Source organism: Dehalobacter sp. TeCB1 (genome assembly GCF_001707455.1).
In the GTDB taxonomy this organism is placed as follows: Bacteria; Bacillota; Desulfitobacteriia; order Desulfitobacteriales; family Syntrophobotulaceae; genus Dehalobacter; species Dehalobacter restrictus.
In genome coordinates, this window is sequence record NZ_MCHF01000012.1 from 56,080 (window position 1) to 113,750 (window position 57,671).

The 57,671-nt window shown below is 45.2% G+C and carries 60 protein-coding genes (2 of these 60 only partly in view); 36 read left to right on the plus strand and 24 right to left on the minus strand.

All coding sequences use genetic code 11. The features are described from left to right. The 24 genes from secY to A7D23_RS03725 form a co-directional block, all read left to right on the plus strand. Window positions 1–738: the 3' portion of a preprotein translocase subunit SecY gene (gene secY / locus A7D23_RS03615; RefSeq protein WP_015043923.1), read on the plus strand. Its footprint begins 552 nt before the window's first position; 738 of the gene's 1,290 nt are visible here — the last part of the coding sequence; its start codon lies off the left edge, out of view; its stop codon occupies window positions 736–738. Between the two features lie 12 nt (window positions 739–750). Beyond that, the gene (locus A7D23_RS03620) at window positions 751–1,392 is read left to right on the plus strand and encodes an adenylate kinase (protein ID WP_019225215.1); all 642 of its coding nucleotides are present in this window, start codon (window positions 751–753) and stop codon (window positions 1,390–1,392) included. A gap of 6 nt (window positions 1,393–1,398) precedes the next feature. Beyond that, entirely contained in the window at window positions 1,399–2,151 is a 753-nt protein-coding gene (gene map, locus A7D23_RS03625; protein WP_019225216.1) for a type I methionyl aminopeptidase, read from the plus strand. Window positions 2,152–2,189: 38 nt separating this feature from the next. Continuing rightward, window positions 2,190–2,408, plus strand: a complete 219-nt coding sequence (gene infA / locus A7D23_RS03630; protein WP_015043920.1) for a translation initiation factor IF-1 — start codon at window positions 2,190–2,192, stop codon at window positions 2,406–2,408. Window positions 2,409–2,428: 20 nt separating this feature from the next. Further along, on the plus strand, window positions 2,429–2,542 hold the full coding sequence (rpmJ, locus tag A7D23_RS15545; RefSeq protein WP_021315208.1) for a 50S ribosomal protein L36: 114 nt from the start codon (window positions 2,429–2,431) through the stop codon (window positions 2,540–2,542). A gap of 205 nt (window positions 2,543–2,747) precedes the next feature. Next, window positions 2,748–3,119, plus strand: a complete 372-nt coding sequence (rpsM, locus tag A7D23_RS03635) for a 30S ribosomal protein S13 (protein ID WP_015043919.1) — start codon at window positions 2,748–2,750, stop codon at window positions 3,117–3,119. Between the two features lie 16 nt (window positions 3,120–3,135). Then, entirely contained in the window at window positions 3,136–3,525 is a 390-nt protein-coding gene (gene rpsK, locus A7D23_RS03640; RefSeq protein WP_015043918.1) for a 30S ribosomal protein S11, read from the plus strand. 12 nt (window positions 3,526–3,537) lie between these two features. Next, a complete protein-coding gene (rpsD, locus tag A7D23_RS03645) occupies window positions 3,538–4,167 on the plus strand; it encodes a 30S ribosomal protein S4 (protein ID WP_019225217.1) in 630 nt (209 codons plus the stop codon). A 30-nt stretch (window positions 4,168–4,197) separates the two neighbouring features. Continuing rightward, the gene (locus tag A7D23_RS03650; RefSeq protein ID WP_019225218.1) at window positions 4,198–5,145 is read left to right on the plus strand and encodes a DNA-directed RNA polymerase subunit alpha; all 948 of its coding nucleotides are present in this window, start codon (window positions 4,198–4,200) and stop codon (window positions 5,143–5,145) included. Window positions 5,146–5,165: 20 nt separating this feature from the next. Beyond that, a complete protein-coding gene (gene rplQ / locus A7D23_RS03655; protein ID WP_019225219.1) occupies window positions 5,166–5,507 on the plus strand; it encodes a 50S ribosomal protein L17 in 342 nt (113 codons plus the stop codon). 245 nt (window positions 5,508–5,752) lie between these two features. Then, entirely contained in the window at window positions 5,753–6,529 is a 777-nt protein-coding gene (gene truA / locus A7D23_RS03660; RefSeq protein ID WP_242837015.1) for a tRNA pseudouridine(38-40) synthase TruA, read from the plus strand. A 164-nt stretch (window positions 6,530–6,693) separates the two neighbouring features. Beyond that, on the plus strand, window positions 6,694–7,128 hold the full coding sequence (gene rplM / locus A7D23_RS03665) for a 50S ribosomal protein L13 (protein WP_015043913.1): 435 nt from the start codon (window positions 6,694–6,696) through the stop codon (window positions 7,126–7,128). Window positions 7,129–7,146: 18 nt separating this feature from the next. Next, window positions 7,147–7,542 carry a 30S ribosomal protein S9 gene (gene rpsI / locus A7D23_RS03670; protein WP_015043912.1) on the plus strand — a complete coding sequence of 132 codons (396 nt, stop codon included), beginning with the start codon at window positions 7,147–7,149 and terminating at the stop codon, window positions 7,540–7,542. A gap of 279 nt (window positions 7,543–7,821) precedes the next feature. Continuing rightward, window positions 7,822–8,601, plus strand: coding sequence for an N-acetylmuramoyl-L-alanine amidase (locus A7D23_RS03675; protein ID WP_019225221.1), 780 nt, complete (start codon window positions 7,822–7,824; stop codon window positions 8,599–8,601). A 313-nt stretch (window positions 8,602–8,914) separates the two neighbouring features. Further along, window positions 8,915–10,168, plus strand: a complete 1,254-nt coding sequence (locus A7D23_RS03680) for a hypothetical protein (protein ID WP_068883201.1) — start codon at window positions 8,915–8,917, stop codon at window positions 10,166–10,168. A gap of 125 nt (window positions 10,169–10,293) precedes the next feature. Beyond that, complete coding sequence (locus A7D23_RS03685; RefSeq protein WP_068883203.1) at window positions 10,294–11,019, plus strand: ABC transporter ATP-binding protein; 726 nt, start codon at window positions 10,294–10,296, stop codon at window positions 11,017–11,019. After that, window positions 11,006–11,758, plus strand: a complete 753-nt coding sequence (locus A7D23_RS03690) for an ABC transporter permease (RefSeq protein WP_068883205.1) — start codon at window positions 11,006–11,008, stop codon at window positions 11,756–11,758. The genes A7D23_RS03685 and A7D23_RS03690 overlap by 14 nt, the downstream gene beginning before the upstream one ends. Window positions 11,759–11,811: 53 nt before the next feature. Beyond that, window positions 11,812–13,263 carry a HAMP domain-containing sensor histidine kinase gene (locus A7D23_RS03695; RefSeq protein ID WP_068883207.1) on the plus strand — a complete coding sequence of 484 codons (1,452 nt, stop codon included), beginning with the start codon at window positions 11,812–11,814 and terminating at the stop codon, window positions 13,261–13,263. Window positions 13,264–13,322: 59 nt separating this feature from the next. Continuing rightward, a complete protein-coding gene (locus A7D23_RS03700; protein WP_068883208.1) occupies window positions 13,323–14,021 on the plus strand; it encodes a response regulator transcription factor in 699 nt (232 codons plus the stop codon). A gap of 53 nt (window positions 14,022–14,074) precedes the next feature. After that, window positions 14,075–14,752, plus strand: a complete 678-nt coding sequence (locus A7D23_RS03705; RefSeq protein WP_068883210.1) for a L,D-transpeptidase — start codon at window positions 14,075–14,077, stop codon at window positions 14,750–14,752. A 267-nt stretch (window positions 14,753–15,019) separates the two neighbouring features. Further along, a complete protein-coding gene (argC, locus tag A7D23_RS03710) occupies window positions 15,020–16,048 on the plus strand; it encodes an N-acetyl-gamma-glutamyl-phosphate reductase (RefSeq protein WP_068883212.1) in 1,029 nt (342 codons plus the stop codon). Between the two features lie 68 nt (window positions 16,049–16,116). Continuing rightward, on the plus strand, window positions 16,117–17,364 hold the full coding sequence (gene argJ / locus A7D23_RS03715; RefSeq protein ID WP_068883214.1) for a bifunctional glutamate N-acetyltransferase/amino-acid acetyltransferase ArgJ: 1,248 nt from the start codon (window positions 16,117–16,119) through the stop codon (window positions 17,362–17,364). A gap of 120 nt (window positions 17,365–17,484) precedes the next feature. Then, window positions 17,485–18,387 carry an acetylglutamate kinase gene (gene argB / locus A7D23_RS03720; protein WP_068883216.1) on the plus strand — a complete coding sequence of 301 codons (903 nt, stop codon included), beginning with the start codon at window positions 17,485–17,487 and terminating at the stop codon, window positions 18,385–18,387. 43 nt (window positions 18,388–18,430) lie between these two features. Continuing rightward, window positions 18,431–19,654 (plus strand): aspartate aminotransferase family protein, encoded by a 1,224-nt coding sequence (locus tag A7D23_RS03725; RefSeq protein WP_068883218.1) that lies wholly within the window; start codon window positions 18,431–18,433, stop codon window positions 19,652–19,654. A gap of 290 nt (window positions 19,655–19,944) precedes the next feature. On the opposite strand, the gene amrB is transcribed toward A7D23_RS03725, so the two are convergent. From amrB to A7D23_RS16365, 3 genes are all read right to left on the minus strand, one after another. After that, window positions 19,945–20,835, minus strand: coding sequence for an AmmeMemoRadiSam system protein B (amrB, locus tag A7D23_RS03730; protein WP_068883220.1), 891 nt, complete (start codon window positions 20,833–20,835; stop codon window positions 19,945–19,947). Between the two features lie 61 nt (window positions 20,836–20,896). Beyond that, entirely contained in the window at window positions 20,897–24,457 is a 3,561-nt protein-coding gene (locus A7D23_RS03735) for an alpha-2-macroglobulin family protein (protein WP_242871491.1), read from the minus strand. A 143-nt stretch (window positions 24,458–24,600) separates the two neighbouring features. Then, on the minus strand, window positions 24,601–25,863 hold the full coding sequence (locus A7D23_RS16365) for an Ig-like domain-containing protein (RefSeq protein ID WP_242871492.1): 1,263 nt from the start codon (window positions 25,861–25,863) through the stop codon (window positions 24,601–24,603). 348 nt (window positions 25,864–26,211) lie between these two features. On the opposite strand from A7D23_RS16365, the gene A7D23_RS03740 reads away from it, so the two are divergent. Both A7D23_RS03740 and A7D23_RS03745 read left to right on the plus strand, forming a co-directional pair. After that, the gene (locus tag A7D23_RS03740) at window positions 26,212–26,592 is read left to right on the plus strand and encodes an iron-sulfur cluster assembly scaffold protein (protein WP_068883222.1); all 381 of its coding nucleotides are present in this window, start codon (window positions 26,212–26,214) and stop codon (window positions 26,590–26,592) included. 147 nt (window positions 26,593–26,739) lie between these two features. Further along, window positions 26,740–27,930 carry a pyridoxal phosphate-dependent aminotransferase gene (locus tag A7D23_RS03745; protein ID WP_068883224.1) on the plus strand — a complete coding sequence of 397 codons (1,191 nt, stop codon included), beginning with the start codon at window positions 26,740–26,742 and terminating at the stop codon, window positions 27,928–27,930. A 344-nt stretch (window positions 27,931–28,274) separates the two neighbouring features. On the opposite strand, the gene A7D23_RS03750 is transcribed toward A7D23_RS03745, so the two are convergent. The 6 genes from A7D23_RS03750 to A7D23_RS03775 all read right to left on the minus strand — a co-directional run bounded on the left by A7D23_RS03750 (window position 28,275) and on the right by A7D23_RS03775 (window position 33,306). Then, a complete protein-coding gene (locus tag A7D23_RS03750; RefSeq protein WP_068883226.1) occupies window positions 28,275–28,775 on the minus strand; it encodes a HyaD/HybD family hydrogenase maturation endopeptidase in 501 nt (166 codons plus the stop codon). A 173-nt stretch (window positions 28,776–28,948) separates the two neighbouring features. After that, window positions 28,949–29,572, minus strand: coding sequence for a Ni/Fe-hydrogenase, b-type cytochrome subunit (gene cybH / locus A7D23_RS03755; RefSeq protein WP_068883228.1), 624 nt, complete (start codon window positions 29,570–29,572; stop codon window positions 28,949–28,951). A 20-nt stretch (window positions 29,573–29,592) separates the two neighbouring features. Next, on the minus strand, window positions 29,593–31,158 hold the full coding sequence (locus tag A7D23_RS03760) for a nickel-dependent hydrogenase large subunit (RefSeq protein ID WP_068883230.1): 1,566 nt from the start codon (window positions 31,156–31,158) through the stop codon (window positions 29,593–29,595). 3 nt (window positions 31,159–31,161) lie between these two features. After that, window positions 31,162–32,241, minus strand: a complete 1,080-nt coding sequence (locus A7D23_RS03765) for a hydrogenase small subunit (RefSeq protein ID WP_068883232.1) — start codon at window positions 32,239–32,241, stop codon at window positions 31,162–31,164. 355 nt (window positions 32,242–32,596) lie between these two features. After that, complete coding sequence (locus A7D23_RS03770; RefSeq protein ID WP_068883235.1) at window positions 32,597–32,893, minus strand: DUF5668 domain-containing protein; 297 nt, start codon at window positions 32,891–32,893, stop codon at window positions 32,597–32,599. Continuing rightward, window positions 32,890–33,306 (minus strand): PspC domain-containing protein, encoded by a 417-nt coding sequence (locus A7D23_RS03775; RefSeq protein ID WP_068883237.1) that lies wholly within the window; start codon window positions 33,304–33,306, stop codon window positions 32,890–32,892. Before A7D23_RS03775 ends, A7D23_RS03770 begins: the two co-directional genes overlap by 4 nt. A 342-nt stretch (window positions 33,307–33,648) precedes the next feature. Between A7D23_RS03775 and A7D23_RS03780 the strand changes: the two genes are divergently transcribed. From A7D23_RS03780 to A7D23_RS03815, 8 genes are all read left to right on the plus strand, one after another. Next, a complete protein-coding gene (locus A7D23_RS03780) occupies window positions 33,649–37,881 on the plus strand; it encodes a 2-hydroxyacyl-CoA dehydratase (protein ID WP_242871493.1) in 4,233 nt (1,410 codons plus the stop codon). A 132-nt stretch (window positions 37,882–38,013) separates the two neighbouring features. Beyond that, window positions 38,014–38,631: a DUF47 family protein gene (locus A7D23_RS03785; RefSeq protein WP_083221866.1), complete on the plus strand. Its 618-nt coding sequence runs from the start codon at window positions 38,014–38,016 to the stop codon at window positions 38,629–38,631. Beyond that, window positions 38,624–39,634: an inorganic phosphate transporter gene (locus tag A7D23_RS03790; RefSeq protein WP_068883243.1), complete on the plus strand. Its 1,011-nt coding sequence runs from the start codon at window positions 38,624–38,626 to the stop codon at window positions 39,632–39,634. The genes A7D23_RS03785 and A7D23_RS03790 overlap by 8 nt, the downstream gene beginning before the upstream one ends. Before the next feature lie 245 nt (window positions 39,635–39,879). Continuing rightward, a complete protein-coding gene (gene argF / locus A7D23_RS03795) occupies window positions 39,880–40,824 on the plus strand; it encodes an ornithine carbamoyltransferase (protein ID WP_068883245.1) in 945 nt (314 codons plus the stop codon). Between the two features lie 81 nt (window positions 40,825–40,905). Beyond that, the gene (locus tag A7D23_RS03800) at window positions 40,906–42,111 is read left to right on the plus strand and encodes an argininosuccinate synthase (protein ID WP_068883247.1); all 1,206 of its coding nucleotides are present in this window, start codon (window positions 40,906–40,908) and stop codon (window positions 42,109–42,111) included. A 144-nt stretch (window positions 42,112–42,255) separates the two neighbouring features. Next, window positions 42,256–43,638 (plus strand): argininosuccinate lyase, encoded by a 1,383-nt coding sequence (gene argH / locus A7D23_RS03805; RefSeq protein ID WP_019226816.1) that lies wholly within the window; start codon window positions 42,256–42,258, stop codon window positions 43,636–43,638. A 353-nt stretch (window positions 43,639–43,991) separates the two neighbouring features. Next, a complete protein-coding gene (gene nadE, locus A7D23_RS03810; RefSeq protein WP_019226815.1) occupies window positions 43,992–44,765 on the plus strand; it encodes an NAD(+) synthase in 774 nt (257 codons plus the stop codon). Further along, window positions 44,766–45,344 carry a hypothetical protein gene (locus A7D23_RS03815; RefSeq protein WP_015043883.1) on the plus strand — a complete coding sequence of 193 codons (579 nt, stop codon included), beginning with the start codon at window positions 44,766–44,768 and terminating at the stop codon, window positions 45,342–45,344. Between the two features lie 59 nt (window positions 45,345–45,403). Here A7D23_RS03815 and A7D23_RS03820 read toward each other — a convergent pair whose 3' ends face one another. Both A7D23_RS03820 and murC read right to left on the minus strand, forming a co-directional pair. Next, on the minus strand, window positions 45,404–46,171 hold the full coding sequence (locus A7D23_RS03820) for a M15 family metallopeptidase (RefSeq protein ID WP_019226814.1): 768 nt from the start codon (window positions 46,169–46,171) through the stop codon (window positions 45,404–45,406). 51 nt (window positions 46,172–46,222) lie between these two features. Further along, window positions 46,223–47,578 (minus strand): UDP-N-acetylmuramate--L-alanine ligase, encoded by a 1,356-nt coding sequence (gene murC / locus A7D23_RS03825; RefSeq protein WP_025205215.1) that lies wholly within the window; start codon window positions 47,576–47,578, stop codon window positions 46,223–46,225. Between the two features lie 281 nt (window positions 47,579–47,859). Between murC and A7D23_RS03830 the strand changes: the two genes are divergently transcribed. Further along, the gene (locus tag A7D23_RS03830) at window positions 47,860–48,225 is read left to right on the plus strand and encodes an acyl-CoA synthetase (protein WP_019226812.1); all 366 of its coding nucleotides are present in this window, start codon (window positions 47,860–47,862) and stop codon (window positions 48,223–48,225) included. A 475-nt stretch (window positions 48,226–48,700) separates the two neighbouring features. Here the strand turns inward: A7D23_RS03830 and A7D23_RS03835 are convergent, their stop codons facing one another. After that, on the minus strand, window positions 48,701–50,116 hold the full coding sequence (locus A7D23_RS03835; protein WP_019226811.1) for an MFS transporter: 1,416 nt from the start codon (window positions 50,114–50,116) through the stop codon (window positions 48,701–48,703). Between the two features lie 184 nt (window positions 50,117–50,300). On the opposite strand from A7D23_RS03835, the gene A7D23_RS03840 reads away from it, so the two are divergent. Then, entirely contained in the window at window positions 50,301–50,534 is a 234-nt protein-coding gene (locus tag A7D23_RS03840) for a DUF378 domain-containing protein (RefSeq protein WP_019226810.1), read from the plus strand. A gap of 123 nt (window positions 50,535–50,657) precedes the next feature. Here the strand turns inward: A7D23_RS03840 and A7D23_RS03845 are convergent, their stop codons facing one another. The 12 genes from A7D23_RS03845 to A7D23_RS03895 all read right to left on the minus strand — a co-directional run. Next, entirely contained in the window at window positions 50,658–51,377 is a 720-nt protein-coding gene (locus tag A7D23_RS03845; protein WP_019226809.1) for a PrsW family glutamic-type intramembrane protease, read from the minus strand. Between the two features lie 297 nt (window positions 51,378–51,674). Next, a complete protein-coding gene (locus tag A7D23_RS03850; protein WP_068883249.1) occupies window positions 51,675–51,923 on the minus strand; it encodes a helix-turn-helix transcriptional regulator in 249 nt (82 codons plus the stop codon). 106 nt (window positions 51,924–52,029) lie between these two features. Next, window positions 52,030–52,785 carry a DNA adenine methylase gene (locus A7D23_RS03855; protein ID WP_068883251.1) on the minus strand — a complete coding sequence of 252 codons (756 nt, stop codon included), beginning with the start codon at window positions 52,783–52,785 and terminating at the stop codon, window positions 52,030–52,032. Window positions 52,786–52,888: 103 nt separating this feature from the next. Further along, a complete protein-coding gene (locus tag A7D23_RS03860) occupies window positions 52,889–53,368 on the minus strand; it encodes a DUF2829 domain-containing protein (protein WP_068883253.1) in 480 nt (159 codons plus the stop codon). 46 nt (window positions 53,369–53,414) lie between these two features. After that, window positions 53,415–53,564 (minus strand): hypothetical protein, encoded by a 150-nt coding sequence (locus A7D23_RS15965; protein WP_176714388.1) that lies wholly within the window; start codon window positions 53,562–53,564, stop codon window positions 53,415–53,417. A gap of 12 nt (window positions 53,565–53,576) precedes the next feature. Next, window positions 53,577–53,825, minus strand: coding sequence for a hypothetical protein (locus tag A7D23_RS03865; RefSeq protein WP_068883255.1), 249 nt, complete (start codon window positions 53,823–53,825; stop codon window positions 53,577–53,579). A 1-nt stretch (window position 53,826) separates the two neighbouring features. Next, window positions 53,827–54,849 (minus strand): hypothetical protein, encoded by a 1,023-nt coding sequence (locus tag A7D23_RS03870; protein ID WP_068883257.1) that lies wholly within the window; start codon window positions 54,847–54,849, stop codon window positions 53,827–53,829. Beyond that, window positions 54,849–55,394 carry a YmfQ family protein gene (locus A7D23_RS03875; protein ID WP_068883258.1) on the minus strand — a complete coding sequence of 182 codons (546 nt, stop codon included), beginning with the start codon at window positions 55,392–55,394 and terminating at the stop codon, window positions 54,849–54,851. Before A7D23_RS03875 ends, A7D23_RS03870 begins: the two co-directional genes overlap by 1 nt. Before the next feature lie 13 nt (window positions 55,395–55,407). Next, on the minus strand, window positions 55,408–56,451 hold the full coding sequence (locus A7D23_RS03880) for a baseplate J/gp47 family protein (protein WP_068883261.1): 1,044 nt from the start codon (window positions 56,449–56,451) through the stop codon (window positions 55,408–55,410). Continuing rightward, window positions 56,451–56,897 carry a DUF2634 domain-containing protein gene (locus tag A7D23_RS03885; RefSeq protein ID WP_068883263.1) on the minus strand — a complete coding sequence of 149 codons (447 nt, stop codon included), beginning with the start codon at window positions 56,895–56,897 and terminating at the stop codon, window positions 56,451–56,453. The genes A7D23_RS03880 and A7D23_RS03885 overlap by 1 nt, the downstream gene beginning before the upstream one ends. Next, window positions 56,887–57,219: a DUF2577 family protein gene (locus A7D23_RS03890; protein ID WP_068883264.1), complete on the minus strand. Its 333-nt coding sequence runs from the start codon at window positions 57,217–57,219 to the stop codon at window positions 56,887–56,889. Before A7D23_RS03890 ends, A7D23_RS03885 begins: the two co-directional genes overlap by 11 nt. A 15-nt stretch (window positions 57,220–57,234) precedes the next feature. Next, a protein-coding gene (locus A7D23_RS03895) for a hypothetical protein (RefSeq protein ID WP_068883266.1) crosses the window boundary here: on the minus strand, window positions 57,235–57,671 show its 3' end. It continues 553 nt past the right edge of the window; 437 of the gene's 990 nt are visible here — the last part of the coding sequence; its start codon lies beyond the right edge, outside the window; it ends in the stop codon at window positions 57,235–57,237.

Here is a 57,671-nt window from a genome sequence, read left to right on the forward strand (position 1 = left end):
GCCGGTATTGTTGCTGGGATTCCAGATGCAATCAAGTACTTGGTTGGGCTGCTGCAGGTTGGCGAAATCGGTTGGATATCAATCGTAGGCTTAGTGGTTATTGCAGCGCTGATTATTGCCGCTGTTGTATTTATCCAGGAGGGCCAAAGAAGAATTCCGGTTCAATATGCCAAAAGAGTCGTCGGCCGCAAGCAATACGGTGGACAGAGCTCTCATATTCCATTAAAAGTTAATCAGGCGGGCGTCATTCCGATTATTTTCGGTATTTCCTTAATGGCCTTTCCGGCAACCATTGCGACCTGGCTCCCACAGGACTCAGCCTTCGCTCTTTTTGCCCAGAAATGGCTGCAAATGAACGGCTCAGCCTATTCAATACCGTACTTGATCATGTATGCATTGCTCATTATTTTCTTTACCTATTTCTATACAGGAATTACCTTTAATCCTGTAGATGTCGCGGATAATCTTAAAAAGTACGGCGGTTTTATTCCCGGAATTCGTCCGGGTCGTCCGACTTCAGATTATTTGTTTAAAATCCTGAGCAGAGTGACTTTGGCAGGTGGGATATTCCTGGCACTAATTGCTGTTCTCCCCAGTCTGATCATGGGATTCACCGGAATAGATAACATCTATTTAGGTGGAACATCCCTGCTGATTGTGGTCAGCGTTGCTCTTGATACGATGAAACAGATGGAGAATCAGCTGATGCAGCGTCACTATCAAGGATTTTTAAAGTAGGAGGCTATCGAGATGAGAATGATACTCATGGGTCCTCCTGGAGCAGGAAAAGGAACACAAGCCGATTTGCTCATTGAGCATTATCATATACCCCACATTTCAACTGGGGACATGTTCAGAGCCGCAATCAAGGAACAGACTGCCCTGGGAATGAAGGCCAAAGAATACATGGATGCCGGCGGCCTTGTCCCGGATGAAGTAACGATTGGGATTGTAGCCGACAGATTGGCTCAGGCTGATTGTCAAAATGGTTTCCTTCTGGACGGGTTTCCCCGTACGGCTGCCCAGGCGGATGCATTGGCGAAAATCTTAAGCGACATGAAAATTGCCCTGGATGGAGTTATCAACATTGAACTGGGCGAAGCAGATCTCTTGGAACGGCTCACCGGAAGAAGAGTCTGCAAACAGTGCGGTGCAACCTTCCATACTGTCTTCAACGCTCCTAAACAACAGGACGTTTGTGACAAGTGCGGTGGTGCACTCTACCAGAGAAGCGATGACACACTTGAAACAGCACAAAATCGGCTGAAGGTATATAATACACAGACTGAACCCCTGATTGCATATTATAACAACCAAGGCTTGCTCAAGAGAATTCAAGGGGATAAAGAAATTAAGCAGGTTTTCAGCAATGTTCTCAGCGTGTTGGAGTAAGAAGCCATGATTGAACTGAAGAGTAAGGAACAGCTTGGCCGCATGCGGAAAGCTGGCCGGATCGTGGCAGAAACTCTGGAACTGATGCGGGAAATGGTTGCCCCGGGAGTAACTACGGAACAACTGGACAGAGCAGCGGAAGATTACATTGGCAAATGCAATGCGATTCCTGCCTTCAAAGGGTATAACGGCTTCCCCGCAACACTATGTACTTCGATTAATGAAGAAGTGGTGCATGGGATCCCGGGTTTAAGGGCCCTGAAAACTGGAGATATTATCAGTATTGATTGCGGGGCAATCATTGACGGATACGTCGGTGATTCTGCGATCACACTGCCGGTAGGAGAAATCAGCAGGGAACTTCAGAATCTGCTGGCAGTGACTGAAGAATCTCTCAGGTGTGGAATTGCCCAGGCGCTGAAAGGTAATCGGCTGTTTGATATATCCTACGCTATTCAGACGTATGTAGAAGAGAATACAATGTCGGTCGTTCGGGACTATGTAGGTCACGGAATCGGCAGAAAAATGCATGAAGAACCTCAAGTACCCAATTTTGGCAAACCCGGCAGGGGGCCGAGACTCGAGGTAGGAATGGTCCTGGCGATAGAACCAATGGTCAACTTAGGAGGCTATCAGGTTGAGACTCTTGAGAACCAGTGGACTGTAGTAACGAAAGATCGCCGAGCATCGGCGCATTTTGAACACACAGTGGCCATCACTGAAAATGGCCCGGAAATACTAACTCGAATTGAAGGCTGAAGACCGGTAAATAAATGTCAAAGGAGGGATAGGCGCAAATGTCAAAAGAAGATGTGATTGAGGTCGAAGGCAAAGTACTGGAACCATTGCCGAACGCAATGTTTACGGTAGAATTAAACAATGGTCATAAGGTACTGGCGCATGTCTCCGGCAAGATTCGGATGCATTTTATCAGAATTTTGCCTGGAGATCGGGTCACGGTGGAGCTTTCTCCCTATGACTTGACCAGAGGAAGAATTGTGTACAGATTTAAGTAAGGACAAGGGAGGAATCACAGGTGAAAGTAAGACCTTCTGTGAAACCGATTTGTGAAAAGTGTAAAATTATTAGACGGCACGGAAAAGTAATGGTTATTTGCGAAAATCCGAAACATAAGCAACGCCAGGGCTAAATCGAGGATGAAGTTCGAGGTTCGAAGGTCGATGATTAAGCATCAAAGATCTAGCAGACAATACCGGACAACGAACTTAGAATATCGATTAGCAATATGTGCGGGTTGTCGCCTTTGGACCGGATTAACACTAACAAAGTCGGACGCTAAATATGAAAATCAAGTAACTGGAACTAATTATCGAACATGGGGGTGTGAAATTTAGATGGCACGTATCGCAGGGGTGGATATACCTCGGGACAAACGTGTTGAGGTTGCACTTACCTACATCTATGGTATCGGCAATTCTCAATCCAAAAAAATCCTGACAAAAACACAGATTAACCCTGACACCAGGGTCAAAGATCTTACAGACGACGAAGTCGCCAAGATCAGGGAAACAATTGATAAAGAATACAAGGTCGAAGGCGATCTGCGTCGGGAAGTGTCCCTTAACATTAAAAGACTGATGGAAATCGGCAGTTATCGTGGCCTTCGCCATCGTCGTGGACTACCTGTGCGCGGACAGCGGACCAAAACCAATGCCCGTACACGCAAAGGTCCCGCAAGAGCAATTGGCGGAAAGAAGAAAAAGTAAAGGGGGGCATTGAAGCATGGCTCGTAAAGTTGTTCGTACCAGAAAAAGAGAACGTAAAAATGTTGAAAGCGGCATAGCACATATTAAGTCGACTTTTAATAATACGATTGTCACCATAACAGACACGACCGGAAACGCACTTTCCTGGTCCAGTTCCGGTTCTTTGGGTTTCAAAGGATCACGTAAAAGCACACCTTTTGCTGCGCAGATGGCTGCAGAGACAGCTGCCAAAGCAGCAATGGAGCATGGGCTCAAAATTGTTGAATGTTTTGTCAAAGGTCCAGGATCAGGCCGTGAAGCCGCAATCAGAGCATTGCAGGCGGCAGGTCTGGAAGTGAACCTTATTCGGGACGTAACTCCGGTACCGCATAACGGATGTCGGCCGCCCAAACGCAGAAGAGTATAGGGGGTGTAAAACATGGCTAAATATACAGAATCAGTATGTCGTCTGTGCCGGCGTGAGGGTCAGAAGTTATTCCTGAAGGGGGATCGCTGCTATACCAATAAATGTGCTGTGGACCGTCGGGCGTATGCTCCGGGCATGCACGGACAGGCTAGAGGCAAAAAACCGACTGAGTACGGCATTCAGCTCAGAGAAAAGCAGAAAGTCCGGAGGATCTACGGCGTTCTTGAGAAACAGTTCCGTGGATATTTCGACAAAGCTGCCCGTCAAAAAGGTATGACCGGGGAAAATCTTCTCCGTTTATTGGAACGCCGTTTGGATAATGTTGTTTTCAGACTTGGCTTTGCTTCATCCAGACCCGAAGCACGTCAGCTTGTGACACATGGTCATATCACAATCAATGGCAAACGCGTCGATATTGCATCTTATCTCGTCAGCACTGGCGAAGCAATTTCGATTAAAGAAAGCAGCAAAGACAACAATAGAATCAAGGAAATGGCCGAATCCTTAAAGGATCGTGCTGTTCCTGCATGGTTAAGCCTGGATATCAACAGCATCACAGGGACTGTAATCAACATGCCAACCCGTGAAGATATTCAGATTCCGATTGAAGAACATCTTATCGTAGAGAAATATTCTCGTTAAACTTTTCCGGGAAAGAAGGGGTGCATTCCGATGCTTGAAATCGAAAAGCCCAATATTGAATGTGTTGAGAGATCTGAAGATAATACCTATGCCAAATTCATTATTGAACCCTTAGAGAGAGGCTATGGCATTACCTTGGGGAATTCCCTGCGTCGTATCCTGCTTTCTTCTCTACCCGGGTCCGCGGTTACTTCAGTAAAAATAGAAGGCGTACTACACGAATTCTCAACCATTCCAGGAGTCTTGGAAGACGTAACTGAGATCATTCTCAATATTAAATCCCTCGCTCTCAAAGGCCATACGGATGAACCGCGCGTTCTGCGTTTGGAATGTGAAGGGGAACGGGTTGTTACCGCAAGAGACATTATCACCGGTCCCGATATTGAGATTCTCAATCCAGATTTGAAGATCGCCACGTTGGATAAAGACGGACGTCTCTTCATGGAAATGAACGTCGAACGTTCCCGCGGCTATGTCTCAGCTGAGAAGAATAAAAAAGCAGATCAGGTAATCGGCGTTATTCCTGTCGATTCCATTTTTACCCCAATTTATAAAGTCAACTATGCTGTAGAAGATACCCGGGTCGGTATGATGACTGACTTTGACAAGCTTACCCTGGAAGTATGGTCTAACGGCAGTATTACCCCGAAAGAGGCAACGAGTCTCGCAGCCAAGATTTTGAGCGAACATTTGAGGCTCTTTATCGGACTGAACGATAATCTGGGTAATGTTGAAATCATGGTGGAAAAAGAAGAAGAGGCCAAAGATAAGATTCTGGAAATGACCATTGAAGAACTGGATCTTTCCGTAAGATCTTATAATTGCCTGAAACGCGCCGGCATAAACAGCGTTGAAGAACTGACACAAAGAACTGAAGAAGATATGATTAAAGTACGCAATCTTGGGCGCAAATCTCTGGAAGAAGTCGAACACAAGCTCAGAGAACTTGAGCTGGGATTCCGTACTCCGGAAGATTAAACCTAAAGGGGGGATCACAGTTGGCATACCGTAAGCTTGGAGTTAACATGAGCCGCAGAAGGGTTATGTTAAGAAATATTGTAACTTCCTTGCTGAAGCATGGAAAGATTGAGACAACAGAAGCAAGAGCAAAAGAACTGAATTCCCTGGCAGAGAAAATGATTACCCTAGGCAAAAGGGGTGACCTGGCTGCCAGACGTCAGGCGATGGAATTTTTGCTGGATGAGACGGTAGTAAAAGAGCTTTTTGATACAATAGCTCCGAAATATGCCGATAGGCAGGGTGGCTACACCAGAATCATGAAAAACGGCTATCGTCGTGGAGATGCTGCCGAAATGGTTTTAGTTGAGCTTGTGGACTAAGATGAAGGCCTAATTTCGAAGTTCGAAGTTCGAGGTTCGGTGTTCGATCGCAGATAACGGAAACCGGATACCAGGAATTGATTGATACCGGGTAACGAAACCAAATAAGCTATCGATAACCATTAATCACACACATGAATCGTACCTCTGAACATTGACACATGTTCAGCTTCGAACTTCCTGTTGGCTCTTTTGAAAACAAGCATACCGTCCAGTTCAATATTATAAGATTGCTGGAGAAAAAAATGCGCAACATCCTTCTGCGATTAGCCTATGATGGTACAAACTACCACGGATTCCAGCGCCAGCCAGAGGAACATGGACAAACTATCCAGGGAGAACTGGAAAAGGTCTGGAAGAAGCTTTTTGCCGAAGAAATAAAAATCACAACAGCGGGCAGGACGGATACTGGTGTACACGCTGCCGGCCAAGTGGTTAATTTCTGCTCAGAAGCGCGTATTCCGCAGGAGAAGATTCCTAAGGCCATGAACAGTATTCTGCCGTATGATATCAGAATACGTGAGGCCAGGGATATGCCTGAAGATTTTAGTGCCAGGAAAAGCGCCAAGTGGAAGAGATACGATTACAGAATCGATAACGGACGAATTCCTGACGTATTCAGAAGACTGTATTCTCTCCATGAGCCGTTGCAGCTGAATGTCAGCGCCATGCAAATGGCTGCTTCCCAGCTTGAAGGGAAACATGACTTCAGTGCATTTGCCGCTGCTGGGTCTTCGGCTAAAAGTTTTGTCCGGACACTGTACCGCTGCAAAGTATGTTGGCTGGATGAACAAATCGTTGTTACCTGTATTGGTGACGGGTTTCTATATAACATGGTAAGAATTATTGCCGGTACCTTGATGGATGCGGGTAAAGGCCGAACACAGCCGGAAGAAATCCCTGAAGTACTAGCGTCCAGGGATCGAACCAAAGCAGGTGAAACTGCTCCGGCCAGAGGACTCACCTTGACCTATGTCAATTATGACGCATCCAGTCCCGGTGAAATCTTTCCGGAACTTTAAGAAACAGGAAACCATAGGTTGACGAAAGACGTTATTTTAGTTAAACTTTTTAAGTAGTCTTTTACCGAACGTGAATGAGCCCTTCACGTCCGGTGATGATATAACGAACTCAAAAATCGTACATGAGAACATGATGGACGCGATTAAAAATGGAGGGAACCAACATGACCACCACGCAATTTGCGAAAGCCCATGAGGTGGACCGTAAATGGTTAGTCATTGACGCAGCCGGTGTTTCTTTGGGAAGAGTGGCAGCTGAAGCCGCCCGCTTGCTCAGAGGAAAACATAAGCCGATATTTACCCCGAACGTTGACACAGGTGATTTTGTCATTATCGTCAATGCAGATAAAACATTGATTACCGGCAATAAACTGGATAAGAAAATGTATCGCTGGCACACCGGTTATCCAGGCGGACTGAAAGAAATGACCTACCGAGTGCTGATGAGCAAAGCCCCCGAAAAAGCTATGGAACATGCTGTAAAAGGAATGCTTCCTCACAACAAACTTGGTGCACAGATGTATAAGAAACTTAAAGTATACTCGGGACCGGAACATCCGCATCAGGCCCAAAAAGCAGAAGTATGGAATATGAAATAGTTGGAAGGAGGTAAAAGCATGTCAGCACAGCTTCAGTATCAAGGCACAGGCAGAAGGAAAAATGCAGTTGCCCGGGTCAGACTTCTGGCCGGTAACGGAAAATATACGATTAACGACAGAGACCTAAGTGAATACTTCGGCAAGAAAACTTTAGAGATGATTGTTCAGCAGCCCTTAGAAGTTACTGAAACTTTAGGGAAATACGATTTAATTGCCAGAGTTCACGGCGGCGGTACAACCGGCCAGGCCGGTGCCCTCAGAATGGGTATTGCCAGAGCTTTGCTTAAAGCAGATGAAAGTCTTCGTCCGGCTTTAAAACGCGCAGGTTTTCTTACCCGTGACCCGCGTATGAAAGAGCGCCGCAAATACGGACTCAAAAAGGCCCGCAAAGCGCCTCAATTCTCGAAACGTTAATATCCAAGAAACAGCGAATCCCTCAACTAAAGGTTGGGGGATTTTTCTCTTTTTCTCATTTTTTACCTTTCTATACTTTATTAATTGAATAAAAAAATTGCTGATATCATTTTGACCATAAAAATGCGGGTATTATGTTGAAAACAGGTGAAGTAATTGGCAAAACAAAATCACTGCATGCAGACAGGCAAACCTTATCCGATCAAAGGTCGCTGAAATCATTCCCTTTTGAATAATTCACTGCCCTTCACCATAGATATAGGTGAGAGGGGGAAAACCATGGCCAAACACCTGAATTATTCACGGATCAGTGGACTGATGCACGGACAGATAATGCCAAGACCAAAGATTATACTGGCATCAAGCATTCTCATTCTTCTGGCCGTAACCGGTATTTTTCTCAGCCAGAAAACAGCAGTGCATACCGCCAAGGATGTTCCCGGATGGAGCTGGATACTTGGCGGAGTAACCATTTCGATCGATGCCGGTCATGGCGGGGTTGACCCTGGGGCTGTTGGTGTCAATAAAACCCTGGAGAAGGATGTGAATCTGCAAGTTTCTAAAAGGCTGCAGGTACTTTTCACCCAGGCCGGAAGCAAAGTTGTGATGCTAAGGGAGCAGGACCGGGATTTTGGGACTTCTTTAAGCTTGCTTCAACGCAAAAGAGAGGACTTGGCCTACCGGATTCAGACCGCTATGGAATCCCAGGCTAAAATATATCTGAGTATTCATGCCAATAGTTTTTCCGATCAAAGACAGCATGGCCCGCAAGTGTTTTATCATCCGGAATCCGATGGAGGAAAACTGCTGGCTGAAAGTATCCAGCAAAGTTTGAATAAAGTCGGAACAAAAGAACGGGAAGCAAAGGCAAACCAAAGCTATTTTATCCTCAAGAATACGGATATGGTGGCCGTGACAATTGAAGTCGGGTTCCTGTCCAATCCGGAGGAAGAAAAGAAATTAAACGAAAGTGCTTATCAGCAGCAGCTGGCCATGGCTATTTTCGAAGGAGTGGGCAATTATCTGGCCAAGGAACAGCCGGTGGCGGCAGCCGATTAATTTTGAAATTACCATCCTAGTAATAAATAAAGGAAGATACGCAATTAATCCCGAATATATCAGATAATCCCGAATATATCAGATAATCGCTTTGGAAGCTGCAACGCACCTGACCTTTCAAAGACTCGTGCTTAATTCCATTTCAAATTAATTTCAAAGAGTAAAAAAGAGTAAAAAACTAAAAAGAAGAATTGTCCATTTTGCCCAGAAGCATTGTTTATAAATTGTTTAGATTCTGTTTACAGATATTCAAGATATTGGGAGTAAAATAAGATCAGGAAGCTTTCCAATATTTGAAAAGGAGTAAGTGAAGATGAGAATATCTAAAAAAGCGGCGCTGCCGTTAGTCTTTACTGTCGGGATTCTGTTGTTTGCGACGACTGCACTGGCGGACATTGTCAGCAAGAGCGGCTATGATACGCTTAAGGACGGCTTGAAGCAAAGCGCCGCGAGCTGTTCAGAGAAATTTAACAACTTTACCCTGGATTATTCATTTGCCATAAAGTATAACGGTGAAATCATCAGTTCCCAGAACGATGTCAAAAAATTTGACCGGCTGAATGGGGCGACCGAGGACAGCTCCCGCAGTCTGAGTCCGGACGGAAAGGTTTCCGATTCTTATTACTATACGGATAAGAACGCCTGGATCAATGGTACGGATATCGGCACCGGCAATGAAGCCTATTACTATACCGAATATACCCAGGAGCGCGAAACGGATGTATTTGACAATCCTTTTAAACAGGATGAAGCGGAAGATGTTGAGAAGATTGTGGATGCAGTTGTCGGCAGTTTGAAGGACCATGTGGTCGTTCAGGAGAATGCCGATGGCAGCAAAGCGCTTTCTGGTTCCCTGTCTGAAGTACAGATTCCGGCTTTGGTCAACGCGGTGGCCTCCCTTCAGGTCAAACAGGCTCTTTCGGGACAAAACAGCTATAGTGCCAGAATCCCTGTACTAACGCAGGATATCTATGTGAAACAAATTGAAGGGTCGGCCACAGTTAATTCCGACGGTCTCTTGGATTATATTCTGGCAACAGTGATATTATCCGGAAAGGACGCACAGGAACAGGTCCATGAAATTACGATGGAAACGCTTGTTAAATTAACGGATATCAATGAAACAATTGTTCAGAAGCCGGATCTTAGTGGCAAAAAAGTTCAGAGAACAACAGAAAGAACCAGCGCCGGACCTCAGATCTCCAATCCTGAAAAGTTTATCGGGACATTTAAAAACGATATTATCATTGAGCAAGACGGTAAATTTGTCAAGATTGGCGAACGCATTCTGAAAATTGCCCATGTTGAGAGTGCAAATATTGCCGGAGAATATTCCGAGAAATACAGAGAAGGCTTTGAGACGTATGCTCAGAATGCTCTGACCTTTACGTTTGACGCCACAACTTCCAATCAGACAAAACCGGATGCCATGTTTGAATTCAGAGATAATGACGGATTGAACCGGTCCGGAAGCATCTATCTGGATGAAGCAAATGCCAAGGTGTATTTCAACTTGAACATGTCCAGCGGGTCTTACGATTCCGTCTTCTCGCCTGTTCTGGAATGAACAGATGCAATGTTAGATGATAGATAACGAATAACAAGTAACAAAACGAAAATAGCAATAACTTTAAATTGGAGCTGCCGGGGAATCCCGGCAGGCTCCTTGCAGTGCACAATGGGGGCAATTATATGGAAAAAGTGATTGAAATATGCAGCGTGACCAAACTGTATAAAAACGGCCGGGGCATTGACGATATCAATCTGGAAATTGATCAGGGGGATATTTTTGGTTTTCTTGGGCCAAACGGTGCAGGAAAAACAACGGCAATGAAGATCATGACCGGATTGATCCGGCCGGACCGCGGTGACGTCAGGATTTTCGGGCATAGTATTACCGAATCATATGAGAAGGCCATGGCGGAAGTTGGCTGTATTATTGAAATTGCTGACTCTTATCCGTTCTTGACCGCTTATGAAAACTTAAGGCAGCGTGCCCGGTGTTACCCGGGAATCGATGACCACAGAATTGATGAGGTTCTGGAGCTTACCGGTATGATCAAATACAAACAGGAAAAACCCAGGAAGTTCTCCCTAGGCATGAAGCAACGCTTGGGTTTAGCTGCGGCTATTCTGGCCAAGCCCAAAGTTTTGATCCTGGATGAGCCGTTGAACGGACTCGATGTCGAGGGGATGATTGATGTCCGTAATCTCATTAAGCAGATGGCTGAACAGGAAGGAACCACCTTTTTTATTTCAAGCCATCTGATCCATGATGTTGAACTTACCTGCAGCAGGATCGGGGTCATCGTCAACGGAAAGATGCTCAATGTGGACAGCACGGAAAAGATTCTGCAAAATTACGCCACGTTGGAGAATTACTTTGTCAGTGAGGTGGAACGCAATGGCCGCGTATAAAGCTGCTTTGATCAATGAAATTGAAAAGCTGTACAAAAAGAAAAAAGCCCTGGTTGCGCTGATTATCTCACTGGTTGTGATTGTACTGGGGCAGCTGGCCGTCGTTGGTGTCAGAACCGGCTTTGGTGTAAGAGGCACCGGCAGCGTGGAATTTCCCGTACTGGTTTTGTCGGTCGTCGTCAATACGATTCTGCCGCTGTTTACGGCGCTCGTTGCCATTGACTGTTTTTCCGGGGAGTTCTCCCATAACCTGATGCGCGTCACGCTCACCAGGCCGGTCAGCAGGCTGAAAATCTATACGGCCAAAGTCACGGCCATTGCGGTCTTTATTCTGGCCAACCTGCTGATCTTAATGGTCTTTTCCATGCTGGCCGGTTTTCTGTTTAATGCCAATTCCGCTACGCTTACCGCTGTAGCGAGAACCGTGCTCGTTTATGTGATCAGCTTGTTTCCGCTGTTTACATTGGCCCTAGGGATTGTGTTTTTGGCCAATATTCTAAAGAGCGGCACTTCGGTATTTTTTGTTGCAATTATTGTTTTTCTGGCCATCAAGGCTTTTGGTATTTTCTTTTCCGAGTACTCAAGCCTGTTGGTTACCACACAGCTCGACTGGTACAATTTGTGGCTGGCCAATTCTTTGCCGCTGGCGAAGATTGGCCGGGAGTTTTGTCTGATGCTTGGCTACGCACTGATGTTTTTTGCAGCGGGGTTTTATTTGTTTGATAAAAAAGAGTTCTAGATTTCAGAATTTGCTTAAAAATGATGCTAAATGACTGAATAAGAGGACCGGCAATGAATCTTAAGAAGCGTTTAATTGCAGCAAATGCAGCTACCGTGGCGATTCCGGTGCTGGTTACAGCACTGGTCGCCATGGCTTATCTGTTTATATACAGCAAACTATATGGCAATATATATTCCTGGGAAAGCTACCAGCGGGCCTCTCAAATTGAAGCAGTACTGATGGATACAGAAAGACTGATCCAGCAGGAGAGTCCCGACGCGATTGCCGATGAAAAGTTCCAGCGGCTGTTGCGCCAGAAAATAGCCGAAATCGGAGGCGAACTGATCATCCTGAAGGATGATAGCATGATCTATACCTCGCTGGATGCACCGGGAATTGGCAAAATTGAGCTGGCTAAGGCCTTGGAAGCAGGACAAAACAAGCCTGGCAAGGAAAGCATTGTGATCAGTGGTCAGTCCTTTACGGTTCAGATTATTGGGCAGGATCCCGCAGATACTGCTGGGGGAACCGTGCTGCTGCTGCTCGTTCCGCCGGATCAGGCAGCTAACGGCCTGATTCAGTTCCTCATTGTGATCGGCCTGACGTTCCTTTGCTCTTTCATTGTTACGAACATCCTGATCTCCTATCAGTTTTCGCGGGCGGTTTTGCAGCCCCTGAATCATCTACAACATGCTGCAGATGAGATCCGGACCGGAAACCTGGACTGCCAGATTGCCGAAGAAGGTGACCGGGAGATTGAAGCATTGTGTCGGGACCTTGAGCTTATGCGCCTTAAGCTCAAGGAATCGATCCATACCCAGCTGAAATACGAAGACAACAGAAAAATGCTGATATCCAGCATATCCCATGATCTAAAGACTCCCGTTACTTCGATTAAGGGTTATGTTGAAGGCATTTTGGATGGCGTCGCAAATACACCGGAAAAAACGGAGAAATATTTGAGAACCATCTATGTAAAGGCTGAGCAGGTTGATAAGATGATTGATGATTTGCTGCTCTACGCCAAACTTGATCTAAACCAGATTCCGTTTAATTTTGAAAGGACCGATGTTCAGGAATTCATTAAAAGCTGCTTGCTGGAAAGTGAACCTGAACTCGAAAACAATAGAATTCACACGGAAATGTTCAGTGATCTGACCCAAAAGCGCTGCGTTTTTCTTGATCGGGAACGAATGAAAAGAATTGTAATGAACATTCTGGACAACTCCCGCAAGTATATGGACAAAGATGAGGCGGTAATAAGGGTTCTGCTCAGGGAGACTCCTTCCAGTATTATTATGGAGTTTCAGGACAATGGGTGTGGAGTCAGTGAAAAGGATCTGCCGTATATTTTTGACCGGTTTTACCGTTCCGATCAGGCCAGAACAGGGATTAAGGGAAGCGGCCTCGGACTTGCGATTGCCAAACAGGTCGTCGAGGGGCATCAGGGGATTATCTGGGCAATGTCCCACGGCAAGGAAGGAATGAGTATTCTGATTTCACTGGCCTATCTTAAAGACTAGTACCACGTCAACTCTAAGTCTAGTCTACATGAAGAAAACCATCCAAAACGAGGACTGTTATGAAAAAAATTCTGATTATTGAAGATGATCTGAATATTGCGGAACTGCAACAAGATTACCTGGAAGTGGAAGGTTTTGCAGCCGACATTTGTGCGGATGGTTCTGCCGGTCTGAAGCAGTTCCAGGAAAACGGCTATGATCTTCTAATCCTTGATATCATGCTTCCGGGTCTGGATGGTCTGGAGATTCTGCGCAGTCTAAGAGATGAAAAAGAGGTCCCTGTGATTCTGGTATCTGCTAAAAAAGAGGAAATCGACAAAATCAAAGGCTTTAATCTCGGAGCGGATGATTATATCACGAAACCCTTCAGCCCCGGTGAACTTGTCGCCAGGGTCAAAGCTCATCTGCAGAATTATGAAAAACTGAAGAAGAAATTCAGCGAAAAGCAGATAAGCAACAACACTGTTGTGATCCGTGGACTCAGGATCGAGAAAGAAGCCCGCAGGGTCTATATCCATAACCGGGAAGCTAATCTCGCCCAGAAAGAATTTGAGCTGCTTTTATATCTGGCCAAGCATCCCAACCGGGTATTCGGCAGAGACGAATTATTCGAAAAGGTCTGGGGACTTGAGGCGCTCGGTGATTCCGCTACGGTCACGGTTCATATCGCCCGGCTACGCGATAAAATTGAAAGCGACCCTTCCAACCCGCAATATATCGAAACGGTCTGGGGAGCGGGCTATCGGTTCAGGGTTTAATAAGAACAAACATCAGGAATAAATCCATTACGCAGCAAAGGAAGAAGATCATTTTGAACAGAAAACAATCTAAAATTGCACTTGCCACGGTAGTTATATTATTTATTGTTGCCGGGTTAATGAGCTTTCTGGGCGGATCTGAAGCAGTCAGTGTGTTTTCCCGGTATAATTCTAATCAGGACCAGACAACCCAACAGGACAACCAGACTTTCAGCCATAACCAACAGAATGGAACGACTGAAAACAGCGGTGGGAATAACCAGGGTGCAGAAAACAGTCAGAATACTGAAGCGCAACAGCAGGAATCCGCGAACGGACAGCAGGATCAAACGGCCAAATCTCAGGAAAACCAACAAAGCGACTACCGGATTGATGTTGATGTGACCGAACAAATTGTCCAGATCTATTATCAGGGTTCTGAAATTAAACAATTCACAGCGTCGACAGGCGCCAATAATTTGACTCCGCTGGGGGATTTTGAAATTCAAAACCGCGGCGAATGGTTTTTCTCCGAAAAATACCAGCAGGGTGCCAAATACTGGGTCTCTTTCAAAGACTGGGGTGTGTACCTTTTCCATTCTGTCCCGATGGATAAACAGAAAAAAATGATTGCCGAAGAAGCGGCCAAACTTGGTACACCGGCTTCTCATGGCTGTATCAGGCTAGAAGTGGAAAACGCCAAATGGATTTATAACAACATTCCGCAGGGAACGAAGGTGCATATTCATTAATGTTATGATGATGCCGAAATACTGTTGTAAGGCCTCAAATACTTTTCGCATAACGGAGAGTATTTTTTTTGGAAAAAGACGGAATGTATAGTAAGATAAACTGAGAGAATAGATAGAAAAATTGATCAGAATAATTTAAAAGAAGTATTGGAGAAAAGTAAAAATTTAAGGACTTAGGTATTGAATAATTATTCACGTAAGTGTATAATTATTAAAATAAATTATTAATAAACTAAACGCTGCATTACCATTACAGGAGGGATATGGATGATTAAAGTTGGAATTCTTGGAGCAACCGGCTATACAGGGCAGGAACTGCTTCGTTTATTAAATAACCATCCGGAGGTCACGCTGGCGTATTTGGGCTCTTCTACATCTGCGGGAAAGCGTATTTCAGATATTTGCCCTCACCTTCAGGAAAGTCTGGAGAACGTGCTGGAGACAGAGGAGCTACCTGATGTTGACGTGGTGTTTATGGCGCTGCCGCATGGCATAGCAGCGGTCAGAGCCAGGAAATTGATGGAACAAGGCATAAAAATCGTGGATCTTGGAGCCGACTTCAGACTTAAAGACGCCCAGGAGTATGAAAATTGGTATAAGGTTAAGCATGCTGATCCGGCTTTACTGCCAGAGGCTGTTTACGGACTGCCTGAACTATACAGAAATGAAATTGCGGGGAAAGCCCTTGTGGCGAATCCGGGCTGTTATCCAACAGCATCCCAGCTAGCGCTGGTGCCGCTACTTCGGGCAGGGCTGCTTGATCCGAACAGCATCATCATCGATGCCAAGTCGGGTGTCTCAGGAGCAGGCCGCGGGATTGTCCAGAACCTTCATTATTCCGAAGTGAATGAGAATTTTAAGGCTTACGGTGTTGGTGTGCATCGCCACACACCGGAAATCGAGCAGCAGCTAAGCGGTGCGGCGGATGCGAAAGTCGTAATTAGTTTTACCCCACATCTCGTGCCAATGACCCGAGGAATACTGGCTACTATCTATGCCGGTGTCAAGAGCGGAATAACGGAGCAGGAACTGCGGGATTGCTGGCAGCAAGCTTACGAGAAGGAACCGTTTATTCATCTGATGCCGGAAAGAGAGTGGCCGCAGACGAAATATACGTATGGGAGCAACCACGCATTCCTTCAGTTAAGATATGACCAGCGGACCGGCAGGGTCGTCATGGTTTCCGTTATTGACAATTTGGTCAAAGGAGCATCCGGCCAGGCCATCCAGAATATGAACATCCTGTTTGATCTGCCGGAAACGACTGGGCTTCAAACCACTGCGCTCTGGCCATAGGGAGACAAATGGACGTTTTTTTTGTCCCCAAACACACAGACACAGAAACGATCTAAGGAGGAATAGAAATGATGGATAAATTGTATCCTTGGCAAGAAATAAATGGCGGGATTTCCGCACCGCCTGGATTTTATGCCTGCGGGGTCAAAGCGGGCATAAAACATAAAGACAAATACGATCTGGCGCTGATCTTATCTGAGATCCCGGCCAGTGCGGCAGGGATGTTCACGCGCAATGTCGTGAAGGCCCATCCGCTGGTACTCACCGAGAAACATCTTGCAGACGGCAAAGCGCAGGCTGTTATTGTCAACAGCGGTAATGCCAATGCCTGTATGGGCGAGATTGGTGACAACGCTGCCACGGAGATGGTCAGGGTGACCGCAGAAGAGCTTGCTCTTGCTCCGGAAGATATCCTGGTATCGTCCACAGGGGTAATCGGACAGGAACTGCCGCTGGCTAAAGTCATCGCAGGAATCAGGACGGCCGCAAAGGAAGTTCAGGCACTTAAGGGAAAAGTCTCCGAAAGTGAAAAAACTGAGTACGCCCACCAGGCGGCGTCGGCTATAATGACCACAGACATGGTTTGCAAAGAACTTGCTTTGGAACTGCAGTGCGCCCAGGGCACTATAAAACTTGGTATCATGGCCAAAGGCTCGGGCATGATCCATCCTAATATGGGAACGATGCTTTGTTTTATCACGACGGATGCGCAGGTTGCGCAGGATAAGCTGAAAGGGCTGCTGAAGGCGGCAACGGATGAAAGCTTTAATATGGTAACCGTGGATGGCGACACCAGTACGAACGATATGGTCGTGATCTTGGCCAACGGATTATCGGGAGTTACGCCGGAAGGTCAGGAATGGGAGAACTTTTCTGCCATGGTCCGGGAAGCCTGCTGTACGATGGCCAAAGCGATTGCAAGGGACGGCGAAGGGGCCAGCAAGTTCCTGGAAGTGAAAGTTGCAGGGGCCGCATCATTGGAAGCAGCTAGAATGATTGCCCGCAGTGTCTGTTCCTCTAATTTGGTGAAATCGGCTATGTATGGCGAAGATGCCAACTGGGGAAGGATCCTGGCTGCAGCGGGATACTCCGGAGCTAGCTTTGATCCGAATAAAGCGGATATCTACCTGAACGGACTGCAGGTCGCTGCACACGGACAGGGCCTGCCATTTTCCGAGACGGAAGCTTCGGTTTTGCTGAAAAATACAGACATCAAGGTCGACGTCGTTCTGGGTGACGGAAATGAACAGGCTGTAGCCTGGGGCTGTGATCTTACACATAAGTATATTGACATCAACGCTGATTACCGGACGTAATAATGTCAGCGTAATTGAGTGACTATTAAATATAAATGTTAGTTACTGGTAATTATCTGTTTAAATCACTTGAGTTTTTTTGAGACACCTTATGAAGAGGAGTAAAGGAGGCGCATCAAAATGGAAGATTTCAGTGTGAAGATCAGCAATCTGGATAAGGCCAATATTCTGATCGAAGCCTTGCCGTATATTCAAAAATTCTCCGGGTCTACCGTTGTGATCAAATATGGCGGGCATGCCATGATTGATCAGGAGCTTAAAGAAAAGGTCATGCTCGATATCCTGCTGCTGCATACGGTTGGTATCCGTCCGGTTATTGTTCACGGAGGGGGACCGGAAATCAATACGATGCTGAAGCGTGTCGGCAAAGAAAGCACGTTTGTGCAGGGCTTAAGGGTTACGGATAAAGAGACCATGGAAATTGCAGCGATGGTCCTGGTCGGAAAGCTGAACACGGAGATTGTTTCGATGCTAAACAGCTTTGGCGGAAAGGCAGTAGGGCTGAACGGCCAGGATGCCAAACTGCTCGTCGCCGAGAAGAAACCGATGCAATTGGCCAATGAACAAGGATTGGTCGAGGAAATCGATCTTGGGTATGTTGGTGAGATCAAGAAGGTTACGCCGGGGATCATTACCAGCCTTTTGGATCAGGGATATATTCCGATTATTTCACCGCTGGCCGGTGGAGATGATGGTGAAAGCTATAATGTAAATGCCGATACGGCTGCCGGAACCATCGCCGGATCCTTAAAAGCTGACAAATTCCTGCTTTTGACCGATGTCAAGGGAATTATGAAGGATATCAATGATCCGGAGTCTCTTATCTCTGTTATCCCGAAGGAAGATGTACCGGCAATGATGACGGAAGGGATCTTTAAAGGTGGAATGATACCGAAAGTAGAATGTGCAGTAAACGCGCTGGAACAGGGAACAGGTACCGTTCATATCCTGGACGGCAGACAGCCGCATGCGATTTTGCTGGAGTTGTTTACTGACGGTGGGATCGGGACGATGATTAAATAAACGGAGAATATTCAATAAATTGTATTATAGAGAAGAAAGGTCGATGGTCGATATGAATATAGAGCTGAATACGGAACAAATGATCGCGATGGGCAAAGAAAATGTCATGAATACGTATGGCCGTTTGCCAATGGCGTTAGTCAAAGGATCCGGATCGCTGGTCTGGGACAGTGACGGCAAGCAATATCTGGACTTTGTCGCAGGTCTGGCTGTAACCTCACTCGGGCATGCCAATCCGGAGATCGTGGAAATCATCCGCGAGCAGGCCGGAGAGATCCTGCATACTTCCAATCTGTACTGGATCCCTGGTCAGGTCAAACTCGCAAAGATGCTAACGGACAATTCGTTCGCGAATAAAGTATTCTTCTGCAACAGCGGAGCGGAGGCCAATGAAGCTGCCATCAAACTGGTGAGGAAGTATGCCAAGGAACACTTTGGGGCTGAGAAAATTCAGATCGTATCCCTGAAGAATTCGTTCCATGGCAGGACGCTGGCAACGATAACAGCCACAGGCCAGGCCAAGTACCAGAAGGGATATGAGCCGCTGCCGGAAGGATTCTCCTATACCACGATGAATGATTTGAGTGAACTGGAAGGCGTCATCAATGAGGAGACTGCGGCTGTAATGATCGAACCTGTGCAAGGGGAAGGCGGTGTGCACCCTGTTTCACGTGAGTTTCTGCAAAAAGCCAGGGAATTATGCGATAAGTACGGGGCGCTGCTGATCTTTGACGAAGTCCAGTGTGGGCTGGGCAGGACCGGGAAACTATTTGCCTACGAGTGGTCCGGCGTAAAGCCGGATATCCTGACACTGGCCAAAGCACTGGGCAATGGTGTGCCGATTGGTGCGATGCTCGCAACAGACAACGCAGCTGCTTCTTTCCAGCCGGGAGACCATGCTTCGACTTTCGGAGGCAACCATCTTGTCTCGGCTGTCGGCTGCAAAGTGATGGAGATTATGACCCGGGAAGATTTTCTGACCGGGGTCGAGAACAAGGGGTATTATTTCCAGGATAAGCTGCAGAAGCTTGCTGAAAAATTTGATTTGCCCGGTAAGGTCAGGGGGCTCGGGCTGATGGTCGGGCTGCCTGTTGAAGAAAAAGGACCCGAGATTGTGAGCGACTGCTGTGCAAACGGACTGCTGATCAACTGTGTCGGAGGCAAGACCCTGCGTTTCCTGCCGCCGCTTACAGTCACGTTTGACGAAATTGACCGGGCAATGGAAATTCTGGAGCAGGCCTTTCAAAGGAGCTTTGGCGTGAAATAAGAACAGATAATAAAAACCAACAGATTAAAATGAATGAAAAGGGAGGGCGTAACCAAACTCTATCAAAGTTCCGTTACGCCCTCCTTTTTATGATTTTCAGGGATCAAGCTGTCGATACTTAAAGGGAACGTTAAACCGATTCTATTTCCCAGAGTTACGCATATCCCTATTAATTACTTCAGATATTGGAGACTCGCTCTTGGTAGCCTGAGTTCAGTTACAGCCCCTTTGTTTAGGTTTAAGACTGTTGTAATTACACTAGTTAAATAGAAGACGTTAATTCCCAAAGGTTAATCACTATCTGTATCAGCGTAGAACACTAGCGTAAAATAGCTGGTTGTCTGAGTCATATCGTTTTGCAGGAGTATACCGGAATTTGTGTTGCCCAAAACATGAAAAGCCCGGATTCCTTGTTTCTCAGCCAGTCGGAAAGATGCGGCAAGCGATGCGGGGGAATCCAGGTAATCATTGCCCAGCCTGAAGAGGGCAGGATAATCGAATTCCTGCATATATTTCAAGGTTTCGCGGTCTTTGCCCTGGGCCTCGACCCGGGTCAGATAATGCGAAAAGTCAACCGACGAGATCAGAACCGTATGTTCATTCAGACAGGGCTCTAGTCCGGCAAGCAGCGTATTGACTTCCTGAAGGGTGACATCATGATGCAGAATGAGCGGTACAATCTTTGCTTTGGGAAGATAATGCTTAATAAGCGGTGCCAGAGAGCCAATGGAATGTTCCGAAGAGAGGGTTCCCTCATCTCTGCTTGCCAGGCTGTTTTTAAGCAGAAGGTTGACCGTCGGCTGATCCGTTTCGACAAGGCCTTCAGGAGTCTCCCAGTTATCCAGACCTGTAATAATCCGGTTCCCGTTGTTAAGATGATTTGGGCCCACCAGGATGATTAGGCCTGGTTCCTGCGCGGCAAGTATTTGCATCAGATCGTTAATTAGGCGGGCAGCTGTCAGATGATGAGGCATCACGGCACTTACGATTCTCTTATCTGCTTTGGACGGTACAGCAGGCTGGTCGGCCAAGATAGCATTTAATTCCTCCCGGGTGATAAAACCGGGATGGGAGGAAACGGATATCCCGCCGTCTTCGCCGGAGGATTTTTCCGTTAGGCTTGTTCCGTCGCATCCGGACAGGAGTAAGAAAGAAAAGCATAATAATAGTAAGGCAGTCATGTTTAAGACGGTTTTAGATAAAACGAAGCAGCGAATATTCGTAATAGGTCATGCCCCCATTTTATTTGATCACAATCCTGGATTGGCTGCCGCTTGTGTAAACGATACTGTTCTTAATGTTGCTCAAAACGGGTGCTTCGCAGTTGAATTCACCAGGTGAGATGACTCGTGCCAGATACGTAATCGTGCCTTTGTCCTTGCCGACGTGGAAGACCAGCTTTTGGCCGTTGACTTCTGTCGGATAATCCCAGTAATTTTTGGCAGTTGGGTCTTCATTGTAATTTTCGGGACGTGGGATAAGAGCAAGACCGGCAGGAAGCACATCCACAATTTCATAAAGCCCCTGGGGCGCTTTATCACCGATGTTATAGCTTAACACGACCTGGACGAGGTTCTGGCGATTGAAGGTATTTGTCTCCGTACTGCCGACGCGGTAGGTACGACTGATCTCAAGATCGGTATTTTCTGATCCTTCTCCGGCCTGAATCGGAACGTTGTAGTAGCTCACCATGCCAATCTTGCCTTTGATCCTGGTGAATGATATCTCCGTCAAATCCTCAGGAAGAATGGTCAGTTTAAAGAAGTTCATATTTTTTAAGATTTTGGTCTCTTTTTTTCCGTTTAGTTCATAGGTAAAGCTTACCGGCGAAGAGGCCATATACTGAAGGTTGTAGCGGAGTATTTCCAGCTGCTCGAGCGTATTCAAAATATCTTTGCCCGGATTCTCAAGCAGGTACTGGTAAAGCTTGTTTTTCTCCGGCTGGTCCAGGCGCGCTGCCAGAAGTGCCATCCGGGTTGTAGCCAGAATCATATCATCTTGATCGCTTCCTACGTTGATTCGCAGAACGGAACCGAGGTCCTGCTGATAAGTGCTGAGCAGCTCCTGATAAACCTGCATGGCGTAGGCTCCATCTCCGGTTTCCAGCAGAGCCAGAGCCAGGTTGATTTTTTCTTCCGCAGACAGATCTTCCTTCTGCATATAGCTGTCAATTTGCAGAAGAACAGGCTCTCCCAGGGAAGCGAGCCCGAGAAGAATCATACTTTCATCGTCTGCTGCAGGTGTCTGACTTCCCTGATTTCCTTGATCTCCCTCTTTTCCTGATTCTCCTGCGTCTTCAGCTTCCAGAATTCTGTAAAAATAGCGGATTAAGGCCTGATCATCAAAGACACCTGGGGCAGCGGAAGCGACCATTGCCGACAAGGTCGGATCACTTTCTCCATAAGAAAGGATGCTGATTCCACCGTCGAACCGCTGGTAAAGGAGCAGAGAATCCCGATCCCCCCTATCTCCAACCAAAGGGATATTAGATTCGGGACTGTCGGAGAAATACTTTTCCAAAAGCCTGGCGGCTTCCTGGGCGGCAAGCTTTTGCTCGAGGCGGCTTCCATTATTCCAGATCAGCTGGTAAAGACCCCGGAGGTACTGGCTCTTCTCAGAATCACTGAAGATCACTGTCGTTGGTTCTTCAGAAGAACCCTTGAGTCCCTGGCCTTCCGTTAAAAGATTTCGGTCCGACACAATCCTCTGCTGAAACGATTTCATTGCGGTAAATTCCTTGGTCAGTGTGTCAGTAAGGCCATTCTGACTGCCGGATACGGTCAGATGGTAAGTACCTGCTTCGAGGGCTGGCAGCTTCCAATCTGCAGCAGAAAATGCTGTATCGCTTTGACGCCAGGTCTGTTCCTTCCCGCTGGGACTGGTTAGTTTCATGGTATAAGAAACATTTTGGCTGCTTTTGAGTTTTTCACCATAAGAGCGTGTAAGGACGACTGGAGAGTCTCCTGCGAGATAATGGCTGTTTAGTGTCACTTCGACAAAGAACGGCAGACGTACCGGAAGCTGCGAGGTACCGCTGCCAGCCTGAAGATTCTGAGTAAAAGCCTGGTAGGTAACCCGCCAGGATGTCAGATTGTCCGGCAGGGTGAAGTCCGTTGAGGCATTCCCGCCACTGTCGGTTTGCAGCGTGGTGAAGAGTACGGTATCCCGAAAATCACTGCGTCCCGAACCGCCCTCCCCACCAGACTCAGCAAAACCATAAAAACCAGGGTGATAATGGGACTTTCTGGTTATCAGTGTCAGATACTGATTATCGCCATAGAGGCTGTTCAAAAGATCCACACTCTGGTTTTGCAGGCTGAATAAGGCTTCATCAACAAGATTCAGATTGATCTGGGCCCTTTTAACAGGGGCATTGTTGCTGTCGGTCACCTTAAGGCTTAAGTGAACTTTATCGCCGGGCCGATATTCAGTCTTATCCGATTGTACCGCGACATTCAGTTTTTTTGTTTGGCTTGCAAACGGTATCATGACGCTGCTCGCTTCATAGTAGCTGTTCCCGTCGAAGTAGACCCCGCCTACGGTAACATTCGGAATGTATAAATCGGTAAACAAAAAGCTGTACTTAGGCGTAGTGCTTACCTGGTAGGCATCAATGACTTTTTGACCGTGGTAGAATAAAATATTTCTTCCGGCGGGATTTAAAACTTGGCTATTGACCATCATGGACACCTGAACTTGGTCCCCAGGATTATAACCGTCAATACCAGGTGTTCCCTGCAGGAAGTAATAAGCGTTATCCGGCTGAGGATCCTGTTTGCTGATAGTTAATTGTCTTGTAAAGGATCGGCCGTCACTGTCCTGTGCTGTAAGATAGAGATTGTAGGATTCCTTCGGATCAATTTGACCTGTATATTTCAGCGTTCCGTCAGAAGCTGTTGTTAGTGCAAACTCACTGACCAGTTTTGTGGCATAGTCATAATTATAAGATTTGACTACTTTTTTACTGATGAAATCATAGTACTGACCTGTTTCGGTTCTTGTAACGACTTCCTGGTAGAGCTTAGCTTTCACCGGGGCATTGGCAACCGGCCCCTGAAGATAGTTCTCTTCAGAAGCAAATTCTCCATTGTTTAGCTTGGTCAAATCAACAGATGATAATTTGGCGGAGAGGGTATAGGTATCTTTCTGGCGGATCGCTTGGCCGTTGATGTAGACTTTGCTTTTAAAGACAAGCAATTCAGCGTAATTGTAGATTTCACCTGCTTCGGGAAGGGTGGCGTTGGCCGCACATGTCTGGAAATCGTAGTCCGTATAATTCTCTGCGTGAGCCTTGCCGGTATAGGAAAGTATCGCCGTTCCTTTGGCATCGGTAGTCAGGTCACCTTCCTGATCAGACAAAAAGTAGTGCAAAGACAGACTTGGGACAGGCGTGCTTTCAAAGAAGGCGGCTGAGAACCGAAAATTCACCTTCTCTCCAGCGAAGATTGCTTTCTTATCTTGAGTCAATGTTACTTGATAGGCCGGTTTTTGGTAGTTTTCTACGGAAAAGCTTCGTGAGAGCAGCTGAACATCGCCAGATTTAACCTGCAGTTCATAGTAACCGGGTTTTAGAACGGGAAGTTTGATTTGACCCTGAAAACAATCATCTTTTACTGCGGTCTCCTGGGTCAGGACCGGAGAAATCTCACCCCCCGGGTAGTAGGCGCCGTCATAACCATACACTTCAATCGTGAGATCACGAAGCGGTTCAATCCGGCTGCCCTGCGTACTGTTCCCGGACCGCGGTGCAGCGATTCCCCAGAAGTTCAACGTATCCCCAGGCTTATAAAGGGCTCGGTCCAAATAGAGATACTTCCAGTAATCCGACGGATTGATCTGGCCGGTGTTACTTTCTTCATACCAGGCCTCTATAGGGACAAGGATTTCTTTGTCTCCCTGCCGGATCCAGGCATAACTTCTCTGCTCGCCGGACAGCTTTTGCTTGATCAGAACCGTACCCGATTTATCCGTACTGGCAGTAATCTTCTTATTTTCAAGACTGACAGTGGCTTCAGCAACGGATGTTTTGGTCTGCAGGTCATTAACCCAAAAGAGGCTTTCATCCTGTCCTGAGCAAGGTAGACGGCAAGATCGGTTACCTGGAACCAGACTTGCCTGACGGATTCGTCTGCCTGGAATTCTGCGGAATAGTACCCTGCTTCCAGCGTTTCTGGTAGCATGATGTATTGATTGTAAGGGTCTGTCTTCAGAAATTCGGTGTCATATTCAGCCAGTATGTAGGCTGACGGTAATTTTTCGAGATAATGGTTCCAGGTATAGTAGGACCAATCAGGCAGCACATCCCGTTTCGAGAGAGAGGCTTGAAAGCTTTGGTGATCCGGATAGCGGTAAAGGTTGATATGAAGCGGAGGCGTGTCTATGATTTGACCTCCCGAATACGTATTGTTGGTGAAATATACGGAAAATGCAGGCTGCTCACTGGTGCTGAATTCGGTCAGACTTGTGTTCAGATCAAACGTAAAAGGAGGATTGTTCTGTTCAACCGTCCCGGTCTCAAAGCTGAAACGATAGTCTTCGAACAGGGTTTCCGTCGTACCGGGGAGTACAAAGCCTTTTTTGAGCGTGACCGTATAGACGGTGGCTGGTTGCAGTGCTTCCGGCGTAAATACCAGCGTTTTTTTGTGCTTTTCGAAAGCCCCCTTCATCTCGGGTGAGATACTGAAATAATTCTTCAGGCTGCTAATTTCATAGTTGTCGGAAGAGAAAGTCAATTCGATTCCCGTGTCTACCGGAACAGAGGTGCTTTTATCTCCAGGAAGGGAACGAAGCACCTGAAAGGCTGCTTTGGTCTGGAAGGCCCAGCTAAGGTTTTCCTTTCCCGATGCTTCCGGATCAAAGGCCAAACGATAAATTGTATTCGGCGCTAATTCTTCCTCGGGAATAATTTTATAGCTCTTGCCGTTATTCTGTTTATCCAGGGTGTAGGAAAATTCCGGACGAAGCTTGAGCGATGCTTTCACTGTTTTTTCAGTCAGGCTTTCTTTGCTGGTCAGTAAAAAGGTTGTCGTGGTATCAATCCCGAGCTTATCCAAGTCAACCGCAGTAATAGCGATATCCGAGGCCAAAACTGCTGTGTCATTTAGACGGAAAAAGTCAAATCCGTAAAAAATGCTGATAGCCATTACAAGAACTAAGGCGATGCCGATTGACTTTTTCCAACTCATCAAGTTCTTGAAATTCTTTGCCATAAATTAACCATCCTTTCGACACAATACGATGGTATTGTCAGTTTAATATTATATTTAGAAGTATCTGATAACAGATTAGCGTGTTTAACAACATATTTGACGTAATTAATCGATAATTCTATACATCTGACAAATATCCTTTTTATAGATGCAGCACTCGTTGACAGATTTGCAGCTGCCTGTGCCGCTGCACGCCATACTATGTTTATGCAAAAACACTCTTTTTTAGACCACACTCGTTTAGATTTGAGAAAAAAGAATTTTGGTTGTAGACTATTAAAGAGAATAGGTCAAAAGGGTTGGAACGATTCTGGAAAAACAGATTGGGATTAGACCGGAGGAAGAAACGTGGATTATTCGGATAAAGTTATTGAACATTTTATGTGCCCGCAAAATGTGGGTAGCATGCCTGATGCAGATGCCGAAGGAATCTTTGGAGATGTGTCCTGCGGAGATTCGCTGACGATCTATCTGAAAGTAAAGGATGGTATCCTGACGGATATCAGTTACCTGGTGTTTGGCTGTGCCGCGGCTGTAGCAGCAAGCAGCATGTTTACGGTTTTAGTGAAAGGGAAAAGTATTGAGGAGGCTTTAAACATAGGCGGCAGAGACGTTTTCGACGCGCTGGATGGCCTGCCGGCAAGTAAAGTCCATTGTTCCGTGCTGGGTCCCCAGGCCCTGAAAAAAGCTATCGAAGACTATGAATCCAAAAGAAAAGATCAGAGCTAAAAGTGTCGAAAATCTTGCCAAAATGGCAGAAATATGATGAAATTTTTGATTGTTTACGATATGATAATAAATAGTTTCAATAATAATGCCTGCAATCATGATGTCTGCATCATATACAGAACGCCATAGGTGAAAGGATTTGAAAGTATGAAGCTGTCCCAGCGCATTCTGGGCATGAAGCCGTCTGCTACGTTGGCTGTTGATGCCAAAGCCAAAGAACTAAAGAGTCAGGGGAAGAATGTTATTTCGTTTGGATCCGGGGAGCCAGATTTCGTGTCCCCGCCGTCCGCTTTCAAGTATGCGACGGAAGCGATGCAAAAAGGGAAAACTCATTACACATCAACACCTGGGGTTCCTGAACTTCGTCAAGAAATTTGTGCTTATTACCGAAAGGAATTTGGTCTGAAGTTTGATCCGGGACAGGTAGTCGTTGGCCCGGGAGCTAAACCTTGCATATATGAAGCGCTGGCAGCGATCGTTGATCCAGGGGATGAGATTGTCCTGCTTGCGCCGGCTTGGGTAAGCTATATCGAACAGATCCATCTTGTAGATGGGAAACCGGTGATCGTGGAAACAGAAGATAGTGGTTTTGTACCAAGATTGGACCGCGTGGAAGCCGCAATTACGGACAGAACTATCGCACTTTTGCTGAACTCCCCATCCAATCCGACGGGGGTCCTATTTGACGAGAAGACCGTTAGAGGCCTTGCTGAGATCGCCCAGAAGCATGATCTCTGGCTGATTTGGGATGAGATTTATGAGAAGCTGGTTTACGGTCAGAACAAACATATTAATCCGCTGCAGCTTATGCCGGAGCTGGCTTCCCGGACAATTATCATTAACGGGGTGAGCAAAGCCTATGCGATGACAGGCTGGCGGATCGGTTATTCGATTGCCCCGCTCGAATTATCATCCAAGATTAACTCGTTTCAAAGCCATCTGACCTCGAATGCCTGCTCCATTGCTCAATGGGCTGCAGTCGGGGCGATGAGGGAAAGCGGGGAAGATGTGCTGAGAATGAAGGCTGCTTTTAGTGACAGACGGGATCTGATCTGCGGACTTTTGCGTAAAATGCCGCACATCTCGTTTCCGGAACCTGAAGGTGCCTTTTATGTTTTTGTAAATATTAAGAACTGTATCGGAATGTCCTTTGAAGGACAGAAGATCAAGGATGATATCGGATTCTGTAATAGGCTGCTTGATTCCGAACTGGTTGCCGTCGTACCCGGCAGTGCTTTCCTGGCGCCGGGGTATTTACGAATCTCCTATGCAAGTTCTTCGGAACAGATAACCGAAGGTATGAGAAGGCTGCATTGTTTTCTGGATAAGCTGAAATAATAGTGAGGTGTTTTCTTTTTTGGGTGTCTGTAGCCTCGCACAGATACTCCGTTCACACGTTTTCGCGGAGTAACAGTTCAGTGGACTGTTGCTGACAGGAATCCCAGCTTACTGCAAGCCGTCATTTCTTGCCACGGATGACACAATGTCGTCAACCTCAGCTTAGCTCAAAAACATGCTGATAACAGTCAAAAGCTATTATCAGCGTCATATCAGGTTTAGAGTGACTCTTGTCTAGGGGTTCACCTCAACATTTGACATAGAGCCACAAAAAGATACTGCCAATAGTATAAACTATCAGCAGTATCTTTTAGGTTTAGAGTTACGCTTTAAGCGCTTTATGCCTATTCGGCAGGCGGAATAGCCAGGAAGCTGGATGCGGCATTAATCTGAGCAAACTCTTTGAACATTTGTTCCTTAAGTCGCGGGAAAACCGCCTTAATCTCCTCGGACAGGTCCATGCCCCATTCAAGACTCTTCGGCTGAACACCGTAGATCAGGGTTTGGGGAGTATTACCCAGAATGTCTGCCAGTGCGAGAACTTCCAGAATGCCCACCTGATGAAACGATACTTGGTACTTCTCCGGGAAAACCCGGATATCTTCCGGACAGAACCGGAAGACACTGCCGGGCTCTGTCTGGGCATTGATCGCATCCACAATGATCAGGAAATCGGTTTCCTTGATCAGATGAACCAGTTCCAGACCGGCTGTCCCGCCTTCTAACAGCTCGACGTTGTCAGGCAGTTCCTCGGGCTTAAATTCATTCAGGAACTGAACGCCTAAGCCTTCGTCACTTAGTAAAACGTTGCCTACGCCCATCAGCATAATTTTTGGTGGAGTCATACGTGAAAGTCCTTTCCTATAAAGTTTCGTAAAATAAAGCTAGTGATAGAATGAAGATAGTACCTTATCAACCCTAATATAATAATCTGCTAACAGAATAGATAAGGTTTAGGGTTGACTTGGTACTAACTTTACTTTTAGTGGTAATAATGCTTAGTACAATTTTTAGCGTATTAGCTCTTCACAGCTGTCTGATCTGTCTTTCCAGCTTTTTGTTTTTCTCTCTTACCGGTCTTACCGAAAAACATCAAGCCAAGCTGATCCATAGCTTCGGTAAACACCAGATAAAGGTGGGCAACGATGAACAGGATTAAGACCCACATACAAACATAGTGAAGACCTCTGACAGCTGCCAGGCTTCCGAGGGCTTCGGCAGCTCCCGGGAACTTCATCGGCAGATACAGGATGATTCCGGTAATCGCCTGAAACGCGATAATAAACGGAATAGCAATATATGCTAATTTCTGCATCGGGTTGTACTTGCCGGTTTTTGGATGTTCCTTGCTGATAAACAGATAGTATTTGATCTGAGGGATAAAGGTCTTCAGATCGAGCTTGTTAAGGAAAAACTCCTTGTAATCTTTATGTTTGCCGAAAAAGGAGTAGTACAAACGTACAATCCCGTTAATCACCAAAATATACATAAAGATAAAGTGAAGATTCCTAACAACGTTCATATTGATTCCCTGAGCCGGTGAGTGGATGATAAAGCCGGTCGGGATCAAAATCGCAAAAGAAATTAAGTTGATCCAGTGGGTGATCCGTTGAAACAACGGATGATCAGACGCTTTGACCATTTTACGTTCCCTCTCTTTCCTTAGAAGCCAATATGGTATTTCTTGATTTCGTTGCTTTTCGGATCGATTAGGTGAATTGCACAAGCCAGACACGGGTCATAGGAACGGATTACACGGACTACATTAATCGGATTGTCCGGATCCGGTACCGGTACCCCGATCATGGATTTGTCAACCGGGCCTAAAACGCCGTTTCCATCTATCGGTGAAAAGTTCCAAGTCGAGGGGACGACCATTTGGTAATTTGATGTTTTATGGTCTTCAACTTTAATCCAGTGGCCAAGCGACCCGCGGGCAACCTCAATCAAGCCTGCGCCCTGACCGCTTTCGGGGATTTCCCAATGATCGGTATCATGGATCTTAAAGTTCGACTTGCCCATTTCGGCAATGAGGGAATCGACCCATTCGAGCATTTTCTTAGCCATAAGAATGGTTTCCACCGCCCGGGCGGCATGACGGGCAACAGCGCCGGGTTTGATGCTGTATTTCGTAATAACGTCCATAAGCACTTTCGGCTGCATGACGAGCATACGGGCGAGTGGTCCGACTTCCATCGGTTTGCCTTCATAGCGCGGTGCTTTGACATAGGTATAGGCGTCCTTCTTATCCAAGTCAATAACCGTGTCTTCCTCATAAGGAGTTCTGCCTTTGTCGCTCTTGTACCAGGCATGCGTGATATCTTCCGTGATTTTGTCGATGCTGAACGGATGAACGGTCGCCAGGTTATTGTCGAGAATGATACCCGGTGTAAATAACAAGTCTTTTCCTTCTGCATCTCCGGCAAAGCCGCCATAAGACATGTAATTGCCATGACTACCGCCAACGCCGGCCTGAGCCAAAGGCAGAAGCGGTCCGGTCCCGAAGGTGAGGACATCCTGGAGGTAGACATTTTCAACGAAGGCGATCTGCTCCATCAGCATGGAACGGTATTGGAAGACTTGCTCTAAAGTAGGCAGTATCGTGACGCCGCCGACTACGATCGAGGACTGGTGCGGTTGTTTGCCGGCGAATATCGCGGACATTTTCTTGGCTTTTGCCTGCATTTCCAAGGCTTTCAGGTAGTGCGCAACAGCCATCGTAACGAGTTCAGGATCGCTGACACAATATTGATCAGGATTGTAACGGGGTGTCAGAGGCGCTGTATCCTTAGCTGCAACGAGTTTCAAAATTTTGTCCTTAACGCCGTTTAAACCGGCGTCATTGCCTTTGTACTGGGCAATGGCCATGACATCCAGATAGTCCAAGGCAGACAGATGATAGAAATGGAGCGGATGATCATGCAAGAGCGTTGCGCCGTAAATCAGATTGCGAATAAGACGGCCGCCATAGGGGACTTCAGCCCCAAAAGCAGCGTCCAAAGCCAGCGCGGAGGCCAAGCCATGTACTGTTGAGCAGACGCCGCAGGCACGTTCTGTAACATAACTGGCATCTCTGGGATCCCGGCCGATAACCAAGTTTTCAAGGCCCCTGTACATGGTGCCTATGACACGGGAGTTAGAGACGACACCATTTTCGATCTCTACTTCTATTTTCAAGTGGCCTTCAATACGGGTAATTGGATCAATGACAATTTTTTGTGCAGACATTCCTTACTCCTCCTCATGTCCATGGTCTTTTTTGCCTAAACGGCCTGTTGCTGCCGTAGCTGCGAGATGAACAGCAACGCCTGCTACAGCAACGCCTCCGATAACCTTACCGGCTGTATCGACATTGATTGGCCCAGTGCCGGGAAGTTTAAAGATTTCCTGTTTGTCATAAAGAGGGCTGAAGACTTTAAAGAATCCTGCCTCTGAACAGCCGGAACACGGTGAACCGGCGTTGATGCAGAAGTTGGTATTGTCGTTGTACCAAACCTGTGCGCAGTCGGTATACGTCTTCGGGCCTTTGCAGCCTTTCAGGATTAGACAATAGTCTTTTTGGTCCGGATCGTTCCAGTCTTTTAGATAGTTTCCGGCTTCAAATTGTCCGCGGCGCGGGCAGTTGTCATGAAGCAGCTTGCCGTAGAAAACGACCGGCCGGGCCTGGTCATCAAGCGGCGGAACCGTACCATAGGTCAGGTAGTAAACAATCGTTCCGAGCATGGTGGCCGGTTTGACCGGACAGCATGGGAGATTGATGACAGGAGTTGAAATGTTGTTTTGTTTCAACAGTTCACGGACGCCGACAGCGTCAACCTCACAGGCACCGGGAATTCCGGCGCCATCGGTTGCGCAGCTACCGACAGCAATAATGGCTTTAGCTTTCTTGGAAGCTTCCAGGACGGTTTCCCGGAAAGGTTTGCCGCCCACCATGCAATACCTGTCTTCTTTTGAGGGAATAGCTCCTTCGACGACGAGCACAAAGTTTTCTTTCAGGGCCTCCAGATAAGCTTCCTCGGCCGTATAGCCGGAAGCTGCCATAATGGTCTCATGATAACGGATCGAAAGCATATCCAGGACCACTTCAGCCGCTGACGGATTCAGTGTTGCCAAAAGTGACTCGGAACAGCCTGTGCATTCCATTCCATGAAGCCAGATTACCGGCGGTTTTTCCAAGGCAGTCTCAACAGCCTGAGTGACCTTGGGAGATACTGCAGCAGGGAGACCCAAAGCTGCCGTAGTCGCAGCCATCAATTTCAAAAAGCCGCGTCGGGATACTCCTCTTGCTGCCAGAGCATCAAATGTGTTCATTCTGCAATTCCTCCTCCACATGTCCAAAAAATAAAATTCTTACTTAATATAAAATAGGATAAAAATTATAAATATTTAGATAATACATTTTCGTAAAAATATATTATTGCAGTGAGCAATATACCGAAAAAAATCATCCAAATATATATATAAAGTTTATCTATTTTCCAAATTAATAAATGCAAGAAGCGTGCCAAAATATAAAACGGCTGAAAAGTTTGCAATAAGCCAACATGAAAAAGTCATAGTTAGATAAAAATTATTAAAATAGACAAAATGTTTATCTTTCTGATACGAATTGTATCATCTGGAGAGACATAAGAGCTTGCAAAAATACAACTTAAGGTCAATGCAATCAATAAAGATGTTCCTGCAATTTAAATTCCGGGTAATTCAACGTGCCGTTATTCATTCCATAAATACCATAAAACATGATGCAGATGACGATGATGATCCAAACAATCATTTTCATCATGGAGTTCTTGTTAATCAATAAACTGACACCGGCACCAATCAATAGCAGAGGCCAGAGCTTCCTGAGTGATAGGAAAAAAGTCCCGATGATCGAAAACGAAAAAACGTCAAGATTACTAAGGAGCCAGATTACACCGACCAGAATGATCACCGCACCCAGGGCAATGTTTTTTTTCATTGATGATCTCTCCTCGCAAACAATACGTAAACGCCAACGGCAATCAAACCTATGGGTAGCAGGATGTCAATGTCGAACCAGTCGAAGAGTCTGTCTGACAAAAATACAGCACCAACAATGATCAGCGCAATGCCAAATACTTTAAGGCTTTTGTCCTTATTGATGGCCTGATTATGATCATTATTTGGAATATCTGCCGAGTCGGCATAGTTCTGAGAACTGCCGAATGAGCCAAAAGGTTTTTGCGGAATCACTACCCAGCAGACGAGATAGGCAAGAATTCCAATACCAGCAAAAAATGCGAGCAGCCAGATAATCCGTACAATCGTAGGATCTATTTCAAAATATTCCGCAATTCCAGAGCAGATCCCTGCAATCACTTTGTTTTGAGACCGATAGATTTGTTTACCCATGACCCATCCCCCTTAATCCAATTCAAAAGGAACTTCCTTGATGATTTAGCTTCTTCACGGAATCGAAAAGTCATTTCTTCATAAATCTATGGATTCTCATCGTTTATATTCCAGCGGTTCTTATTTTGAGAGCTCCATCTGTTCTGGGTAATAATATTCCATTGTGATTTCATAAGACTATATTAACACGAAGGACAGAATGTGGGTAGAAAAATTTATATTATTTTTCTAATAACTTCAGACGGTAAGGTAGACAATGAATAATAACCCCCCTCAGATGGAAAAATAATTCTGCTGAATTTGTTTGAGGGGGAATGTAATCTGGATTCGCATCATCACAGAATCACTGACAAAGATAAGAATAACCTTCATGTTGGGATAGACATAGGTTCCACCACTGTTAAAATCGCTGTCTTAAATAAGGAAGGCGTTCTGTTGTTCAGCCGGTATACCCGGCATTATTCGGATATCTGGAGCACGTTGCAAAGGCTGGTGGATGAAGCCGGTCAGAAATATGCGGCATTTTCGCTGACGGTAGCAATTACAGGTTCAGGCGGACTGGCTGTGGCTGAACATCTGGACATTTCATTTATTCAGGAGGTCATTGCCGGAAGCAAAGCAGTGGATCGTTATCTGCCAGGAACGGATGTTGTCATTGAGCTTGGCGGAGAAGATGCCAAGATAACCTTTTTTGACAAGGGGTTTGATCAACGGATGAACGGGATCTGTGCGGGAGGAACCGGTGCTTTTATTGATCAAATGGCTGTCCTGTTAAAGACGGATGCGGCTGGGCTGGATGCGCTGGCTGCCCATAGCCGGGTCATCTATCCGATTGCCGCCCGATGCGGGGTTTTTGCCAAAACGGATATTCAACCTCTCTTAAATGAAGGAGTCCGCAAGGAGGACATTGCAGCTTCGATCTTTCAGGCGGTTGTAAATCAGACCATCGGAGGGCTTGCCTGCGGACATAAAATTAAAGGGAAAGTTGGCTTCCTCGGAGGACCACTTCACTTCCTGCCGCAGCTGCGAGTTCGGTTTCAGGAAACGTTGGGGCTGAAGGATGAAGATATGATTGTGCCGGGAAATTCCGAAGTTTATGTAGCTATCGGAGCGGCCCTCGCCTCTGCTCAGGATAAAGATATTACATTTGAACAGCTTGGTCAAAAATTGAAAACAGACAAAAAAAAGCTTCAGTATGAAACAGCCAGACTTGATCCACTTTTTGCAGATGAAGAGGAATACCGCGCGTTTGTAAGGCGGCATGCCCAAAATATTGTCAGCACAAATCAGCTGGAGATGTACCAGGGCCAATGTTTTTTAGGTCTGGATGTCGGATCTACCACGACAAAAGCTGTTTTGATAGATCCGCAAGGCGCCCTTCTTTATTCCGCCTATACTAATAATGAAGGCAACCCTTTGGCTTCAGCAGTCAATATTCTGAAAGAACTATACAACAGGCTCCTGGAAAACACAAAAATTGCTTATTCTGCCGTGACTGGCTACGGAGAAAAACTGACTCAGGCAGCTCTTTTTTTTGATATGGGGGAAGTCGAGACCATTGCTCATTACACAGCTGCCAATCATTTTCTGCCTGGAGTCAACCTGATTCTGGACATCGGCGGACAGGATATGAAATGTCTAAAAGTAAAAAACGGTGTGATTGAAAATATTATGCTAAATGAAGCCTGTTCATCCGGCTGCGGTTCTTTTATTGAAACATTTGCGAGGTCACTGGAAATGAATGTGGCGGATTTTGCCCGCAAAGGACTTTTGGCTCAAAATCCTGCCGATTTAGGATCGAGATGTACCGTTTTCATGAATTCCAAAGTAAAACAGGCCCAAAAAGAAGGCATGACGGTCGCGGATATTTCGGCAGGATTATCCTACTCCGTGATCAAAAATGCGCTCTATAAAGTAATTAAGTTAAAAAGCTCTGAGGAATTTGGTGAAAAGGTTATTGTCCAGGGAGGAACTTTCTTGAATGATGCTGTGGTTCGCAGCCTGGAACGGACCATTGGCCGAGAAGTCGTCCGTCCGGACATTGCCGGCCTCATGGGTGCCTTTGGTGCGGCCCTCTTGGCCAGGAACGCCTGGCGGGAGGGAGTGGTTACGTCGCTGCTTTCCCCAGATCAAATTAATAACTTTTCGGTGGAAGTCAGCGCAGCCCGCTGCGAAAACTGTCAGAACCACTGTTTACTTACGGTCAACTGTTTCGGTGACGGGCGCAGGCACATTACAGGAAACCGCTGTGAAAAAGGATCGGAACGCGATCAGACAGATGAAATTCCGGATCTCTATGCCTATAAACTGAACAAGGTCTTTCATTATACGCCGCTGGCCAAAGAAAAAGCAGTCAGAGGAACCATCGGGATCCCAAGGGTTTTAAATATGTTTGAGAATTATCCTTTTTGGTTTACCTTTTTCACTCGTCTTGGTTTCCGGGTCGAGCTGTCGCCGGTTTCCACCCGGAAGGTTTATGAGGCGGGCATGGAGACAATTTCTTCCGATACCGTTTGTTATCCTGCCAAACTTGTTCACGGTCATATCGTGTCATTGATTAAACAAGGCGTGAAACTCATATTTTATCCCTGCATACCGAAGGAGAGAAAAGAAATAGCCGGCGCGGACAACTGCTTTAATTGCCCGGTGATCAACGCTTATCCGGAAGTGATCAAAGCCAACATGGACGAGTTGAAGCAAAGCAGTGTCCAATTCTGGAATCCTTTTCTGCCGTATGAAGATAAAAAAAAGCTTAGTAAGAGATTGTATGAAGAACTGAAACATTCAGGCATTACCCTTGCAGAAATCATCCAGGCCGTCGACGCAGCCTGGAATGAAGATCTGAATTTCAAACGGGATATCCGCAAAAAAGGAGAAGAGGTCTTGCAATGGCTTGCAGAAACAGGAAATCGCGGGATTGTCCTTTCCGGCAGGCCTTACCATCTGGATCAGGAAGTTAACCACGGCATACCTAAAGTCATCACGGCCCTCGGAATGGCAGTGCTTACAGAGGATTCGGTAGCCCATCTCGGAAAAGTCACCAGGCCACTCCGGGTTCTGGATCAGTGGATGTATCATTCCCGACTTTACGAAGCAGCAGATTTTGTTGCCGGAAGACCGGAGTTAGAGCTTGTCCAGTTAAACTCATTCGGCTGCGGGCCGGATTCGATTGCTGCGGAACAAGCCCAGGAAATTTTACATAAAGCCGGTAAAATCTATACCATGATTAAAATAGATGAGGTCAGCAATCTGGGTGCAGTCAGAATAAGGCTCCGCTCGCTTAAAGCTGCGATGGATGCCAGAATAAAACATGATCATCCGATAGAGGGCCCGGCAAAGGGGCCAAATGCCGTTCAGAGACCAATCTTTACCAAGGAAATGCGTAAAACACATACCATTCTTGCTCCGCAGATGGCGCCGATCCATTTTGAATTTGCCCAGGAGGTCGCCCGTTCGGAGGGGTACCATTTTGAAGTACTGGCTATAGTTGAAAAAGAAGATATTGAAGAAGGCTTGAAATATGTTAACAATGATTCCTGTTACCCTTCGGTCATTATTATCGGGCAGCTGTTAAGGGCATTGAAATCCGGAAGATACGATCTGAACAACACCTCAGTCATTATAACCCAGACGGGGGGACCCTGCCGGGCCAGCAATTATTTGGGGCTATTAAAGAAAGCGCTTCAGGTCTCAGGACTGGAGCACATTCCGATACTTTCGCTCAATGTCGCAGGCTTGGAGAAAAACCCCGGATTTAAGTTGACGGTCTCCATGGCGGTCAAAGCAATCATGGCCATGATTTACGGAGACCTGCTGATGAAGGTTTTCTACCGGGTAAGGCCTTATGAAACAAGTGCGGGAACAGCGGATCAGCTTCTGAGAAAGTGGATAGATATCTGCAAGATTAATGTTACCAATGGAGACCGCAGCTTATTTCGTGAAAATCTGAAGGGAATTGTTCGGGATTTTGAAAATATTGAGATTGTTCAGCAGAGAAAACCCAGGGTTGGCTTGGTCGGGGAGATCCTCGTAAAATTTCACCCTGCGGCTAATAACAACATGGCCGAGTTTATTGAAAAAGAGGGCGCAGAAATGGTAGTTCCGGGACTGATGGAGTTTTTACTTTACTGCTGCTATGGGAAGGAATTCAACTATAGATATCTTGCTGGTAAGCGATCTTCCAGAGTCATCGGAAATCTGCTGGTCAAGTATATGGAAAGCTATCGTGAAGATTTAAGGGCTGCCTTAAAGAATAGTAAAAGATTCGATATCCCGCCAACGATTCAGGAGATGGCGGAAAGTGTCAAACCATTCCTTTCCCTGGGCAACCAAACCGGAGAGGGTTGGCTGCTGACTGCGGAAATGGTGGAGCTGATCAAAAGCGGCGCCAACAATATTATCTGCATGCAGCCGTTTGCCTGTCTGCCGAATCATATTACCGGCAAAGGAATGATCAAGACCCTGAAAGAGCAGTATCCCCAGACCAATATTGTTGCCGTGGATTATGATCCCGGAGCCAGTGAAGTGAACCAGATCAATCGGATTAAGCTGATGCTGGAGAGAGCTTTTGGCTGAATCTTTCGGTCTATTCTACCCATTGTTTTAAGTGCCTGTTTTTTATAAATTTAAGTATCTTATCCTTGGCTCTTGTGCTAAGATAATGTGGGAAGATTTGACCAGGTTATGATAAAGGAGGAAGTAAAGACTGTGTCAAAAAAAGAAAACGACTTTTTTGTACTTATGAAGGAAAACGCGCAGCTTATTTGCGAAAGCTCGCTGGTATTAAAAGAAGCAGTTAAGGATCCCACCACTTTCCCGGTTAAGATGAAGGAACTCATTGATTTGGAACACCGTGCCGACGACATTACCAACAAGATCATTGATAACCTGAATAAGACACTGGTGACGCCAATGGACAGGGAAGACCTCTACTCATTGGCGACAAACATGGATGATATCATTGATTTTATTCAAGGCGCCTTGGAACGGATGATCATGTATAAAGCGACGCCGCCCCACTCCGGGGTTGAAGAGCTGATTCGGGTTCTGGATGACTGTATTCATATTATTAAAATATCTGTGGACAACCTTCCCAGTATTCGCACCAAATTAAATCTTATTCTTGAAAACACAGAAAAAATTCATAAACTGGAAAGCGAGGGAGATCGTTTATACCGGAGTGAAGTAGGCAAGCTGTTTGAAAATGAAAGCAATCCGATTGAAATCATTAAATGGAAAGAAATACTGGAACATCTGGAAGACGCCACGGACCGTTGTGAAGATCTTGCGCTTGTAATAAAAGGGGTCGTATTAAAATATGTCTAGTCTGCATATTGCATTATTCGTTGTCGTACTATTTGCGTTGGCATTTGATTTTATCAACGGATTTCATGATACTGCCAATGCCATAGCCACTTCGGTTTCGACAAGAGCGCTTACGCCAAGAACCGCAATCATTATGGCCGCGGTACTCAATTTCATCGGCGCGATGTACAGCACGGGGGTTGCTAAGACCATTGCAAAGGACATTGTCGATGCGAACAGTGTTACTTCCGAAGTGATGATCGCCGCACTGATCGGAGCGATTTTTTGGAATCTTTTGACATGGTATTTTGGCATTCCGAGCAGTTCTTCCCACGCAATTATTGGGGGAATCCTCGGAGCCGGCATCGCTGCAGCGGGACTCGGTGTTGTCCAGGGGGCCGGCATCAAGAAAATTATCTTGGCGCTGCTGTGCTCGCCGCTCGTCGGCATGGGACTCGGTTATCTGATCATGACCATTCTATATTACTTATTCCGCAATAAAGCGCCGATGAAAACGAACAGTATCTTCCGGAGGCTGCAGATGGTTTCAGCCGCATTCCTTGCGTTTAACCATGGTTCCAATGACGCGCAGAAATCCATGGGTATTATCACGCTGGCGCTTGTCGCCGTGGGGGTACAGTCAACGATGGATGTTCCGCTCTGGGTAAAGCTCCTGTGCGGATTAGCCATTGCTTGTGGTACAGCAGTAGGCGGCTGGAGAATCATTCATACGCTTGGTGCTAAAATCTTTAAAATTGAGCCGATCAACGGCTTTGCTGCAGATTTGTCATCCTCGATCGTTATCTGGGTAGCGACGGCGTTTCCGGGTCTCCATCTGCCGGTCAGTACCACGCACGTGGTATCCGGTTCCATTATGGGGGTAGGCGCTGCCAAACGTATTTCGGCCGTGCGCTGGGGCGTTGCGCAGCAGATGCTGATGGCCTGGTGTCTGACGATTCCTTCCACGGCAATCGTCGCAGCTCTGTCTTATCATCTGATTACACTCGTGGAGAGAATTCTTTGATCTAATATTCTAACGTAAGATACTGGAATTCTGCATCTTATATCGGATAAATCCCAGCTGACGTTATAGATGTTTTAAACAATCAGGTAAACAGATCGTGGATTCAGGCTTCCTTTTTAATCCTCAGGAGGGTAAGGGTTACCCGTCTGGGGATAGCTTCTTTTTCATCAGGGCTATTGAATAATTATGCATGATGAAGTATAATAATACAGTATTGCGTATGATTGAGATGAAGGAGAATAATGATGGTTCAATTAAACAAAGACAAGTTTAAAGGCAGAGATTTTATTACACTGAATGCTTTCACAGCAGAAGAAATCTCATACATGGTTGACGTCGCCATGGAATTGAAGGCTGATAGAAATGCCGGAATTCCCCACCCTGTCCTGCAGGGAAAGGTTTTGGCAATGATCTTTACCAAATCTTCGACGAGAACCAGAGTGGCATTTGAGGCCGGTATTTATCAGCTCGGCGGCTCCGGAATGTTTCTGAGCGCCCGCGATATCCAACTGGGCCGCGGTGAACCGATCCAGGATACAGCAAGAGTCTTGTCCAGGATGGTTGACGGCATTATGATCAGAACGTTCAGTCATCAGGAGGTTCTTGATCTTGCCGAGCATTCCTCTGTGCCAGTCATTAATGGCTTGAGCGATTTTCTGCATCCGACACAGATTCTGGCTGACCTTTTAACTATTAAAGAAACAAAAGGCAAGATTCAGGGACTGAAATTAACCTATATCGGTGACAGCAATAATGTGGCAAATTCCCTGCTGCTTGGCGGCAGCAAGATGGGCATGAACATTGTGGTTGCTTCACCTCAGGGATACCAGCCAGTTCCGGAAATTATGGATCTGGCTTGGAAGAATGCATCTCTCAGCGGAAGTACGGTGCAGGTCGTCGAAGATCCTGTCGCGGCTGCCAGGGGAGCGGATATTCTCTATACCGATGTCTGGGCCAGTATGGGACAAGAAGAAGAAAGCGAAATCAGGAAGAAAATTTTTGCGCCGTACCAGATCAATGACGAGGTGCTTGGGGCAGCTCATCCTGAAGCGATCGTCATGCACTGTCTGCCTGCCCACCGCGGAGAAGAGATCACCGACAAAGTGATCGAAGGTCCTCAATCCGTGGTATTCCAGGAGGCTGAAAACCGGCTGCATGCCCATAAAGCGATTATGGCACTGGTCATGTAGTCCATATAATTACTGAGAAACTAACTGAAATAATACAGAAATCTGCAGAAGAAACTGATTAAAGAATAAAGGAGACAGCGTATGGCTAAAGTAATACTTGCCTATTCAGGCGGACTGGATACGTCCATAATTATTCCATGGCTGAAAGAAAACTATGGCTATGAGGTTGTCGCGATGGCGGCAGATTTGGGACAGGGAGAGGAACTGGAACCTCTTCATGAGAAGGCTGCTAAAACCGGAGCCACCAAATTGTATATTGAAGATTTGAGAGAAGAATTCATTACGGATTTCATTTATCCGACACTTCAGGCTGGAGCCGTGTATGAAGGCAAATATCTTCTGGGAACATCCTTTGCGCGTCCGCTTATTGCTAGACGGCTTGTGGAGATTGCCGAAAAAGAAGGCGCAGTTGCTGTTGCGCATGGTGCGACAGGGAAAGGCAACGATCAGGTCCGCTTTGAACTGGCTGTCAAAGCGCTGAATCCTGATCTGAAAATTATTGCTCCGTGGAGAGAGTGGGACATCAAATCGCGGGATGATGCGATTGATTATGCCAAAGAACGCGGAATCCCTGTCCCGGTTACCAAGGATAGACCGTACAGCATGGACCGTAACCTGTGGCATTTAAGCCATGAAGGCGGTGACCTCGAAGATCCCTGGAATGAACCGAAGGATGATCTTTATCTACTTGGGGTTTCCCCGATGCAGGCACCGGACCAGGCCGCGTATGTGCTGATCGATTTTGAGAAGGGCATACCGGTAGCTGTCGATGGGGAGAAACTTGCACCGATTCAGCTGATCGAGAAATTGAATGCCCTGGGCGGCAAGAATGGAATCGGGATTGTCGACATGGTCGAAAACAGGCTTGTCGGGATGAAGTCGCGCGGGGTATATGAGACTCCCGGCGGAACAATTCTCTATGCCGCGCATCAGGCGCTGGAACTGTTGACCCTTGACCGTCAGACCCTGCATTATAAGGAACAAATTGCGCTGAAATATGCTGAGATGGTCTACGATGGTGTCTGGTATTCACCGCTGAGAGAAGCACTCGATGCGTTTGTAAAAGTTACACAGAAAAATGTTACCGGAACCGTCAGGATGAGACTATATAAAGGAAACTGTACACCGGTAGGGATAAAATCCCCTTATTCGCTGTATAATGAAGAATTTGCAACGTTTGGCGAAGATGCTGTCTACAACCAGAAAGACGCAGAAGGTTTTATTAATCTGTTTGGACTGCCTCTTAAAGTCCGCGCTTTAATGGAGAGAAAATCAGGCTTACGTTAATCATGATGCGCAACGGTGCGCGAGCATGGATTTGCGGGCATGAACACAAGGATGTCAATTGTCTAAGCACATTGCGCATTCTTGTGTTCTGTCATATTGTTGCGTTATACTATACTTAATTTTGATTCGGAAGGAGTTAAACCAATGAAACTTTGGGGAGGACGTTTTGAGAAAGACACCGATTCCCTGGTCGAAGATTTCCACTCATCGATCTCATTCGACCGGCGCCTTTATAAATTTGATATTATGGGAAGCATTGCTCATGCCGGAATGCTCGGCAGGATAGGTATCCTGTCAGCCGAAGAAACGGAGAAAATAATAGGGGGACTGGAATGCATTCTGGCGGATATTCAGGCGGGAAGGGTTGAATTTGAAGTCGGAGCCGAAGACATCCATATGAACGTTGAGAAACTACTTACGGAAAGAATCGGTGATGCCGGTAAAAAGCTCCATACCGGACGCAGCCGGAATGATCAGGTTGCGCTGGATTTTCGGCTATTCTTAAGAGAAGAAATCGACAACACCAAAGATCTCCTCACTGCGCTGCTGGAAACCCTGCTTGACTTGAGTTCCGAACATCTTAAGACTTGGATGCCCGGATATACCCATCTGCAAAAGGCCCAGCCGATAACCCTGAGCCATCATCTTATGGCCTATGTCCAAATGTTTTTGCGCGATCTGGGACGACTCGGAGATACTCGCAAGAGACTGAACCTCTCCCCGCTCGGATCGGGCGCGCTGGCGGGTACGACCTTTGCTTTGCGTCGGGAAGAAGTAGCTGCTGAACTGAATTTTGACGGCGTCACGCTTAACAGTTTAGACGGCGTTAGCGACAGAGATTTTGCTTTGGAATTTCTGGCAGCTGCATCTATCATGATGATGCATCTGAGCAGGCTGTGTGAAGAACTGATTATCTGGTCGAGCGGTGAATTTTCTTTCGTTTCGATTGATGATGCCTATGCCACCGGATCGAGTATTATGCCGCAGAAGAAAAATCCTGATGTCGCAGAACTCGTCAGAGGGAAAACTGGCAGGGTGTATGGGGATCTCATAACACTGCTCACCGTTATGAAAGGACTTCCCCTGGCTTATAACAAAGACATGCAGGAAGACAAGGAATGTGTGTTTGATGCTGTGGACACCATCCAAAAATCGTTGCTGGTCATCCGGCCGATGCTGGCTACAATGAAAGTGAATGCCGATATTATGGCAAGGGAAGCTAAGAAGGGCTTTACCAATGCCACAGATTTGGCTGATTATCTGGCCAAAAAGAATGTTCCTTTCCGCGAAGCCCATGCAATTGTGGGCAGGCTGGTACTGGAATGTTCCCGCAGGGGCTGTTCGTTGGAGGATCTGACGCTGGAAGAACTGAAAACAGTATCCGAATTCTTCGAGGAAGATCTTTATGAGGCTATTTCTCTTCAAACCTGCGTTCAGAAGAGGAGCGTTACCGGGGGTCCTGCACCGGAGACCGTTCAGACAGCGATACAGTTTAGTAAAGAAACTCTGGATCAACTTAGGTGGTAAAAAACAATTAAGAAAACAATCAAGTGTAAATTTAGCACGAATAATGGTACATTTTACTGCCTTCAGAGTATTAATCAAGAAATTTTAAGAATATGTTAAGAATATGTAATTAGAATGTAAAAAATGTGAAAATAACAAATAGCCGGCGATGCTGAAATGACGGTACATAGCAAAGAATGCTGACAGAATCCAACGGTCATCTTAAAATTTTGTGGATAAAAATGTGGATATTGTGGATTAAGTTAAAAGAATGGATTCTAAAAAAATATAAAATTTAAATTTTATGTCTAAACTTTTGATAAATATTTGAATGATCATAAAACTATTGTGAAATAAAAAAGGAGGCCGTACCGGTGTGGAGTACTGAAGAAATACTGGAACGCCAAAAGCAGGTTGTGGAATGGCTGCGGGGAAAAAACACTGAGGCAAAGACCAAAGGTTTGGTCTGCGGAATTTCCGGCGGTGTAGATTCTGCGGTGGTGGCAGCTTTATGCAAAAAAGCATTTCCTGATTACTGCCTTGGTGTGATCATGCCATGCCAATCAAATCCTGCGGATCGCGAGGATGCCTATTTGATTGCAGAGACCCTTGGGATGGAAGTGATCGAGATTGATCTCGGGGAAGCACATGCAGCCATTTATGACCAGATGAAGACCGCTTTAAAAGCTAATCAGACGCCTCTGAATATTCAGCAAGCAGGACAAGGGAACCTTAAAGCACGGCTCCGTATGTCTACGCTGTATACGGTAGCCAATATTAGGGAGTATCTGGTTGTCGGGACAGACAATGCCCCTGAGAGCTATACAGGATATTTTACGAAATATGGGGATGGCGGCGTGGACCTTCTGCCGATCAGCTCACTTACCAAGACGGAAGTAAGAGCCTGGGCAAGGGCACTGGGCCTGCCGGAAAAAATAGCTTCCAGAACACCGACTGCTGGTCTTTGGCAGGGACAGACCGATGAGGGAGAGATGGGTTTTTCCTATGATCTTATCGATAAATATCTTTTGGGAGAAAAGATTCCTGACGATGTTGTCGCCAAAATCGAAAGACTGCATAAAATGAGTGAGCATAAACGGCAATTGCCCCCAACCATCGAATTAGAAAAACCGGAGAGGCTGGATTAGATGAAACTACGGATCGGATTAGATATAGACGGCGTCGTCGCGGACAGTTTTCCTGTGTTCACAGAAGAACTCAACAGGCAATACGGCAAAAATATTATGGAAATTGACAATTACGATATGTCGAAAATCTACGACGTCGACTGGAATGAACTAGACACCTTTTTTGACAAAAATATGGAAGTTCTCTTCTCAACACCGGAGCCGGTCAAAGGGTCGGTTGAGAGCATTGTTTCCTTAACAGAAGCAGGGCATGAAATCATTTATGTGACAGCCAGAAAGCCGGGAGCTGAGGAACTAATCACAAAAAAATGGCTTGAAGAAAAACAAATCCCCCCGGGTGAAAAGATATTCACAGGGGGGCTCAGCAAGACCATTGCGGTCAAGGAACACGGTATTGATGTGTTCGTCGATGACTTTATTTCCAATTCAGTGGAGATCGTTTCCATGGGCATTCCGGTGCTACTGATGGATGCGCCTTATAACCGCGGAAATCTTCCGGAAGGTGTCATCCGCTGTTATGACTGGAATGACGTTGTATGTCATATTGAGCAATTCAGCAGGAACGGTATTAACCGGTAGAAGAATATTTTTTTACTTAACGCGCGTGCTATATCTATACAAGTTTACGAATAATAAGATCAAATCTTGAAGAACAGGTATTCCTCGTAAGTGAGATGCTGTTCATAGAGTTTCGTGGCCAGGTCTTGTCCGATATAGCGCAGATGCCAAGGTTCGTAGGTATATTCCGTCAGGTATTCTTTGCCCTTCGGGTAGCGGATGATAAAGCCGAAACGATGAGCATTATCTTTCAGCCAGACATATTCGTCCGTATCTCCAAATGTCTCTTCCAGACCGAAGTTAACGCTCTGGCAGGATACATCCATTGCCAGACCGGTTTGGTGTTCACTTTCACCGGGTCTCGCACTGATTTGGTTGGCTTTTTCCTCGGTTCCGTACCGCCGGGTAAAACTCGCAAATAAATCCTGCTGCGTTTGATAGGAGCGGTAGCCTGATACACCATAAAAAATTACACCATTTTCTTTTGCAGCAGAAAATAATTCCTCGAGCTTCGCGGCAGCTTCCTGACGCAGCATTCTTTTCTCAGCTTTTTCCTTAAAAGTAAAAGGAATGTTGACTTCAACCAGATCCGGTGGAACATAATCGGAGGGAAGCTGATTTTGTTTATTCACTAAAACAGCGATGCTGACAACATCGTGATAATTTATCGCTTCCTTACTCGCAGCGCCGATTCTTAGCATAAAGGTATCAACCAGAACGTTTTCTGCAGATGTTTGCGAACCCTGAGAATCAGGGGAAGCATCAGGAATGCTCATTTGAATACAACCGCTTATGAAAAAAATCCCAAATAGAATGACAAGTAAAGAAAAAATCAACTTATTTTTCATCGTTTCTCCTGTATGAATCGTCGAAGTTACTCAGCGGTCAGGAAACAGCGCTCAAGAGACCAAGTTTTGCCCTACTTTGTAAATATCGCCCGCTCCGAGCGTAATAACGAGGTCGCCTTCTTCAAGGGTTTGGTCAAGATAAGAACTGATTTCGTCAAGCGTTGGAAAATAACGGGTGGTAATTCCTTTTTCTTTCATCAAGTCGGCAAGTTTTGCTGAAGAGATCGGGTTGACCCCGGCTTTTTTTTCGCGCGCCGAGGAAAAAATTTCTGCCAGCAAAACCTCATCGGCATCCTGAAAGGCCTGAGAAAACTCATAAAAAAGTTTTTCAGTCCGGCTGAAGGTATGAGGCTGAAATACTGCCCGGATTCTTCTGTCGGGGTAGGAAAGCCTTGCTCCATCCAGGGTCGTTTGGATTTCTGTCGGGTGATGGGCATAATCGTCAACAATAACTGCCCCGTGTTTTGTGCCAAGACGTTCGAATCTTCTTTTGGTACCATTAAAGCCGCTCAGCGCCTGAAGCACGGTATCCATCGATATTCCGAGCCTGGAAGTCAGGGCTATGGCAGCTAGGGCATCCAGAATGTTATGTTTTCCTGAAACAGTCAAATGCAGCTTACCTATATTTTTTTTATTCATCATTACATCAAAACAGCTTCCGTCATTATCGAAAACAACGTTTGCAGCGCTGACATCAGCATCGGCCGAGAAACCAAAAGTTGTAACCGTTGCTTTGGTCTTAATCCTATCTATATTCGGATCGTCATGCCAGATAATCAGATTGCCCTCAGCAGGCAGCTTGCAGGCGAGTTCGGAAAAAGCGCAGACCACATCATCCAAATCCTTAAAATAATCGGGATGATCCAGTTCCATGTTGGTAATAATCAGGTGCTCGGGAGAGTAATTTAAGAAGTGCCTCCGGTATTCGCAGGATTCGGCTAAAAAGAGTTCTCCCTGGCCGGCATGGGCGTTGCCGCCAATACAGGGCACGTCGCTGCCTACGACAATCGTAGGGTCCAAACCTGCATCAAGCAGGATTTTTCCAGCCATGGCAGTTGTCGTAGTCTTGCCGTGAGTCCCGGTTACACAGACTCCTTTTTTCTTGGACATCAGTTTGCTCAGAAATTGAGGGTAAGTCAGTACCGGTATGTTAAGCTCTTTGGCCCGGCTAATCTCCGGGTGACTGTCGCAGTAAGCGGCAGAGGTGACAACCAAATCAGCGCCGACAACATTCTCTGGGTCAAAGTTCAGGACCTCAATGCCTGCCTTCTCTAATACAACGTCTGTAAAAAATCTTTGCGGTACATCGGATCCGGTAATCACGGCATCTTCTATCAACGGTGTAATCTGGGCAAGGGCACTCATCCCGGTTCCTTTTATGCCAACAAAATGAATATGTAATTGCAATGTGCATCTTTCCTTCCGGTATTCTATTCCTATTACATTATACCCAAATATCTTGAAAAAGGTATCTGTCAATACGTAAATCAAAGATATTCTTCCCGAAAACAGTTAACATGAGAATTAGAGCTGTTCAGCCTTCCAACAATGCCATTAACCTCAAATCGGTAGGGAAAAGCCGCATTTAATATTATAATACAAATACGACTAAAATATAAGATTTATACGCATTTTACAGCTTAGTTTATAACTGCAATGTTCTGTCACAAGAAGGGAGGAAAAACGCAATGTCCGGATATGCAGCACTACCTGATTTTGAAATCTTAAATGGCCGGGAGCTTGACGGTCTTATCGTTAATGATAAATTTGTAAGTTATTACCAAGTAGAGTCTGCTCTTTATAATTATCCCAAAGTGTTCGAAGCAGGTGTCATCGTTAACAGCCAGAATGGTGAAAGCGTGATCCTCAAAGTATATCTTGCGCTCGAAGATTCTTTTTCGGCGAAGGAAGAAAGAGAACAGTACTGCTTGAAGGTAGAACAGTATATTAGAAACAGTTTTTCATTTAAAATGCCCATCCGGGTATTGATTCGAGAAAAACTGCCGATGACCAGATCTGGAAAAATCCTGCGCTCTGTTCTTCGTGATTATTAAGATAAAATGTTTATAATTGAATCAAATTTAAACTAAAAAAGGACCTTCTTGTATTGAAGGTCAAAAAATGAAAATCAAGAGTAGAATTAATGAGACTAAATGAGTAAAACGAAGACAATATAATAATAATCATAAAATACACAAAAATCAATAAAAAATATAACCATATTATCCATCTTAAACCATAATTCCCACGGAATTATGGTTTAATTTATAACTGGGTAAAATTAATATTTCAACTTTAAATAAAACAATCGAGAATCAACAAATCAAAATCAACCTGCGAATATTATTGCCTGAAGCTGCAAAAGATAGTACTGGAAAAAGGGAAATACCGTAAGGTAAATAACCTTTTTCGAAGGCTATCCGCCCTGTAGCGGAAACAGATACCCGGTCAGTTAAGCTACCGGGTATCTTCATGATCGCCATGTACGGCCTAATGCCGCAGTGTCATGGATAACAAGGAGCAGCAATCTTATGCCTGATTATTATTGACGTGGATTTTGCCGCGGGAGAAAGAGAAGAAAATACCAACAGCACAAAGGCAGGCTGAGATCAGAAAAGCAAGGTGAATACTCTGTGTAAACTGCGGATAGTATTCAGGCGTAATCTGGTTTTTGCCGACAAATATGGAAATCAGCAGCGTAGCTGTAGCCATACTCAGCATCTGGCCCAGAATCCTCATCACAGATACTGAGGCGGAGGCAACCCCGTAATAATGATTATCTACGGAACTCATGACTGCATTGGTATTCGGAGAAGAGAATAAGGCAAATCCAAGACCCAGCACCATCAAAGCAGCTATGATCAGGAACAGAGAAGTATGCGGGCCGATAAAGGAAAGCAAAAACAAGCCTGCGGCGGTTCCGGCCATGCCCCAAGAAGCAATTCTGGCGGGTTCTTTTTCATCGGATAGGCGTCCGGCCATAGGGGAAATTAAGGACTGGATAATAGGCTGGATAATCAGGATGATTCCGGCATGCTCTGAAGACATGCCCTGGACGTACTGCAGATATAGACTCAGAAGAAAAGTTACGGAGTAGGAACCAGCATAATTGATTAATGCTGCTACGTTGGAAAAGGCAAAAACCCGGTTATTCTGAAAAAGCCTGATTTCTAACACAGGATTTGGGATCTTGAGCTGGCGTTTCACAAAGAAAACAAAACAAACAATGCTGAAGAGGATCAGGATAATCCCGAGAATATCCGGTAAAATGCTCGAACCATAGATAAGCGCAATCAGGGTAACGGCGAAAATCAGACTGCCTGGAATATCCAGTTTATCATTTTTGGCATCGGCCCAATCGCTCTTGACATATGTAATCGTTAAGACCGTGATCAGGACCCCCAAAGGAACCAATACCAAAAAAATGCTTCTCCAACCCCAATGCTCGGTTAAGAATCCGCCTAGAAAAGGTCCGACAGCAAGTCCTACATATATGGCTGAAACATTAAAGCCTAGGGCTTTGCCGCGTTCTTGCGGGGGAAAGGCCGAGGTGATCAGCGCCATTCCCGCAGTTGCGATCATCGATGCACTAATTCCCTGCAGGACTCTCATCACGATTAATAATTCAATATTTGGGACAAAACCTGAGATTAACGTAAATGCAGTAAATGAAATTATCCCCCATTTATAAAGCCTGGTCCGGCCAAGGATGTCGGCGAGTTTGCCGATAGGAAGAAGAAACACAGCCGAAGACAACAAGAAAGATGTCGCAATCCAGCTTAAAACGACAGCATCTGCTGCAAATTCCTTTTGAATTGCAGGCAGCGCGATGTTGATAGATGAAATCATAAACGGAGTCAGAAAAGAACCTGCGGTTGCTATAAACAAAAGGGTGCGCTTAACCATTTTGCTGTCATCTCGGGCGTGGTCATGATGGACGTTCATAAATACTCCTTTTTAGTTGGTTTTTGATCCCTTATTCTTTTTATTAAAACAAAAACATACCCTAAAAGAACAAGTCATAGGTTATTATAAATGATTGTTTATGAGTCGTAAATTAACGTTTTGATGTATAAATTTTACATTTTATTGACATCCTATTAATGATTAACTTTTAAGGAGGTTGCCCATGAATATTTGGCAGAAGATTGCCCTTGCAATTATTATCATCGGGGCCATAAACTGGGGAACGATTGGTTTTTTTCAATTTGATCTTGTCAATGCCCTCCTCGGAGGGATCAGTCCGCTCCCTCCAAGAATCGTCTATGCACTGGTCGGACTCAGCGGCCTGTACTGCATCACGCTCTTATTCGTACCGAATCGCGAATATGAGAGAGAAGGACGGATCCAGCATAATCCTTAACGAGTCGGCAAAATTACTCAATAAGTCCAACAAGAAAAAGGAACCGAGTATATCTCGGTTCCTTTTTCTTGTAGAGCTTTAGCCTGCGTTTACAATGGCGACAGGACATAGGTGTACAGTCTTTTATTCAGCAGGTTGCCGGGCGGGGATTTTTTGGTATTTTTCCCTTGATTCTTTGTAATACCTGTTAAGTTTCCTAAGATTAACCGTCCACAGGTAAATGATATACGGTAAAAACAGCGTAAGCAGAATTGGAATTTCCGACATCAGAATAAAGTCAAAAAAACCGTGAAGCAGGATAGGAACATATAAGGATTTTCTGAGGTAAGCTCTTTCAAGATGAGGATGATTGGAGAACTTTGCCAGGGAAAGGTAGTATCCCATCGTCACACCAAGTAGCACGTGGGTCGGCACTGAGAATATTCCTCTGGAAAGGCCTACATACGGGTTGGCTGAAAAGTTTACAAGGACATACATGATGTTCTCGACTGTTGCGAAACCCAACGCGGCAAATACGGCATAGACAATCCCGTCCAGCTTTTCATTAAATGCCGGATTCCGATAGACTGTCCGCAGGACAACTGCCCTTTTGAAAAATTCTTCGGTCAGTCCGGCAACGACGAAGGCATTGAAAAAAGCTGCCGCTACCCCGGCAAAGATGTTCAGGGACGTCAGGAATTTTTCAAACAGCACGATCGGGATGACTGCCAGCGCACCCAGGATAAACACTTTTATAAGAAGATGCAAAGGCTCTTTATCGAAACGGTCGGTATAATAGACTGCCAGGCCCAGGGCAATTACAGGAGTAAGTGCAATTACCAATATTCGCAGATCGAATAGCAAAAGATCACATCCTTTTCTGTAAGTTTATCTCCTGTGAAGTACATCTTCAACAGCAAGCAGCTTGAATTATGTTAAGCTTTATTATTTGCAGCCGGAGCATCAAACATTCCTTATAAATTGTAGCTTCGCAAAAATTTTTGCAAAAATTCCTAACTTTTTTTGCAAAAGTAGTTTATTCAATAAGTTAATTTCTTCGAGGTTTTTATATGTAGAGCCCAAGGGTACCGATCTGTCCTTGGGTACTTTTATGCTCTTATATGTATTAAATATCTAAAAGTACCTATTTTTAAAGGTACTCTAATTTTCATTTTTCTTATCTGGATTATTACCTATTTTAGGAACTTTATTAGGAATATATTCGATCAAATCAACTAAAGAACAATTTAATGCTTCACAAATTAAATCCATATGTTCAAGGTTAACTCGTTCTACCACTTCATGGTAAATCTCATTTATAGTCGAAGGTCTTATTCCTGTTTTCCGAGCTAGATCAGCTTGGGTAAGCCTTCTTTCTCCAAGAAGCTTTGATAAATGTATTTTTATCATGGTTCGATACCCCTTTTTTAGGGATATCCTAACACCATTATCAATAATATTGTTTATATTGTTAGATTATAACCTATTACGTTATTTATTGCTCAAAAAAAATATTCTAGTAATTCATTATCAAGAGTTCTCTATATTTTTTATTTACATTATGGTACTTATTTACGAGGTTGTTTTGGCGATCTATTTCTTCAATTTTAAAATCTTTATATAATTGTCTAATATATTCATGATCATTGTAAGAAATAATACAGCGCCCGTTAATATTACTTAAACAATCTCTTAATCGTTCATGATCAATATCTGTAAAAGTCTCTTTATAATACTTTTCTGATCCATAATAAGGTGGGTCAGCATAAAACAATGCTTCAGGCCGGTCATAAACATTGATAAGATTTTCAAAGTCTTTATGTTCTATCACTACTTTATCTAGACGTTCTTTGATTTGAGTTAAATAATTCATTGTAGAAGCTATATTTCTTTTTGCACAACCAAAAGTCCGGCCATCAGCTCCATATGATGTCTTAATTAACAAAAAATATCGCGCAGCTCTTTGAATGTCCGTAAGACCTCTAATTTCTTTTTGACTAACAAAATCCTCGAAAAGTTCTCTTGAATTCAAGCAATAAGAAAGTTCCTTTAGAAATTCATCACAATGATATTTGACACATCTAAATAGATTAACAAGATCTCCATCAGCATCATTATAAACCTCTAAATCAGCGTGTTTTTCCTTGTAAAAAAGAACCCAACCCGCGCCGCCGAAAACCTCAATATACCTTTCAAAATCTTCAGGAAATCTGGCAACAATAGCTTTTCTTAATAATCTCTTACCACCAATTCTTGCTATGAAGCTATTCATCTTTTTCATCCTTTCTGTAAATTACATAATTATAACTATGGAGCTGCTTTTTAGGAGCAGCTCCATAATGTTTACTCTTTGAAATCAAATATTTCATTCTATTCTAACTTACTATCCTCCAATCTTCAGCCAACATATCTGCTTGTGAAGCTAACCACCCTGGCTGCCATTTCCCTTGTGCCGTCCACATTGCAAAGTAAGGTTGGCTTTCCAATGGAGTATCTTCCCCGATATATTTTGCCGTTCGATCATTTACCTTTGCACCAGGTTCCTGGCTTGAATGTGCCGGCAGTTTTAAAGCATCCATTAAAACTACAAACATTCCCTTGCCATTCCATCCCGCGCGAGCAATCTTAAATCCTTGTTTTGCCGCCTCAATTGCGAAGCCAAAGGTCATTCCATCAGTCTCTCTGTAAGCTTCTTTAAATTGTTCTTTTGGAGACCAACTCATATAACCATCTTGGTAAACTACTAGATAACCTGGTTCATTACCAGGTTTGATTTTCTTCTGTAGCTTTTCTTCGGCATCAATCAAATTCATAGGTTCAGCTTTTATTAACTTTACACCAATATATTCCTTCATTGTTTATTAACCTCCATTCTGAGATGTCTTATCACACAAAATGAGTCTATTGAACAGCAATCAAAGCCGTTAACTCATTATACTGTTCTTGATTTATCCGATTATTAAGCAGAAATACATCAAGTTTCATTTGCATATCTTCTTTAGTTCCATAACTCCTGTTTTCAATTACTTTCTTACAATAAGTATATGTCATTACGTATTCCCCCTATATTCCTAATTCAATTTTTGATAAACGGTAGTCTAAATCTAGTAGGTAATCTGTTTCTGTAGGCTTTGCTGGTAAAGGAGTAGGGTCATGAACTGATACAATAGCGTTTACAGCATCCACTTGAGATTCTTCGACCGTTACCCAAGTCTTTTCGTCTTTACTTTCAACTAATTGCGGTATAACCCCACCTGCAATTAGTTCATCATGCAGTTTATTGGTATTTACACCTGTAAATTCGAGTTTCATATTATCCCACCCTTATCATGGAAAACATAGTATAGTCTGCATTTGCATTTTGTGCGCTTCCTGTACCCTGAGATACACTCATTTCTAAATAGTCGTTTGCATTTAAAGATAAAAGAGCGACTAAATTATGTGCCAAACCATTGCCAGTAGTTTCATAGCTTCGAATTTGGGTCGTATATTTAGTATAGGCTCCGTTCTTAAATAGTGTAATATTTGAATATTTATCTGTCCCAAATATTACCCAATATAGTTGACAAATAACTAAATATTTTCCAGTTACTGGGGCAACTAACCTACTATTATTTGTTGAATTATCGTGCATATTGCTTGTGTCAAAAAGTTCTGTATCAAAAGTTAATATCGCCTGCGTAAGACTCGGAATTGACTGGGAAGTGCTTTTTGTTACACTTACAGCCTCACCGCCAGCATTGCCCCACTCAGGAACAGTTCCACTAGCATTCATTTTCAGAATTTGATTAGCCGATCCTTTTGCTAACCTCGTCCATGTGCTTACCCCCGAAGCGTATGGGATATCCCCTTGAGTAGTTAGTAGGGCTGGATCAACGGCATTCATCGGTATTAACTGATAATACGTTCCATCGTACATCACTGTAACGATTTGATTCAGCTTGATATCGCCAGCCACTAAGTCAGAGGTAACATTCTTCTTGATTGTTTTAACTCCTAATGCGCTGTCATTAAGAGTTGATGCCCCAGTGTTCGCGTGTGTAGCAATAAACTGAAGCATTTGCCCTGCTACAAGTGCAGCGGGGACAGGATTTCGGGTTACAACATAAGCATTTGTCACGCCTATGTCTACAGCGAATTGATGTGCATAATCCGCCATATGCAACGCGAGAGCATCACCAACAACATCAGCTGCGGCTTCGGCTTTAGTTTGGGCACCAGCGGGTGTTTCCGCATTATCATCCACAGCCTGAAACATCGTCCGGATTGCTTGCCTTGATACAGTTTCATTCCCCAGCGGCAGGGGAATATTTAATCTAGCACTATTTTCCGGCATTATTGCATCACCTCCAATTCATCCCATGTAAGATTCTGAGCATCAAGATTATCCCATGTCCAAGCTTTGGCATCCAGCTCATTCCAGACAAGATAAGAAAACGAATAGATCACAGCTAAATGCGCCGGTTTGATCTGCTCAATGGCTTCTTTAAGATCATCCAAATTAGGAGGAATCCCCCTGGTGTCAACAAAGGTAACCGTAAACTGATAAAGTTCAGGCTGCTCCGTAACTGCTACATCTCCACCATCATAGCTTTCAGCTACATTCTCAATAAGTGAAACTGTGACCGTTCCAGATCCGCGCATCTTGGATTTTATAACAGCCCTCCGTTCGGCTAAAGGCTTAGAAGGATTCGTCCTGATCCCGAATTCCTTTTCCCAGCGATCCAGCGTGTATTCCGCAGTGTTGACAAAAAACTGATCCAACGTCGTTTGAATCTCCTGGTCAAACCTCGCCAATTCGTTATCTTCAGCGTCGGTTAAGTTAGTCATTACCACCGAACTAGCATAATAACTGGGCATATTATCGATTACTTTTCCCATATACTCACCCTACCTATAGTGTAGCTGTTACAGTGCCCAGAACCGGAATATTTTCATCTCCAAGGATAATACTCAGTGTCCCGCCATTAACCAGCAAATTTGAATAATCTTCTATCCCGTTAGTCTCGAGGATCTTACTCCCGATAATCGCGTAACTGACTGTAGTTCCAACAAAAGCGACACTTTGAAGGTATTCTTCAATCATTATCTCCAGCGCCGATGTCACCAGTTCTAAGGTAAAACCCTCGGCTAAAACCAATGTGACGGATATATTAATCGCCACTTCTGTAGCACTGGCGACAGTGACCATGGCTCCGATCGGCCTCACCGATTCTATATATCCAGCCGTGCTGGTTATTAGAGCAGGGGGGGCAGCCTTTTTATTAGCGTCCATTATTACAACCTTTACTGTCCCAGGCCCGGCATGCAAAGGAAATACCTTAGCTCCACCAACTCCGGAAACTTCTTCCGCCCATTGCTCATACTGATAAACATTCCCTGATGTCGCGGGCTTTTGGACTTTTGTAAAATATCTTTTCCGAAGAGCTTCGTCCGTTTCATTATCATAACCGCCGGTAAACGGCTGCTCATTTATGACTGAAGTCAACCCAGCGATGGTTACCGGGAAAGACTTTATTGCCCCCGTTGGGACATTACCTGAGCTGCCGGCTGTATCACACTGGGCCAGCACTTCCACATATCCAGCAGCCGGAATTACTTTCGTTTCCTTCACAGTGAAAGTTAAAGCATCTGAGGCGACCTTTATATCGGCATTTACTGTTGTCCCAATATTCCCAGTAATTTTAACAATTCCACTGGCGTAAGTTGCCAGCTTCCTGGATAACCCTTGTTCTGCAACCTTTCTTTCCAGATAGACACCTGCAGCGGTCTCGGCAAATCCTTGATCCAGGATACTTTCTTGTTCGCTGTACTTACTTTCAAGCTCAATTGCTACTGATCGGGTGTTATCCCAGTAGAAGGATCCTTCGGTCTTATCGTACTGGTCCGGGATGTCTGAAAGCATGCGCGCTTGTATTGTGTCTTTATCATCAGCCATTACAAATTCACCACCTGTTCAAAAGAAGGGTTATCTACCAGGTTAACCTGAAAGGTGACCTTTAATTGCCGCCCGACCTGCTCCAACCGATAGTTTGAAGTGGATTCAATCAGTGCATTTCTGCACAGAGCCTGATCCAGTTCGCGTTTTAACTCAGCATTCAGAAAATCCCTATCAAGCGACTTTCCGGTAATTAGATCACGGATGCTAACGCCGTATTCATCCTGGCCGTCTTGGGAATAGATCTTAAAATTGAATTTCTCCGTCTTAATGATCTTTTGTATCCAAACCTTGAGGGCATCCAGGCCGGAGACAGATACCAATTTGCCATCGATAAGGTTAAAATCTCCGGATACGAAATCGAACTGGAAGCTTTCTTTTTGCAATAATTCTTGCGTATCCTCACTAATAACAGTCACTGAATTACCAGCATCTTCAGGTAGCAATGTCCGTCACCGCCTTATCGATTAAGAAATACTTTTGTTCAGTTGCACTAGGGAGAAGGATTACCACATCCCCTGAAACCAAAGTATTCTTAAATGTCAGGGTACCGTCGGAGATGATACTTACCAGATCCACCGTTTGAACATTATCCGGCCAAAGACGTGCCGGAACTACCAAATGTTCCATTGTAAGAATGATTTTATCTCCCAGCCGGACTTTCAGATCGGGCGGGGGAGATAAAACGATGCCGATCGCAGGTCCCGAATAGGGCCTGTTCTGCAATCCTTTGAAAATCCTTGCCAGTTCATTTATATCATCAGCCATATGATCACCAGCCTTTTAACTTAATTCAAGTTGGAGGGCCGTCTTATGGATCCCTTCAGAATAACTGTGATTAGCTGAAATTATTCTGAAGGTTCCTGTAAGCCCGGTAATTGGTTCGTTAACATCAAGCCTTCGGTATGCTCGCAGATCCTCATGCCCAACGACCTCAAAGGAGCTGGTTTCAACAACCTTTCCCAACTCAGCCAGCAAGTTTTGAGCCATATTTTTTGCCTGTGCTTTATCTTTATCCGAAACACTCTGAACTTCTTGCAAGCGGCCAAACTTACGGATTAACGCATCATTCTGAACCTCAGCCAGAATCCCAGGTTTATCCTCATCACCGGAAGTAATCACCACAATATTCTTCATGTTTTCAATACTTAATTCCCTTGTCGGGCTGCTGATCGTATTTGAAACAACTACTTCAGGGGTACCAACAGCCAGCTGAATCT

Bases quoted from the DNA above. Each gene is read 5' to 3' on its own strand.
- rpsM (WP_015043919.1), top strand. From the start codon at position 2,748: ATGGCACGTATCGCAGGGGTGGATATACCTCGGGACAAACGTGTTGAG.
- rpsD (WP_019225217.1), top strand. From the start codon at position 3,538: ATGGCTAAATATACAGAATCAGTATGTCGTCTGTGCCGGCGTGAGGGT.
- map (WP_019225216.1), top strand. From the start codon at position 1,399: ATGATTGAACTGAAGAGTAAGGAACAGCTTGGCCGCATGCGGAAAGCT.
- A7D23_RS03820 (WP_019226814.1), bottom strand. From the start codon at position 46,171: ATGAAAAATAAGTTGATTTTTTCTTTACTTGTCATTCTATTTGGGATT.
- argF (WP_068883245.1), top strand. From the start codon at position 39,880: ATGGTTCAATTAAACAAAGACAAGTTTAAAGGCAGAGATTTTATTACA.
- A7D23_RS03800 (WP_068883247.1), top strand. From the start codon at position 40,906: ATGGCTAAAGTAATACTTGCCTATTCAGGCGGACTGGATACGTCCATA.
- A7D23_RS03835 (WP_019226811.1), bottom strand. From the start codon at position 50,116: ATGAACGTCCATCATGACCACGCCCGAGATGACAGCAAAATGGTTAAG.
- A7D23_RS03620 (WP_019225215.1), top strand. From the start codon at position 751: ATGAGAATGATACTCATGGGTCCTCCTGGAGCAGGAAAAGGAACACAA.
- A7D23_RS03760 (WP_068883230.1), bottom strand. From the start codon at position 31,158: ATGTCTGCACAAAAAATTGTCATTGATCCAATTACCCGTATTGAAGGC.
- rplM (WP_015043913.1), top strand. From the start codon at position 6,694: ATGACCACCACGCAATTTGCGAAAGCCCATGAGGTGGACCGTAAATGG.
- rpsK (WP_015043918.1), top strand. From the start codon at position 3,136: ATGGCTCGTAAAGTTGTTCGTACCAGAAAAAGAGAACGTAAAAATGTT.
- A7D23_RS03680 (WP_068883201.1), top strand. From the start codon at position 8,915: ATGAGAATATCTAAAAAAGCGGCGCTGCCGTTAGTCTTTACTGTCGGG.
- A7D23_RS03675 (WP_019225221.1), top strand. From the start codon at position 7,822: ATGGCCAAACACCTGAATTATTCACGGATCAGTGGACTGATGCACGGA.
- amrB (WP_068883220.1), bottom strand. From the start codon at position 20,835: ATGACTGCCTTACTATTATTATGCTTTTCTTTCTTACTCCTGTCCGGA.
- argC (WP_068883212.1), top strand. From the start codon at position 15,020: ATGATTAAAGTTGGAATTCTTGGAGCAACCGGCTATACAGGGCAGGAA.
- A7D23_RS03685 (WP_068883203.1), top strand. From the start codon at position 10,294: ATGGAAAAAGTGATTGAAATATGCAGCGTGACCAAACTGTATAAAAAC.
- A7D23_RS03745 (WP_068883224.1), top strand. From the start codon at position 26,740: ATGAAGCTGTCCCAGCGCATTCTGGGCATGAAGCCGTCTGCTACGTTG.
- A7D23_RS15965 (WP_176714388.1), bottom strand. From the start codon at position 53,564: ATGACATATACTTATTGTAAGAAAGTAATTGAAAACAGGAGTTATGGA.
- A7D23_RS03815 (WP_015043883.1), top strand. From the start codon at position 44,766: ATGAAACTACGGATCGGATTAGATATAGACGGCGTCGTCGCGGACAGT.
- A7D23_RS03875 (WP_068883258.1), bottom strand. From the start codon at position 55,394: ATGGGAAAAGTAATCGATAATATGCCCAGTTATTATGCTAGTTCGGTG.
- rpsI (WP_015043912.1), top strand. From the start codon at position 7,147: ATGTCAGCACAGCTTCAGTATCAAGGCACAGGCAGAAGGAAAAATGCA.
- truA (WP_242837015.1), top strand. From the start codon at position 5,753: ATGCGCAACATCCTTCTGCGATTAGCCTATGATGGTACAAACTACCAC.
- A7D23_RS03700 (WP_068883208.1), top strand. From the start codon at position 13,323: ATGAAAAAAATTCTGATTATTGAAGATGATCTGAATATTGCGGAACTG.
- A7D23_RS03880 (WP_068883261.1), bottom strand. From the start codon at position 56,451: ATGGCTGATGATAAAGACACAATACAAGCGCGCATGCTTTCAGACATC.
- A7D23_RS03790 (WP_068883243.1), top strand. From the start codon at position 38,624: ATGTCTAGTCTGCATATTGCATTATTCGTTGTCGTACTATTTGCGTTG.
- A7D23_RS03650 (WP_019225218.1), top strand. From the start codon at position 4,198: ATGCTTGAAATCGAAAAGCCCAATATTGAATGTGTTGAGAGATCTGAA.
- A7D23_RS03860 (WP_068883253.1), bottom strand. From the start codon at position 53,368: ATGAAGGAATATATTGGTGTAAAGTTAATAAAAGCTGAACCTATGAAT.
- A7D23_RS03770 (WP_068883235.1), bottom strand. From the start codon at position 32,893: ATGAAAAAAAACATTGCCCTGGGTGCGGTGATCATTCTGGTCGGTGTA.
- A7D23_RS03870 (WP_068883257.1), bottom strand. From the start codon at position 54,849: ATGCCGGAAAATAGTGCTAGATTAAATATTCCCCTGCCGCTGGGGAAT.
- argH (WP_019226816.1), top strand. From the start codon at position 42,256: ATGAAACTTTGGGGAGGACGTTTTGAGAAAGACACCGATTCCCTGGTC.
- A7D23_RS03855 (WP_068883251.1), bottom strand. From the start codon at position 52,785: ATGAATAGCTTCATAGCAAGAATTGGTGGTAAGAGATTATTAAGAAAA.
- A7D23_RS03750 (WP_068883226.1), bottom strand. From the start codon at position 28,775: ATGACTCCACCAAAAATTATGCTGATGGGCGTAGGCAACGTTTTACTA.
- A7D23_RS03840 (WP_019226810.1), top strand. From the start codon at position 50,301: ATGAATATTTGGCAGAAGATTGCCCTTGCAATTATTATCATCGGGGCC.
- A7D23_RS03775 (WP_068883237.1), bottom strand. From the start codon at position 33,306: ATGGGTAAACAAATCTATCGGTCTCAAAACAAAGTGATTGCAGGGATC.
- A7D23_RS03850 (WP_068883249.1), bottom strand. From the start codon at position 51,923: ATGATAAAAATACATTTATCAAAGCTTCTTGGAGAAAGAAGGCTTACC.
- A7D23_RS03725 (WP_068883218.1), top strand. From the start codon at position 18,431: ATGGTCGATATGAATATAGAGCTGAATACGGAACAAATGATCGCGATG.
- argJ (WP_068883214.1), top strand. From the start codon at position 16,117: ATGATGGATAAATTGTATCCTTGGCAAGAAATAAATGGCGGGATTTCC.
- infA (WP_015043920.1), top strand. From the start codon at position 2,190: ATGTCAAAAGAAGATGTGATTGAGGTCGAAGGCAAAGTACTGGAACCA.
- A7D23_RS03695 (WP_068883207.1), top strand. From the start codon at position 11,812: ATGAATCTTAAGAAGCGTTTAATTGCAGCAAATGCAGCTACCGTGGCG.
- A7D23_RS03890 (WP_068883264.1), bottom strand. From the start codon at position 57,219: ATGGCTGATGATATAAATGAACTGGCAAGGATTTTCAAAGGATTGCAG.
- A7D23_RS03690 (WP_068883205.1), top strand. From the start codon at position 11,006: ATGGCCGCGTATAAAGCTGCTTTGATCAATGAAATTGAAAAGCTGTAC.
- A7D23_RS16365 (WP_242871492.1), bottom strand. From the start codon at position 25,863: ATGGCAAAGAATTTCAAGAACTTGATGAGTTGGAAAAAGTCAATCGGC.
- argB (WP_068883216.1), top strand. From the start codon at position 17,485: ATGGAAGATTTCAGTGTGAAGATCAGCAATCTGGATAAGGCCAATATT.
- A7D23_RS03865 (WP_068883255.1), bottom strand. From the start codon at position 53,825: ATGAAACTCGAATTTACAGGTGTAAATACCAATAAACTGCATGATGAA.
- cybH (WP_068883228.1), bottom strand. From the start codon at position 29,572: ATGGTCAAAGCGTCTGATCATCCGTTGTTTCAACGGATCACCCACTGG.
- A7D23_RS03765 (WP_068883232.1), bottom strand. From the start codon at position 32,241: ATGAACACATTTGATGCTCTGGCAGCAAGAGGAGTATCCCGACGCGGC.
- A7D23_RS03830 (WP_019226812.1), top strand. From the start codon at position 47,860: ATGTCCGGATATGCAGCACTACCTGATTTTGAAATCTTAAATGGCCGG.